This window comes from Aequorivita echinoideorum (assembly GCF_018476645.1).
Lineage (GTDB): Bacteria > Bacteroidota > Bacteroidia > Flavobacteriales > Flavobacteriaceae > Aequorivita > Aequorivita echinoideorum.
Window position 1 is genome coordinate 1 of the sequence record NZ_JAHCTB010000007.1, and the last position, 57,671, is coordinate 57,671.

A 57,671-nucleotide genomic window follows, 5' to 3' on the forward strand; every position below is an offset into this window, starting at 1 on the left:
TCGTTTCCCCTATGTCAAGATATTTGTCCGCCGATGGCGGACAGTTTATAAGTTCAGTGGTCTGTGTTTATGAGAATAGCTCTTAAACCTGTAAGCTCCAAACTTTTAAACTTAAAACTAAGGTGGTTATAGCGACGGGGCTCACCTCTTACCTTTCCGAACAGAGAAGTTAAGCCCGTTTGCGCCGATGGTACTGCATCCCGTGGGAGAGTAGGTCGCCGCCTTCCTTTAGAGTCCCCTCCAAGAAACGGAGGGGACTTTTTTTATGCAACAGATCGAGAAAGATTAACTGAAATTCTTATTGTATTCTTTAGAAAAGAATAACTTAAAATATAGATTCTAAAATTGTTTTTATTCCTTTAAAACATAAGTAAATTGCTCCTGCACCTGCAATAATTCCAAAGAAAAGAAATATATAGAGCGTAAAATTTTCTTTATTCAGAAAAGAAATTGTTATTAAATAAGGACTTAAAAAAAGTAGAGGCAATGCAAAGGCCATATATTTTAGACCTTTTTTCAACAAATTTACATCTGTATGTTCTTTACCCATTTTAATAATTATTTATAGCATCTCGGACATTCTTGTATTTTTCCAAAAGTATCTGGGCTTCCTGCTTTGAAATATTCAGTTCATTCATAATCATTCGCACACCACGCTCCACAAGTTTTTTGTTGCTCAATTGCATGTCAACCATTTTGTTTCCTTTAATTCTTCCCAACTGAATCATGGCAGTGGTGGAAATCATATTTAAAATCATTTTTTGAGCAGTTCCTGCCTTCATCCGTGAACTTCCGGTTACAAATTCAGCGTCGACAGTCACAACTATTGGAAACTTCGCCACCATAGCTAATGGACTTCCTTCATTACAAGTAATACAGCCTGTAGCAATATCATTTTCGTTACAAATCTTCAATGCAGCAACTACATAGGGTGTGGTGCCCGAAGCTGCAATGCCAATTACAACATCCTTTTTAGAAATATTTTCTTTTTGAAGATCTTTCCAACCTTGGTCTTCAGAATCTTCAGCAAATTCAACAGCTTTGCGTATCGCGATATCCCCTCCAGCAATCAAACCAATAACCAAATCCTGTGAGACACCGAATGTAGGGGGACATTCGCTAGCATCAAGAATTCCCAAACGTCCGCTAGTGCCGGCTCCAATATAAAATAATCTGCCTCCAGCTTTAAGTTTTTCAACTATTGCATCCGTGAGTTTTTCAATCTGTGGCACCGCTTTTTCCACAGCAAAAGCAACCGTTTTGTCTTCATTATTTATATTATGAAGCAATTCAGAAATACTCATTTTTTCTAAATGGTTGTATTTTGAATCTTCCTCGGTAGTCTTTATAAAATCCATACTATCAGTAAAAATTTATTGAACCGTATAATTTAAAATCGATATTTCAGAAATGCGAAAATACCCCAACGGATAATTTTCAGCATTTGTTTCATTTACAATGTTTCCCCTTACAGTTGCGGGTTGCGTTTCAAAAGGTCCCGCACCTTGATCGCTTGATTGCTGAAGCAAAATGAACATGTAATTGTAATATTGCTTACTCACACCATTGAGATAAAATGTTACCGTATCGCCAGCGGCTAAATCTTCGGCCAGAAAAAAACCAAAAATCTCATTTCCATCAAAAAATTCATCATCCAGAACGTTTTGTAAATCCCCTTTTTCTGAAAAACCTTCAAAAAGATAATAATTTTCAATGTCTTCGGGGTCGTTGAAATAAGCTTTCAACTCTATATCATCACCTGAAAATCCACCGTCATTTTCCTGTTCCACATATTCCAATGGCGTCACGGTGAATAGACTTTCGGTTGCGGAATATATTTCGTTATTGTAATTCACTTCTAATTTATAGGTTTCGCCCGGCATAGGTGTGATTGAATTTGTTGTGTAAATTCCATCGCCGTTGTTTTCTAATGCATAAACAATTTCATTTGAGGAAATTATTTTAACCTCGGCATCATTCACAAAATCAATTCCAGTATCAAAAAATGCATTTGTCCGGCTCAATGTAACTATGGTCAATGCCGATGTAGTATCGATTTCCTTCAATATTCGCGCATCGATTACCAATCTGGGCGCACCTTCATTCAAATCTACATCAATTACATCTTCACACGAATATGAAAAAGCTAACAATACAAAAAACAGCATCATTTTTTTCATTGTCTAAAATTTAAAATTGTATGTAATCGCTGGTATTATTCCAAAAATGGATAACCTTACGGCTTCATTTCTGGCTATATCCGTATTCTGCCTGAACGAAATAGAAGCGGCATTCATTCTGTTGTACGCATTGTAAACACTGAAAACCCATTCGCCTTGCCATTTTCTATCTTTATTGGAGCTTGGCGTAAGCGTCGCGGAAATGTCCAAATGATGAAATGCTGACAAACGGCTGCTATTTCTGGCTTCGTAAACAGGAACTACCAATCCATTATAAATGTACTGTCCATTTGGATAGGTTGTAGGCCTGCCAGTTTGAAAAATAAAATTTGCACCAAATGACCATTTTTCTGAAAGCTCATATTGGCTTGTTACCGAGATATCGTGGGTTTTATCCCACGGGGCGTTGTACCAATTTCCATTATTGATACCTGTTTCCACTGCTGTCCGTCCGGGAGTGCGCTGCTCACTTTTTGATAAGGTGTATGCAATCCAACCCTGCAATTTTCCCTCATTTTTTCTGAAAAGTACTTCCATTCCATAGGCTCGGGCCTCACCATTTAATAAAATTTGCTCCACTGAGTTATTGGCGATCAAATCTGCATCGTCCACGTAGTCCAATCTATTTTTTACTTTTTTATAAAACGATTCAATTTCAAGGGAATATTTTTCAAAATTTCTAAAATATCCCACTGCTACTTGATCTGCCAGTTGTGGTTCAATGTATTTTCCACTGGGCGCGTAAATATCAAAAGGGGTGGGGGATGTGGTGTTGCTTATCAAATGGATGTATTGCGCCATTCTATTATAGCTTGCCTTTACCGAGGAATTTTCATTCAACAAATACGAAATATTAACCCGTGGCTCCAGATTGGCAAAGAATTTTATGGTTTCACTTTTTCTGAATGAAATTGTATCAATCTGTTGTGCTTTCTGGTAAATTCCCAAATCTTGATTGAAAATAATGGGGTTGTCATTTTCATATAAAAATAATTCATCCTGCCCCAATCTGTTGAATGTTGAAAACCGAAGTCCAGCTTGAACCGATATTTTTTCTGAAACATCAATTTCAGCTTCGCCATATATCGCATTTTCCCAAGCAAATTTATCTGTCAATTTAAATGCGTTGATGCCAGATTCCTGCGAAGTGGGCGTAACATTTCCAGGATTAAATTTGTAATAAATGCTGTTAAGCCCATATCTCAATTCTATATTATCTGAAGCGAAATGGGTAAAATCATATTTAAGATTTAAATTCTGAATGCCACTATCAAAGTCAAATTCCAAAAATTTGAGTTCCAGTCCGTAGTAATAGTCTGAATATATAAACGAAAAATTTGAAAACAATTGGTCTGAAAATAAATGATTCCAACGAAGATTTAATGTGGTATTTCCGAAGCTATTCGCAAAACTATCGGATATTTCAAAAACGTCCCGCCCAAAATATCCCGATAAAAAGAACCTATTGTTATTGTTGAATTTATAGCTCACTTTTGTGTTGAGATCATAAAAATAGGCCACATTGTCATTATCAAAAAGTGGTAAAAAAAGATGCGCATAACTACTTCGGCCGCCCAAAAGAATGGAAGCTGTATCTTTTTTAATAGGTCCTTCCAGCAATAGACGGCTCGCGACCAAGCCAATTCCGCCACTTGCGTGATATTTTTGGTTATTTCCGTCTTTTTGGTAAATATCCAAAACCGAAGAAATCCGTCCGCCGTAGCGAGCGGGAATTCCACCTTTGTAGAGCGTTAAATCTTTTATGGCATCCGGATTAAAAACTGAAAAAAATCCAAAAAGATGTGATGAATTGTAGAGCGTGGCCTCATCGAGCAAAATCAAATTTTGATCGGCTGCACCACCCCGAACGTTAAATCCGCTGGCACCTTCGCCCGCACTAGTTACGCCCGGAAGCAAGGTGATAGATTTGATAACATCTGCCTCGCCCAAAACCACAGGAATTTTTTTTATAGTTTCCGCAGAGAGCGTGTTCGCACTCATCTGCGCATTTCTAATATTTAGTTTTTCAACATCTATTTCTATAATTACTTCATCCAGACTTTCGGAATCTGTACGCAGGGCTAGATCCTGTTTTACATTATCAGTTAACGAAATAGTTATTTTTTCAGTTTTAAAACCAATGCTACTATAAGTTATCTCATAGACGCCTTTTGGCAGGGTTATGGAATAATAGCCGTATTGATTTGTTACCGCTCCAGTCTGCAACTGCGGAATGATAACGTTTACACCTATCAGTGTCTCGCCACTTTCAATTTCGGAAATAGTGCCGCTTAAAGTGAATTTTTCCTGTGCGGAACCAGCGAAATTGATACACAGGAATATAAATATGAAAAACTTTTTCAAGAAATCAATTTTTTTCGAAGATAACCATAAAAAAAGCCTCCAAAGAATTGAAGGCTTCAATTTTATGAAAATTAATAGCTATTTAATTTCAGCTAATATTTCATTGAAAGTTTTACTGGGTCGCATAGCTTGGGAGGCCAATTCTTCTGTAGGCTCATAATAACCTCCTATATTTACGGAAGGTCCCTGAGCAGAATTAAGTTCATCGACAATTTTAGCTTCATTTTTCTCTAATCTTTCTGCAATTGGAGAAAAAATCTGTTTCAATTTAGAATCTTTGTTTTGGTTTGCCAAAGCGCGTGCCCAATACATTGCCAAATAAAAATGACTGCCCCGGTTATCCAGTTCGTTTACCTTGCGGGACGGCGATTTACTATTTTCCAAATATTTTTCGGTTGCTTCATCTAAGGTGTCTGCCAGAATAATTGCCTGCGGATTGTCAAATTTTGAACCCAAATGTTCCAGTGAAACAGCTATTGCCAAGAATTCGCCCAAGGAATCCCAGCGCAAATGGTTTTCTTCCAAAAATTGATCAACGTGTTTTGGCGCAGAACCGCCAGCTCCAGTTTCAAAAAGACCGCCACCATTCATCAATGGAACAATGGAAAGCATTTTAGCACTTGTGCCCAATTCCAAAATCGGGAAAAGATCAGTTAAATAATCTCGTAAAACATTACCAGTAACTGATATGGTGTCTTTACCATCTTTCACGCGCTGAAGCGTATATTCTGTAGCTTTTTCCGGTGAGAGAATTTTAATTTCCAAACCTTCAGTATTATGCTGGGGAAGGTATTTTTCCACTTTTTTAATAAGCTCTGCATCGTGGGCCCTGTTTTCATCCAACCAAAAAACAGCTGGATTTCCAGTAGCACGTGCGCGTTCAACCGCAAGTTTTACCCAATCTTGAACAGGTAAATCTTTTACTTGGCACATACGCCAGATGTCGCCTTTCTCAACGGAATGCTCGATAATGGTATTGCCCGAACTATCTACAACTTGCACTTTTCCATCGGCAGAAATCTCAAAAGTTTTATCGTGGCTTCCGTATTCTTCGGCTTTTTGGGCCATTAGCCCAACATTTGGCACCGTACCCATGGTTTTTGGATCAAAAGCGCCGTGTTTTTTACAAAAATCAATTGTGGCTTGGTATACTCCAGCATAACTGCTGTCTGGAATGACCGCCTTTGTATCATGGCTTTTGCCATCTGGACCCCACATTTGACCAGAATTTCGAATCATCGCCGGCATAGAAGCATCAATAATTACATCACTGGGAACGTGTAGATTGGTTATTCCCTTGTCGCTATTTACCATTGCCAAATCTGGATTTTCGTCCATGATTTTTTTAATATTTGCCTGAATTTCAGATTTTTCATTCTCGGGCAATTCAGAAAGTTTGCTTTCCAAATCACCAAAACCATTGTTTACATCAACTCCTAATTTTTCAAATGTTTCGCCATATTTTTTGAACAAATCCTTAAAATATGCCTTTACCGCGTAACCAAAAATAATGGGGTCGCTCACTTTCATCATCGTTGCTTTCATGTGGATTGAAAACAAAATATTCTTATTTCCCGCATCCTTTATTTGTTCGTCCAAAAAGGAAGTGAGGGCATTTTTGCTCATAGCGGAGGCATCAATAATCTCATCTTTGATAACTTTTACGCTTTCCTTTAAAATAGTTTTATTTCCGTTGCCTTCAAGAAGAATGATACTTAGCGTATCATCATTTTGCATAGTAAGTGATTTTTCATTGTGAAAAAAATCACCTTTGGACATTGTGGAAACGTGACTTTTGCTATCGCTTTTCCATTCTCCCATACTGTGCGGATTTTTTTGCGCATAATTTTTAACCGCTTTTGGCGCACGTCTATCGCTATTTCCTTCGCGTAATACAGGATTTACCGCACTTCCTTTTACTTTGTCATATTTCGCTTTAATTTCTTTTTCCTCTGGAGTGGAGGGATTTTCGGGATAATTTGGAACATCGAAACCCTTTTTTTGCAATTCTGCAATGGCTTCATTTAATTGCGGAATAGATGCGCTGATATTTGGCAGTTTTATGATGTTTGCCTCAGGTGTTTTTGCAAGTTCGCCCAATTCACTGAGGTCATCATTTACCCTTTGTTTTTCTGAAAGTCTCTCAGGAAAAACTGCCAGAATTCTTGCTGCCAAGGAAATATCCCGACTTTCTAATTTTATGGATGCAGGATTGGTAAATGCTTTGATTATGGGAAGCAGGGAGTAAGTTGCTAATGCGGGGGCTTCATCGGTTTTGGTATATATAATTTTGGCGGTTTTAGTCATTAGGATACTTTTTCAGAATTTGAATTATTTTTTTTCGAAGCACAAAGATAGTCATTTGAAAAAGTTTTTTAAAGAGCAACCTGTTAATTGGAGAAAACAGAAATTGGCCTAAAACAAGAAAAGCCATATCAAAGTAATTATACTGTGATATGGCTCCTTGTAAAGTAAACTTTTACCGATGGATCCAGTAAGGATCAAATGCAGCATTATTATAGTGCTGCTATCGTTGTTTACCTACGCGAGTTCAATCATCTTGATTGTATAACAACTTGAAAGTTGCGTCCAATTATTAATAATTGACTCGTTTGTTTTTTAATCTCAATACCAATAATCAAAAGACCGTGGGTATTTCAAGCGATTAAAAAAAGTTAAAGTGGTTCTAATAAAATTTTTAAGTTTTTAGGCTTACTGATTATGAAAACCGTAAGCATTGCAAAAATTTAAAAAAATGTAAAAGAACTTACTTTTTGGTATCGTAATGATTTTTACATCATTTTGATATTGCTAAAATAGAATACAAAATTTTAAAATAGAAATTTATAACCTTTTTAAAATCCACGCATTACGAACATAGGTTTTAAACATTTGTTCATAAAAAAACTCCGCGCTAGGGCGGAGTTAATTGTAAAATTTCGGTAAATATTAAGCGCGCTTTTCTTTGATACGCGCTTTTTTACCAGTAAGATTTCTAAAGTAGTAAATACGGGCTCTACGTACGCTACCTTTTTTATTGATTTCAATTTTTTGAAGCGCTGGTAAATTCATTGGGAAAATACGCTCTACACCTACAGTTCCACTCATTTTACGAATGGTAAAGGTTTTGGTTGTTCCAGTTCCTTTTACTTGAATAACAACGCCACGGAAAAACTGTGTACGGGTTTTTTCACCTTCACGGATTTCATAATACACAGTTATAGTATCACCAGCTCCGAATTCAGGAAATTCTTTTTTTGTTACAAATTCGTCTTGTACAAATTTAATTAACGATTCCATTTGTCAATTTGATTAAGGTTTGAATTAAAACAACATTCGCGTATCTCGCCAGAGGTTGGATTAAAGTGGGTGCAAAAATAATGAATTTATGTTTTTGTGCAAGAATTTATTGTGCTAATGTGCTCAATTTTAAAAATATGCTATTCCAATAGATCGGGTCTGCGCTGTTTGGTTCTTTCAATAGCCTTCTTTTCACGCCATTGTTCAATTTTGGGTGTATTTCCACTCGTCAAGATTTCCGGAACTTTCCATCCTTTATAATCTGCGGGTCTGGTATAAATGGGAGGTGCGAGCAAATTATCCTGAAAAGAATCTGTTAGCGCACTTGTTTCGTTTCCTAAAACCCCAGGAATTAATCTGATAATCGCGTCACACACTATGGCCGCTGCCAGCTCGCCGCCGCTCAGCACAAAGTCACCTACAGAAATTTCACTTGTGATGAAATGGTCACGAACGCGCTGGTCTACGCCTTTGTAATGTCCGCAGAGAATAATAATATTCTCCTTTAATGAGAGCTTGTTTGCAATTTTTTGATTGAAGGTTTCACCATCGGGAGTCATGTAAATGATTTCGTCATAATTCCTTTCGGTTTTTAATTTTGAAATGCATTTGTCAATAGGTTCAATCATCATCACCATTCCTGCGCCACCGCCAAATTGGTAATCGTCAATCTGTTTATACGCATTTGTGGAATAGTCACGTAAATTGTGTGTATAAACTTCAACGTGGCCTTTCTCGATTGCGCGTTTAAGTATGGATGCTTCAAACGGGCTTTGAATGAGTTCAGGCACGACGGTAATGATGTCTATTCGCATTGCGGAAGTATTTTATTTCTGAAATATTTCGCAAAAATAGGCAATTGCGATTGATCAACCCTTTTTGGCCTGTCGCTCTTTTTTGCGTTCGGCGCGCCTTTGTTCTCTTTCTTCTTTGCGAAGCTCCCGTTTTTCTTCACGAGTAAGATCTTTTCCGTCATTGAAAGCATCCTTAAATTCTATGTTGCCATCCACTTCGCCTTTAAAGGCTTTTATCCATGCGTTTTGGAAAATATTGAGTACGGTGGGCCATACCCCGGTCTTTACATTGTTGAGATCACCTTCAAATGGAACACGTGTGGCGAGGGTATCTGTGCGTTGATTTTTCAAAATAAATTTGAAAAAGCCCACAAATCCTTCCCATAAAATTTCGAGAAAACCGTCTCCCTCACCAATCAATTGTACATCGGTAAGCAATGGTTTTACGTACCCCTTCATGTAGCCATTTGCAATGGCCACTTCGCTATATATACCGAAACTTCCTTTATCAAAATCGATACCGGCGTAATGATTTGTGAAATCGTTCAGGGCTTTTGCATTGCCGCCGTCTATGCCAAGCGTCATATCCATATCTGGAATTTCCTTTATGAGATTTATGTTGCCGTCCAAGGACATGTTTCCGCCGCCGATGGTTATTCCCGTTGCCCTGATTGGTGAGGGGAGGGTTCGGTTTTGTTCGCGGACATTCCTAAGATTGTCTGCCGTAAGACGTATTTTGTCAATGTGAAGATCTATGTTTGGATTTGCCTGCAATTGAACAAATGCGACTTTTCCATCATATACTTCAAAGTGGTTTATGTCAATGGGTACAATGTCCGTCAAGGCCTTGGTCCAATCTTCTGCTGTGGGCTCGCCGCCTTCTGGGGTTGCTTCTTGGTCTTCAAAAACATAGATGACATCTGGGCTGAACATGGATATTTCGCTCACGATCTTACCCCGGAAGAGGGATTTCCATTCTATGGAGATATCTGTTTTGGGAAATTTAAGAAATGGCGTCTGCGACTTTGCCGTGACTTTATCCAGATACATTCCATTGATGACGTAAGCCCCGCGGATGAGGGCGATGTCTATATCTTCAACCTGGCCGTAATAGCCGGGAATTTCTGCCAAAACTTTGTTCACGTAATTTTTCACCAATGTGGGGAGGTACAGGCGAAACGCAATGAGCAGCACAAGGATGATTATAGGAATAATGTACCTTTTCTTCTTATAACGCTTTCTTTTTTTCTTTTCTGAGGTGCTCATTTGCTGTTAGGTTTTCAACAAATTTGATAGAATTATGGAAATGATGCAGTTAATGAAGTCATAAAAAGACCTGAATAAACAAAATTATCTATAGTTAGGCATATTAATTTTTATAAATAATTTTAAAATCTGTAAATGAATTAAATATGTTAACCGTTCATACCCGATTTTATATTTTAAAAATTTCAGAGCAAGAACTTTTGAAATAATTTTTTTAGAATAATTTATGGCATAAAAAAAAACGCCGGTTATACAATTTACCAGCGTTCTTTTTTCAATTTTGACTAATGGGCGATCCTATTTATTCATATTTTTTTGAATACCCTTGTTGCCATTTTTTTGATCTTTCTTAATTGTGGATTTTAGATCGTTTGTTTTTGAAGTAGGACCATTCGTTTTTTTGTCCTGATTCTGGTTTTGATTTTTTGTGCTCATAGCTTTTTGTTTTAAATTAATTTTTCTTTCAATTAAATTTAATGCGAGATTAGTGGATCGACTAACACAAAAAATACTTTATATAACACGTTTTAAAATCTTTAATACCTACATCAAACTAACACATGTAAACGGATTCTTCAATCAAAATTAATTGTTGGCATACGCATCCGCGTGCACATTTTTAACAGCTCTTCCGCTCGGATCGTTCATGTTCTTGAAACTTTCATCCCATTCCAATGCAATGGGGCTACTGCATGCGATGGATGGCACACTTGGCACACTTAAAGCAGCCGTATCACTAGGGAAATGTTCTGCAAAAATGCTTCGGTAATAAAATTCCTCTTTGCTGCTCGGCGTTTGCAAAGGAAATTTATACTGGGCGTTTGCAAGTTGCTCATCCGTAACTTTATTTGCTACCATTTCTTTCAATGTATCAATCCAGTTATATCCCACACCATCACTAAATTGCTCTTTCTGACGCCACGCCACGCTTTCGGGTAACATATCTTCAAACGCTTTCCGCAGAACCCATTTTTCCATGCGTTCATCATTAATCATTTTGTCTTCGGGATTTATGCGCATGGCCACATCCATAAATTCTTTATCTAAAAAAGGAACTCTTCCTTCAATGCCCCAACTGGCTAAGCTCTTATTGGCACGTAAACAATCATACATATGTAATTTATCAAGTTTTCGCACATTTTCTTTATGAAATTCTTCGGCATTGGGTGCTTTGTGAAAATAAAGATATCCACCAAATATCTCATCGCTTCCTTCGCCCGAAAGTACCATTTTAATACCCATAGCTTTTATTGCCCGAGCCATAAGATACATTGGCGTACTGGCCCTGATAGTTGTAATATCGTACGTTTCCAAATGATAGATTACATCACGAATTGCATCCAATCCTTCTTGAATAGTAAATTTTATTTCGTGATGGACGGTGCCTAGATGGTCCGCAACTTTTTGGGCAGCGGCAAGGTCCGGGCTGCCCTCGAGCCCAATGGCAAAACTGTGCAATTGTGGGTACCAGGCACCTTCTGTGTCGTTACTCTCAATACGCTTATCAGCATATTTTTTGGCCACTGCAGATGTTATGCTGCTATCCAATCCTCCCGAAAGTAAAACGCCATAGGGCACATCGCTCATAAGCTGGCGATGGACAGCATCTTCTAGCGCTTTTCTGAGTTTTGCTATATCTGTTGCGTTGTCCTTAACATTTTCGTACTCCATCCAATCCCGAGAATACCAGCGCACCAATTCACCTTCCCGACTGTCAAGATAATGCCCAGGAGGGAAGAGTTCTATTTTTGTACACACGCCCTCCAAGGCCTTTAATTCTGAAGCTACATAAAAGGTGCCGTGCTGGTCCCAACCTATATACAGGGGAATTATTCCCATATGATCGCGGGCAATCAAGTAAGCATCATTCTCAATATCGTAAAGAGCGAAGCCAAAAATCCCATTCAATTCATCAAGAAATTTGGCTCCTTTTTCCATATATAACGGAATAATAACTTCACAATCACTCTTGGTCTGAAATGCATAATCAGGAAACTGCTTACGCAAATTCATATGATTGTAAATTTCGCCATTTGCGGCAAGTACAAGATTACCATCACTGCTGAAAAGTGGTTGTTTTCCAGAGGTTGGGTCCACAATCGCAAGCCGTTCGTGAGCCATAATGGCTTTTTCATTGTTGAAAATTCCGCTCCAGTCTGGCCCGCGGTGACGAATACATTTACTCATTGATAATACCTGAAGTCTCAAAGATTCTGCAGGTTCCTTTAGTTTGAAAGCACATACAATTCCACACATAATACTATTGGTTATTGGTTATTAATTTATTTGAAAAATTTAAAAATTTAATATTTGAAAATTGGTTAAAAAAAAAGCCTGCCAAGAAAAAAACTTGACAGGCCATATATCGCGACAAGTTTTTGCTACGGCAGGCTATTATTATTATTAAAGCTGTTGTTGAACATAAACTTGTTTTCTTTTTATGAATGTCTAAAGTAGAAATAATTTTTTATTAAATGAAACTTCAGACAATTAATTTTTGATATAATTATTTAATTTTCAAATAGAATCAATTCTTCCGGAAGCGATTCTTCTGCAATTTTATTTCCATTTATATCATAAAAAAATCGTTTTTCCATTGCGTTGTCCCTCAATTTAACCCTGTATACTTCAAGATTCGTGGCATAAAGTGTCATAAAATCTGCCGATACAATTTCATATTGTTCTTGATCATATTGTGCCTTCAATAAAACGGTTTCTGGAATATTTTGAGCCATCATAAACTGGCTATGGAAAATGGGTGTACCTTCATCCAAGTAAGACGCGGTGTATCCATCTTGGCCATCCATACGGAATTTACTAATATAACGGATGGGCAATTGCTTGTTCGCTGTGTCCCTTTGCAGTTTCCACTCATCAACAAAACTATTGGGAAAAAGATAAGATTGGGCGTCGACGACTATGGGTGGAACATCGGTTTCTGAAACTGTTTCAAAAAGTCTTGCGGAGTTTTGTGCCCAGATAAACGGGCATAAAATCAATACTGTAACTAAAAGTGTAATTTTTTTCATAACGGTGCAGTTTTTTAATTTGTACCTTAAGGTACGCACACTGCACCGATTTCTTTTTCAGTTTAATACTATCTTAACTTGGGAAACTGATTTGGATCTGCCTCATGCATAATACTATACACGGTTTCATAAACGTCTTCAACACTAGGCTTGCTGAAATAATCCCCATCTGTACCATATGCGGGTCGATGTTCTTTGGCAGCCAACGCTTGTGGTTTACTGTCCAAATATTTATAGCCTCCCTGCATATCCACCACGGTTTGAAGAATATATGCTGAAGCTCCACCGGGAACATCTTCATCTATAACCAAAAGTCTATTTGTCTTTCGTACACTTTTGACCATATCGTGGTTTATATCCAATGGCAATAATGACTGAACATCTATAATTTCTGCATCAATCCCGGCTTGCTGAAGCTCTTTTGCGGCTTCTTCAACAATGCGTAGCGTACTTCCGTAGGATACCAAAGTTATATCATTTCCTTGCTTTACTGTTTCAACTACACCTATGGGTGTCCTGATTTCTGCTAGATTATTCGGCATTTTTTCCTTTAAGCGGTACCCGTTAAGGCACTCAATAACAAGCGCCGGCTCGTCAGTTTCAAGTAATGTATTATAAAATCCGGCTGCCTTGGTCATATTTCTTGGCACCAAAATATACATTCCCCTCAAAAGATGAATCAAGCCTCCCATTTGTGAACCACTGTGCCAAATGCCCTCAAGCCTGTGTCCACGGGTTCTCACGATTAGTGGAGCTTTTTGGGTACCGTGCGTTCTATAGCGAAGGGTAACCAAATCGTCGCTCATTATTTGAAGACAATACAGTACATAATCCAAATATTGAATTTCAGCAATAGGGCGTAGACCGCGCATTGCCATCCCGATTCCCTGGCCCAAAATAGTTGCTTCGCGGATACCGGCGTCTGCTACCCGCAGTTTTCCATATTTTTCCTGCATTCCTTCAAGACCTTGATTCACGTCACCAATCTCTCCGGAATCTTCGCCAAATATTAAAACTTCGGGATGTTTCTCAAAAATCGCATCAAAATTATCCCTTAGCAATACGCGCCCGTCAACATCTTCGGCATCATCGGCATAGGAGGGAAGTACTTCCTTTATAGTTTTTGCATTTTCCTTTTCTTCTGAATAAAGGTGTGCGCTGTATTTAGGTTGAATTTTTTCGAAATAGTTATTAATCCAAGCGAGCAATTCATCCTTTTCTGAAGTATTTTCTGAAACTAAATAGCGCAATGCTTTTCTGGCAGAAGAAAGTATGTTTCGGCGAAGCGGTTCCTTTTCAGAAGCCAATTCGTTCTTTATTTTTTCTATAAAATTTTTGTTTTCGCTATTGGCAGAAACTTTTTCAAGTAACAAAATAAGATCCTGTTGTTCTCTTTTCTGTGGCTCGAGAAATGCTTCCCAAGCAGCTTTTTTACCATCGCGAACCTCTTTTTTAATTTCTTTTTCAATTTCAGAGAGGGCTTCATCCGTAGAAATATCATTGCCAATTATCCATTCACGGAATTTCACATTACAATCGTTTTCAACTTCCCACTGCAAACGCTCCTTACTTTTGTAACGTTCATGGCTACCGCTTGTACTGTGCCCTTGTGGCTGTGTAAGTTGCTGTACGTGAATCAACACGGGAACGTGTTCTTCCCTTGCAATGGTTGATGCTCTTTGGTATACTTCAATCAGTTCAGAATAGTCCCAACCGTTTACGCGAATAATTTCAAATCCTTTCTCATCTTCATTGCGCTGGAACCCTTTTAAAATTTCTGAAATATTTTCTTTTGTGGTTTGGTATTTTGCGTGTACTGAAATTCCGTATTCATCATCCCAAACGCTCATCACCATAGGTACTTGCAAAACTCCGGCAGCGTTGATGGTTTCCCAAAAAAGTCCTTCACTGGTACTTGCGTTACCAATAGTCCCCCAAGCTACTTCATTTCCGTTGATAGAAAAATTTGTTTTATTTTCAATGCCATTCACATTTCTGAAAATCTTCGAAGCCTGTGCCAAGCCCAGCAATCTAGGCATTTGTCCAGCTGTAGGTGAGATATCTGCGCTGCTATTTTTTTGTTGGGTAAGGTTTTTCCAGCTTCCGTCCGTATTTAAGCTATGCGTGGCAAAATGGCCACCCATCTGTCTTCCGGCGCTCATTGGGTCTGCTTCAATATCTGTGTGCGCATAAAGCCCGGCGAAAAATTGCTGAATCGTCAATTTTCCAATGGCCATCATAAAAGTTTGATCGCGGTAGTAACCGCTTCGCCAGTCGCCATTTTTAAAAGCTTTTGCCCAAGCCAACTGCGGTACTTCTTTTCCATCGCCAAAAATTCCAAATTTCGCTTTGCCTGTTAAAACCTCGCGGCGGCCCAATAGACTACATTCACGGCTGGTTACGGCAATTTTATAATCTTTAAGCACTTCGGCCTTAAAATCTTCAAAGGAAATATCGCTGCTGGTCTCTGGTTTTGTCTGCATTTTTTGAAAAGTTTGGATTACAAAAGTAACGATTTCCAAAAGGAAATTTTGTTGTTGAAAGTCTAAAGTTTCAGCTTTAGTATTTCAGCGTTTTGTGAATTATCTATTTTATTCACTATTTATTTCTTAATAATTAAAATCAATACCATCGTCGAGTAAACAATCCAAGAAGCGTCTGCGGACTGATGGTGACAATAAATCTTACTTTTTGATCATAATTTGGCAAATTTGGCTCAAAGCCTAAATTGGAATATACGGGAAAGTACAATTCAAAATAATCGGCAACTAAGCTTATGCGCACGCCACTGTCAAAAACCGCATTTGTGCCGCGCCCTGAGTTGTGCACCAAGCCGGCATCAGCGTAGGCATATATCCATTTCCAAATATTGGTGCTGGCATTTACCGTGGCAATCCAATTATTTGCGAAGGCGGGCTCTAGCTGCGATTTAAAACCACCTTCCGCAATGATTAATTGTTGGCTAAAAAGTCCGGTGTCCTCACTTCGACCGTAATAATTGTAATCAAAAAGATAATCGGTAGGTCTATCAAGCGCAAAACTGAAAAAATCCTCATCATCTGGTGTATCGTTAAATAGAAAAAGTCCGCCGAAGAAACGGAGATTGAGTTGGCGATTGCTCAAAAACAATTTTCGGTATTCAAAATCTAGAGAAACCTTGCTGAATTTTGAAGAAATCTCATAATCTACAACCCCACGGAAATAGTTTATTAAATTGGGATTTGAATACACATATTGAAGATTGAAAACGCTGTAATTGGGTTCTTGGTCCGGATCATTCGGGTTGTCATCCCTGTAAACATTAATATTCCGAAGATTAATGTATTGCTTTTCATTATCGCGAAGGTCGTTGTTCCTAAAAGCAAACGTCATATATGGAACCAGCCTCCTGTAAAACAAATTGGTATCATAACTATAATAGCTCCCCGAAAATCCATAGCGCATCGCAAAAAGCTCTCCTTGGTTTACTTGCTGCGTGTAGCTTATTCCGCCACTTCCCACTAGGGTTTTGCTTCGGAAGCCAAATTGTGGCTCGAGTTTGTAGTTAATTCCTTTCGGGAGAACCGTTTTGTTATACAATTTAATCCCGGCCGAAACACCATCATACAAATTATATTCAAAAATGGGCATAAAGAAAAATTGGTTGTACGCCGGATCTTCCACGTCTTGCAACAGGCGGAATTGTATGGGCCGGTCCAGCAACCCCTTCACGGCTTTGTAATTATTTCTTCGGTTGAATTCGGTTATTTTACCTTCATAATTAAGCGCTAGTTTCCGAACATTTTCTGCAGGAACCATAACCGTGGAAACACTGTCCACAGGCCTTAGCCACTTTTTAAAAACAACATCGTCATCATTGAGGCCGTACAGCGAGACTGGAAGCTCCGTATTTTTTCTGTTTCGGACGGTCACTTGAAGCGAATCGCCAATTTTTTTCACTTTCTTTATTTTGAAATCGATAGGCGTCCGTTTGCCGGCATAGTCCTCAAAAAACCAATTTACCGGAAGCTGCGTATTTTCTGAAAGAATTTCTTCAAACCTTGAAATTGTTGAAGGTTGCAATCTATTTTCAGCATAAAATTGCCTGATACTTTTTTTGAGAACATCGCCACCCAGATAATCCTCAAGATAGGTGAGGCCGCTTCCGCCATAATAACCGTTCGCAATATTCATATTATACTTCAGCAAGGAATCCTTCGGCGTAGTAAGTGCCTGCTGAATATTGTTGCGGGACATATTCAAATAAAGTATGGGATACTGATCGTTGAACTCTAAATCTGATGCATGCGCCCACCGAATTACCCACCAATTGCTTAGGTTTCCTATGACCTTCATTTTTGGATAGAATGTATCTACATATTCCATCATCAAATAAATCTGTAGCGCGTCCTGAAGCCAATAATCCTTCCGTGGATTTAGGATTAGTGTATTGTCAATATAATTCCGCGACATCGTTTTAAGCTGCGACATTTCATACTCAAATCCATCCGGGAAAGGGCTAATAAAACTTGGCAACAGGTTAAGCCCGTACACAGGGTTTGTGCGGTAATCCGTATCACTGACAACCATTTTTTCAAAAGGGTAGGGGCCTAAATTTTCATCAAGAAAATGTGCAACCCTATCAATCATAAGTGCTTGCACAGGCGCATTTACACGGCTGTTGTCCACGTTTGTTACAACACTGAATTTGTCGGTCTCGATAGTTTCAAAATTTGAATTTTTATCCAAATAAAGCGTTGCCTGCATTCTATCAACCCCATTCAAAACGACTGATTTAGTATCATTTGAAAAATTTTCAGAAACCACATCCAAATCTGAAGTGACCGTAAATTGGGAAGGGAGTTTCAGCGTAATCTCAAATTCCGAAGGTGTTACATATAGATCGTCCGTATTTTTATTGCTGTAAATTTGCCATTCGCCATCATAGACCGCTGGTGAGATGTACCAATAGCGAAGCTTATAATTCCCGTTTCTATCTACGCCGTAACGCGTAAATTTATCATCGGGAATCTTCACATTGTATTTTAAATTGAAAGTGAATATTTCACCGGGCATCAAAGGTTTTTCGAGAATAATTTTCAGAATATCGACTTCATTGCCGCGTTGCCATTCCAAGGGTTGGGCCATTTCATCAAAAATGGTATTTATTGTGGTGCGGCCGCGATCGCTGTCTTTTTCAAAATGAAATGAACTGTCAAAATTTTCAGCAAAACGGGTAGCGAGCGGAGTCGTTTTTGAGGAAAAACTGTTTGCCCAGTCCGAAAGATAAATTTCATTTAAAGAATCATCTGAAGAATTTTTAAATGAAATTTTTTGCTCAATAAAAAGTGTATTTTCCGAAGTATCCAAAGTGGCGTTAATGGAAATAGTATTTTGCGCCATCGCATTACAGGCGAAAATGAGAATTAGGATGTGTAAAAATTTTCTAATGGTGTGCAAAGTTAATCCAAGAATCAATTTTTTGGATGGCAAAAAATTTTCGGAAATGAAAATTTAGAAATTGGGGCTCAAGTTATATTCGTTATAGAATTCGTTTAGAATATCGAGCACTTCGTCCTCAGTATCAACTAAATGCACGAGATCTAAATCTTCCGCGCTCACGTTGTTATTCGCTTCCAAAAGTGTTGTTTTGATCCACGTAAACAGTCCGCCCCAAAATTCCGTACCCACCAAAATGATTGGGAATTTATCGATTTTATGTGTTTGAATCAATGTTAGTGCCTCAAAAAATTCATCGAGCGTCCCAAAACCTCCGGGCATAACCACAAACCCCTGCGAATATTTAACGAACATAACCTTCCGAACAAAAAAGTAATCAAAATCTATGCTTTTATCGCTGTCAATGTACGGATTATCGTGCTGTTCAAAAGGCAAGGTAATATTCAAGCCCACCGAAGTTCCTCCAGCCAAATGCGCACCTTTGTTACCTGCTTCCATAATTCCGGGGCCACCACCGGTAATTACGCCGTAGCCATTTTCCGTGATTTTTTTTGCAATATTTTCGGCAAGGATGTAGTATTTGTGATCGGGCTTGGTGCGCGCAGATCCAAAAATGGATACGCAAGGGCCAATGCGGCTCATTTTTTCATAACCGTTTACAAATTCGCCCATTATTTTAAAAATCGCCCAAGAATCGTTGGTTTTAACTTCGTTCCAGTTTTTTGGTGATTGTTCGTTTCTCATTAAATTCAGTATTCAGTATTCAGTATTCAGTTTTCAGTTCTCAGTTTTCGGTTCTCAGTAAAAAAATTTAAATTTTGCTAATTGCTAATTGCTAATTGCTAATTGCTAATTGCTAATTGCTAATTGCTAATTGCCAATTGCCAATTGCTCGGTCACGAATGTAATTCTTTTTTGAGGAAACGTGCGGTAAAGCTTTTTTTGCTTTCCGCTATTTCCTCGGGTGTTCCCAGTGCCATTATCTTTCCACCTTTTTTACCGCCATCTGGCCCAATATCAATTACATAATCAACGGTTTTTATTACATCGAGATTGTGTTCTATAATAAGCACCGTATTTCCTTTTTCAACTAACTTATTGAGAACCAACATCAATACGCGAATATCTTCAAAATGAAGCCCCGTTGTGGGTTCATCAAGAATATAGAAGGTATTTCCGGTATCCCTTTTTGAAAGTTCGGTTGCCAACTTTATACGTTGCGCCTCACCGCCAGAAAGCGTTGTGGATTGCTGGCCCAATGTTATATAGCCCAGACCCACATCCTGGATGGTCTTTACTTTTCTGTAAATCTTTGGAATATTTTCAAAAAAATCACAAGATTCATTTATGGTCATCGCCAAGACATCGTAAATTGATTTGCCTTTATATCTAATTTCCAGCGTTTCCCGATTGAAGCGTTTGCCTTGGCAGGTTTCACATTCCACATACACATCTGGTAAAAAATTCATTTCAATAACCCGAAGCCCCGCGCCCTTGCAGGTTTCACAGCGTCCACCAGAAACATTGAAGCTAAAACGGCCGGGTTTGTAACCACGGATTAAAGATTCCGGAGTTTTGGCAAAAAGATTTCGTATTTCAGAAAAAACGCCCGTATATGTGGCAGGATTGCTTCGTGGCGTGCGACCAATGGGCGACTGGTTTATATCTATTACTTTATCAATATTTTTTAGGCCTTCAATTTTTTTGTACGGCATCGGCTTTTTCACGCCATTGAAAAAATGGGCATTCAAAATAGGATAAAGCGTTTCATTGATCAACGTAGATTTTCCGCTTCCGGAAACCCCGGTCACGCCAATCATTTTTCCCAAAGGGAATTCCACCGAAATATTCTTCAAATTATTCCCGCTTGCGCCAGAAAGTTTCAACGTTTTTCCATTTCCCTCGCGCCGTTTTTTTGGAATTTCAATTTGCTTTCTTCCGTTAAGGTAGTCCGCAGTCAGTGTTTTATGCGTTTCTATTTCTTTTGGAGTGCCTTGTGAAACAATTTCGCCACCGTATTTTCCCGCGGCCGGTCCAATATCTATCACATAATCCGCACTTTCAATCATATCTTTATCGTGTTCTACAACAATTACTGAATTCCCTATTTCCTTCAATTGCTTCAGGGAATAAATCAAGCGTTCGTTATCCCGCTGGTGCAGACCAATACTGGGTTCGTCCAAAATATAAAGAACGCCAACAAGCTGCGAACCTATTTGCGTTGCCAGTCGAATCCTTTGCGCCTCGCCGCCAGAAAGTGATTTTGAACTCCTGTCTAAAGCCAGATAGGTAAGCCCTACATCTACCAAAAACTGAAGGCGCGTGCGCACTTCTTTTATAATTTCTGAAGCAATTTTTATTTGGGTTTCCGATAGGTCTTTTTCCAGATTTTTAAACCAATCCGCAAGCTCCACAACGTCCATATTGGCGAGTTCCGCAATGTTTTTCCCGTTTACTTTGAAGTAAAGCGATTCCTTTCTCAATCGCGTTCCATTGCACTCCGGGCACGGGATTTTATCCATATACTCCTTTGCCCAGCGCTTAAGCGAAGTAGATTCATTTGCTTCAAATGTATTCTGAATAAAAGTGGCAACGCCTTCAAAATCAATTTTATAGCTTCGGGTAATGCCAAGTGCTTTTGAGGCAATGTCAAATTTTTCATTTCCTCCGAAAAAAATTACGTCTTTGGCCTCCTTCGGAATGCTTTCAAAAGGGTCAGTTAACTTGAATTGGTACCGCTCCGCAATCAATTCCAATTGCTTGAAGACCCAATTTTGCTTTTGCGTGCCGTGGGGAGCCAGAGCCCCTTGTTTTATGGAAAGTTTTGGATTTGGCACAAGTTTGTTCAAATTCACTTCGTACAATTTCCCCAAACCTTTACAATTGGGGCACATTCCCTTAGGCGAATTGAACGAGAAATTATTCGGCTCCGGATTGGGGTATGAAATGCCAGATGTGGGGCACATCAAGGAACGACTGAAGTATCTAATTTCATTGGTGTCGTTGTCCAAAACCATCAGCACGTCCTCGCCGTGGTACATTGCCGTATTTATGGTTTCACTTAAACGTTTATTGTTATCGCTTTCATCAGAAATTTTCAACCGATCAATTACAATCTCTATATCGTGGGTTTTGTAGCGGTCAATCTTCATTCCCTTCACAATATCCCGAACCTCACCATCTACCCGCACTTTTAAAAATCCCTGCTTTGCAATTTGCTCAAAAAGCTCGCGGTAATGCCCTTTTCTACTGCGAACAATAGGGGCGAGGATACTCACTTTTTTATCATTGAAATCCTCGAGAATAAGCTGCTTTATCTGTTCGTCACTGTAGCTTACCATTTTTTCGCCCGTGTTGTAACTGTAGGCGTCACTAGCTCTGGCGTAAAATAGACGGAGAAAATCATAAATTTCAGTGATGGTACCTACCGTGGAGCGCGGACTTTTGCTGGTTGTTTTTTGCTCAATGGCGATAACTGGCGAGAGTCCATCAATTTTATCAACATCCGGTCGCTCGAGACTTCCCAAAAATTGTCTTGCGTATGCCGAAAAAGTCTCAATGTATCGGCGCTGGCCTTCGGCATAAATGGTATCAAAAGCCAATGAAGATTTTCCGCTGCCGGAGAGTCCTGTAATTACCACCAATTTTTCCCTTGGAATGCGTACATCAATGTTCTTTAAATTGTGCACCCGCGCGCCCAGAACCTCAATAAAATCTTCATTTTTTTCCATAGTTTGCAAAGGTACTCAATTGAATGGGAAATTCAGGGGTGACCGTATTCCGTTGATGTTAATTTTTAATTTATGGCTGAAACTTGAACTGTTGTTTTTGAAGATATTATTTTTCGTAGAGTAAATTTCTGCGAAACGTCAATAAAATGAAGACAAACAAGCTAATTACCAAAGAGTAATCAACGATTAAAACATAAACCGAAAATTGAAAAAGAATGCTTAGCAAAGGAAGCAAGATTCCAAGGCATAAAAGCATCAAGAAGAGGTAATAGAAATATGAAAATATTCTTGGTAATTTTTGACAATCTACCGAAGGGAAAATGTAGAGCGCAGGTAAAACCTCATTGGTTAAGTTTTCCCAGAGCTTTGCGAAAAAAACTTCATTGAAAGAAGATTTTTCGAATAAGGAATAATCAATATCGCGCGCCAATTTCAATATTTTTTCCTGATTTCTTTTTGTAACGGATTCAAGTTGAAGCGAATCCTTATAAAGTCCAAATTTATAGCCAAAAACGTAAGCCAAACCCTCTCCAGTTTTATGCTCTATCCATTTTGAAACCAAATTATTATCGTAGGCTAAAGGATACGTAACGGTTTCAGTCTTTTTGTATTCCTTATCTGAATTCATTAATAAGGATTTCAGTTCCAAATAAAGATTTTCGGTTTCATTGAAATGGTGTGTTTCCTGTAAAAATGAAATAGCTTTTTTGCTTTTCGCCTTATAAAATTCCTTCACGTCAAAAAATGTAAGCGTGGGAAAATCTTCTTCAATATATTCTCTGAGCCCCGGCATCCAAATATTTGAATTCACCAAAATGGCCGCAATATTTCTGAATTTATGCATTTTCTTGGTGGCATCAGTCACATTATTTCCTTTCGGTTTTTGGTCTTTGACTTTAAGAATTCCAAAGGCAAGAAAAACCATAAAAATGGCAACAAAAAAAGTACTGATGTATATAAAAATTGTTGTGCTTTGCCTAATGTTTTCACCGAACCCAGCAATATTTTCTACACTTTGCCAAAATAAGATGAAAAGCACCACGCAAATGATTGCGCTCGTTGCTACGGAGAAAAAAGTGTAATATTTTGAAATGGATTTGTTGCTCATAAACTTTATCCAAAGATCTTTCAGATTTTTTTTCTGAAGAAAATCTTTGCTTGCCGTTCAGCAAATATATTTAAAGCCACTATGTGAAAAACCAATTAGGGGCAAAATTGATAATGACCAAATCTAATCTATTTTATAGGTCATTTCCAAGCACTTTCGATGTAATGCGTAACTATTTCGCTAAGAAACCTTTTAACTTAATTTAGCTTAAAACCCAGCAGCAGTGTCATCCCCGCGTGGATCTGCGCCAGCCTGAAGTTGGCCATTAGCAAGAATAAGAATGGCATCCACCTTGCCAATAATGGGATCAGCAGCTTTATTTTCGGGGTATCCTTTGTCTTTCAAAGCATCAATCAAGGACGGATCAAATCTATTTTTTTCGTACCTAATGGCATCGGGAAGCCATTGATGATGAAAGCGTGGTGCTTTGACGGCCTGCTGCATATTCATATCAAATTCGTAAACATTTAAAATTGTTTGCAGTACGGATGTAATAATCGTGGCGCCGCCGGGAGTGCCCACAACCATATATAATTCTCCGTTCTTCTCAACAATTGTTGGCGTCATGGCGCTCAGCATTCTTTTTGCAGGAGCGATGGAATTTGCCTCGCCACCCGTAAGTCCGTACACATTTGGAACGCCTGGCTTTGCGCTGAAATCGTCCATTTCATTGTTTAAAAAAAAGCCCAATTCCTTCGCATATAATTTTGAACCATATTCAGAATTCAATGTAATGGTTGCAGAAACTGCATTTCCAAATTGGTCCACGATACTATAATGTGTAGTTTCAGAACTTTCGTACCCTTCAATTTTTCCGGGAGAAATTTCTTCGGAAGGGGTTGCTTTTTCAAATGAAAAGTTCATCATTCGCCGAAGTAGATATTCTTCCGAAAGTAATGAATCTGTTGGTATTTCAACAAAATCTGGATCTCCCAAATAGTTGCTTCGGTCCGCATATGCACGTTTTTCAGCTTCAGCTAAAAGTTGGATATATTCAATAGAATTATGCCCAAAACTTGAAATAGGGTAGGGTTCAATCATTTTTAGTATCTGGGCAAGGCAAATTCCGCCGCTCGATGGCGGCGACATAGAAATAATACGAAGATCTTTATAACTGAAAACAATGGGTTCCCGCCACTGGGCTTCGTAATTTTCCAAATCTTTTAAAGTGATAATACCGCCTTTGGATTTTAAAAAATCCACTAACTTTTTGCCCGTTTCCCCGCCATAGAATTCACGTCTGCCATTTTTTGAAATTCGGATTAATGTATTTGCCAATGCGGGATTTTTTAAAGTATCTCCAACCTGAAAATTTTCTGTAAATAGAAATTCACCGTCATTATATGTAAGAAATTCCTCCCGAAATTCTCTGAACCGCTCGGCCTGCATTTGCGTGACGGCAAAACCCTTTGTTGCCAGCTGAATTACGGGTTCCAAAAGTATTTCTATAGGCAGGGAACCAAATTTTTCGTGCACGGCAAAAAGTCCGGCCAAATTTGCGGGAACGCCAACGGCCAGACCTCCTCGCGTACTTTTTTCTGGTTGAAAGTTTCCGTTTTTGTCCAAATACATATTCCGCGATGCAGCGAGTGGTGCTTTTTCACGGTAATCCAGCGCACCTATTTCGCCATATTGCGTTCGGTAAACCATAAAACCACCGCCACCCAGCGAGCCGGCGTACGGATAACAAACGGCGAGCGCAAGTTCCGTGGCAATCATTGCGTCAAAGGCGTTGCCACCTTTTTGTAGAATTTCAGTTCCTATTTTTGAAGCCTCAGTACGGGCGGAAACGACCATCGCATTTTCAGCCGTAATGGGAGCAGCTTCAGTTACAAATGTTTCAGCTTCAACTATTTTTTCTTCTGAAATCTTTTTGCAAGATGAAAGCACTAGCACTGAAAGAAAAAGGATTTGCAAGAAATATTTCATAATTCCTGCAACTTTTTATTTGAAAAAAGAATCAATTCGTCAAAGAAAAGGGTGAATTCATTTTCAAATTCTTTATAAAATTGGTTGAGTTCATTTACCGCGAGATTCATTTTTGCGACACCCTTTGTGCGCACGTTCATTTGCGCCAATATTTGACCAATTCCTTCAATTGATGCATAGCTTAGCAGCCAATTGTCGGCAATCATGTACGGCATCATTTTTTGGATTCTGGGAGGGAGTTCCGTAAAATTCTTGCGAAGCAATTCATAAAAATTTTCTACATAAATATCCAAAGGTATTTTGCTGTATTTGTTCCAGTTTTTAGCCAAAAAGTGATCATACAGAATATCCACGATTACCCCGCTGTAATGGCCATAATTTTTGTGAAGCCTTGCCGTGCTTTGCCTCACAATTTCATGACTGTCTGTAAACGTATCAATTTCACGGTGCAGTAAAATGCCCTTTGCAACGGATGGTGGAAATTTTTCAAAACGGCTTCCCTTGATGCCATCGGCTATAAAGTTACCTATAATTACGTCTTCTTCGGGGCCGGAAAGGTAGATGTGGGCTAAAAAATTCATCTCCACAATTTACAAAATAGGCAGAAAGAAATCTGTTTTAAAAAGGTATCTTTGCCAAAAATTTTTCAGAAAATGACATTGATTAAATCTATTTCAGGAATACGCGGTACCATTGGCGGCACCCAAAGCGATAATTTGACTCCCATAGATGCTGTAAAATACGCAGCCGCATACGGTAGCTGGATAAAAAAGCAACGAAACAAGGACCGTTACAAAGTTGTTGTGGGCCGTGATGCGCGTATTTCAGGTGAAATGATACAGCAACTTGTCATGAACACGCTTGTGGGAATGGGAATCGATATTATTGATGTGGATCTTTCCACAACGCCCACGGTTGAAATGGCCGTGGCGATGGAGCACGCGGACGGCGGGATTATCCTTACCGCAAGCCATAACCCGAAACAATGGAATGCACTGAAATTGCTAAACAACAAAGGCGAATTTTTAAATGCGGAAGCAGGACAGGAAATTTTGGATATAGCTGAAAACGGATCGCTTGAATTTGCGGATGTTGATAATCTCGGGGAAATCACAAAAAACGATGCTTACATTGATCTGCATATAGATGAAATTTTGAATCTGGAACTTGTGGATGAGGAGCTGGTTAAAAATGCAAAATTGAAAGTGGTTGTGGATGCTGTCAATTCAACGGGTGGTATTACGGTTCCCTTGCTTTTAAAGGCTATGGGAGTAGAAACTATAAAGTTACATTGCACGCCAAATGGTAATTTTCCCCACAATCCGGAACCTTTGAAGGAACACTTGGGCGATTTAATGAAAATGGTGGTGGATGAACAAGCGGATTTCGGGATCGTGGTGGACCCAGATGTAGACAGACTTGCTTTTGTTGATGAAAATGGCGAAATGTTTGGCGAAGAATATACGCTGGTTGCAGTTGCCGATTATGTTTTGAAAAACAAAACGGGCAATACGGTTTCAAATATGTCATCCTCACGTGCGCTGCGTGACATTACTGAAAACCACGGCGGAAAATACACGGCGAGCGCGGTAGGAGAGGTTAATGTGGTTGAAAAAATGAAAGAAACGAAGGCGGTAATTGGTGGTGAAGGCAATGGTGGAATTATTTACCCAGAGCTTCATTATGGCCGCGACAGTCTGGTGGGGATTGCATTGTTCTTGACTTTTTTAGCTGATGAAAAAATATCGGTCAGTCAATTGCGGAAGAAATATACTTCCTATTTTATGAGCAAAAAGAAGATTGAACTCACGCCGCAACTAGATGTGGATTCTCTTTTGAAGAAAATGGAGTCGAAATATGCTTCGGAAGAAATTTCTACCATTGATGGTGTGAAAATAGATTTTGCTGAAAATTGGGTTCATTTAAGAAAATCAAACACGGAACCCATTATTAGAATTTACACCGAAGCAAAATCGCAGGAAGAGGCTGATACCTTGGCAGATAAATTTATTTCGGAAATTGAGGAAATGGCGGGACTTTGATCAATTTTGATTTCTAAGTTTCCAGCGTTTATGAGACCAAAGATAAAATTCCGGTTGGTGGTGGATTTGCTTCTCAATTTCATTCAAAAATTTTCGGGTAATTTCAAAATCTGGAAAATCTTTTGGTTTTTCAGCCAAAGGAATAAAACGCGCGGTGTAATAGCCGCGTTTTATTTTTTCAACGTGAAGATACATTGCTGAAAAATCCAGTTTTTTTGCAAGTTCCTCAGTTCCGGTAAATACGGGAACGTCAATTCCCATAAATGTATCGCGATGCTTGAAGGCACCCATTTTCGGAGTTTGGTCAGAAAGGATCAAGGTCAGTGATTTTTCTCCTTTTTTACTTCTTCGGAATAAAAGTGGAACTATTTTCCGGTTTGAAACGATGGTGGCGCCAAACCGTCCACGGATTTTCTTCACAAGTTTATCAAAATATCTATTGTCCAATTTCTTATAGACTGCAAAACCTTTGTAGGGCATCATTTTATTGAGAATCCCACTCCATTCCCAACTGGCGTAATGGCCGCACATTAAAAGAATGTTTCGGTCTTTTTGGTAATATTCTTCAAGAATATGGAGGTTTTCAAAATGAAATCTACTTTTTATTTCCGCTTCAGAAATGCTTATACTTTTAATAGTTTCAAAAATAATGTCGCACAAATGGCGGTAAAATTTCTCCGCGATTCTTTTGCGGTCTGCTTTTGGCATATTTGGGAAAACGAGCGCCAGATTTTCATTCACCACGTTTTTTCGATAACCGATTACGTAATAAACCAAATAAAAAAGCAGGGTGGATTTTATCTGAAGAATGCGCAAAGGCAAAAGTGAAATAAGCCAAAGCATTGGGTAAACCAATATGTAGAGCAATCTCTGCATTAAGAAATTTTGATACAAAACTACTTAAATTGAAGTTTTAATCTTGGACTTCACCTGTAATAATTAACGCTAAAAAAATGGTAAATTATCCGTTTTACGTTTTTCATTTCTAATTTTGCGTTGCAAACATTTTCAACTTAGTATGATGAACAACATCCATATTGCCACTATTATAATTATTTCGGCGAATGTTATTATTTCCTTGAAAGGATTTAACGATTTTTCGTTTTTTGAAAAATACAAATTCAATATTGGCGGAATTAGGCGTGGCGAGCAAGTGCGTATGGTAAGTGCTGGGTTTCTGCACGCCGATATGTCACACCTTTTATTTAACATGCTTACCCTATTTTTCTTTGCAAATGTGGTAATTAATGAAGTTGGTGTAACGCGTTTTGTGATTATTTATGTAGTGAGCTTGATTTTGGGTAATCTGTTGTCATTTTATTTCCATAAAGATGAATATCAATACAGTGCGGTTGGTGCTAGCGGTGCGGTAATGGGAATTTTATATTCAGCGATTTTATTTTACCCTGATATGGGGCTGTATTTATTTTTCATACCAATCGCAATACCGGCTTGGGTTTTTGGGATGGCATATTTGTTGTATTCCATCTACGGCATGAAAAAAAGGTTGGGAAACATTGGCCACGACGCACATATTGGTGGCGCCATTGGCGGTTATGCGCTTACGCTTCTTTTTGCACCATATTTATTGGAAACAAACTGGTGGATTGTAGCACTTTTGGCCATACCGCTTATAATCCTTTTCGTGATGCATAAACTTGGATACATTTAACTAAATAAAAAAAATGAAAAAACTCAGAATCCTCTCAGCAATTGTAGTATTAATTTTCACAAGCTCCATGATAGCCCAAAATCAAACACAGACACCCACAGTAGATGTTACCGGCGAAGGTATAGTGCGTGTAGTTCCGGATGAAGTAACTATTAACATTCGTGTTGAAAACACGGGCGAAAGCACACAATATTTAAAACAGCAAAACGATGCAATCATCAATGAAGTTTTAAAATTTCTGAAAAAAATGGGCATTGCAGATAAAGATGTGAAAACGGAATACATAACGCTCAATAAAAACTACGATTACAATACAAAAACCTACACTTTTGCCGCAAACCAATCGCTTTCCGTAAAATTACGTGATCTTAAAAAATATGAAGAATTAATGAAAGGTCTATTGGACAGCGGGATAAACAGAATTGACGGTGTTCAATTTTCGTCGTCTAATAATGAGGCATTGGAAAGTCAGGCCCGAAAGAAAGCAGTAGAAAATGCACAGATGAAAGCAAAGGAATATGCAACGGTTTTGGGTCAAAGTATTGGCAAAGCGGTTTCCATCAGTGAATATAAAAATGTGAGCGGGCCCCAGCCTATGTACAAAATGGCAATGAGTGATTCCTCGGGAGGGGATTCCCAGTCTATTTCATTGGGTGAAATGGAAATTAGAACCACTGTAAATGTAAGTTTCCTTTTAAACTAAGCTTGAAACTGAATAAAAAAACCTCGGCGAATTTTCGCCGAGGTTTTTTTTTGGGGAAATATTTTGACCAATTTATTCGCCCAGTAAAGAAGCTATTTTTTGTTCCAAGGCGGGACCGCGTAAATTTTTGTCTATAATCATTCCGTTTTCATCCAGCAAAAAAGTTGCGGGAATAGAACGTACACTATACATCTGCGCAATAGGATCTTGCCAGAATTGTAGGTTTGAAACGTGATACCAATCCATTTTATCATCTTCGATTGCTTTAAGCCACTTATCTTTTGCTTCTGCTTTATCCAGCGATACACTTATAATGTTGAGACCCTTATCGTGATATTTGTTATACACATTCACAACATTTGGATTCTCCATACGGCAAGGTTTGCACCAAGAAGCCCAGAAATCAATAATTGTGTATTTTCCCATCGCATCCTTTAACGAAAGGGTTTTGCCAGAAGGAGTAGGGGCGCTAAAGGCTGGTGCCATACTGCCTACATCCGCCTTTTGCATCTTGGCAAGATTTTCCTTCAAATCTGTGGTAATTTCAGATGAAGCAATTTTTGGACTCAGGTTTTGAACAAATTCGGAAGCTTCACTTGGGGAAATTTCATTTCTGCTAACCATTTCAGAAATAAGCATTACCGCGAAAAGTGTATTGTTGTTTTCTTCCAAAAATTTCTTTTTGAATTTTGTTTCATCTTCAACAATCGCCATATTATCTGCTTGGAGTTTCGCAATCATTTCAGAATTATTTTGCTGTCTCGCTTGTTTGAAATCTTCCATCATTTGCTGTCTCTTTGCTGTAAATGAAGCAATTTCAGAAGCAAATTTGCTGTACGCATCATTTTGGGCCCCGCCAGTAACACGGGAAGCATTGATACTATCTTTATAGATTTTCGCCTTTAAATCTGCATTTTCGGGGAAGTAAATAATAGTTCCATTCACTCCATCTATTCTCAGGAAATTAAGGTCTACGCCTTCTTTTTTTGGATAGGTGGCGGAAAATTTTTCTTTTTGAATGGTAATGGTGTCGATTACCTTGGGCTGTTTGTTTTCAAAAGTATAAACAAGGATTTCTGTTCCATCTGCAAAACCAATGGCTTCACCCTTAAGTTCGAAAGTATTGGTATCCTTTTTGCAAGACACCATGATAATTGATAATGTAATGAACAATGCAAAAATGCGTCTCATAATATGCTGTAATTTTAAATTTGCGCAAAAGTAGCAGATTATTATTTTAATCGCAGTTGAAACTATTGATTATTTGAGAATTATTAACATACTATCGCACCAATAACACGTACATTTATCCATTGAAGTTATGTTGAATATGAAAAACAATACAAAGGATTTTCCGCTTAAAATCAATATTGGTTTTAAAAAAGTTTTTGACGCCTACAGGCAAAAGGTTGCAGATGGCGAGGTGCGAGCTTCCATTGCTGAGGAGATTTTTGAGATAGAGAGAAAACATCCCATTCTTTCTGAAGGTATTACCGATTTTGAGAAATTGGAAGATTACAGTGAGGAAATTGACATAGTTCTGGACCAACTTTTTCCACCCTTGGCGCAAAAAAATGAGATTAAGATTGCGACCGTGCCATTTCAACAAGGGGAATTCAAGAGTACAAAGCGATATAAAGATATTGCGAAGGACGCCGGTGAAGGTTTTCACTTAGACATTATCGATTTTGACGATGATGAAATGTATATAATGGGTTGCAGCATCATACTTCAATATTATTATGGGTATAAAATAGATTTCAAAAGGTCTTTTTATTACAATATTCCTGATGCACGCGGTATCATCAAAAACTACCGAATGTTATACAATGGTGACTTCGTTGAAATTGAAAAGACCGATGCCGCCCCTCAAATTACCGATGAAGATTTAAATGAGCTTTTAGAAAGTTTTGATGATATTTCAACTTGGAAAATTAAATTTCCTCCCCAAAGCTACATTTTTAATGGGTTTGTTATCGCTTCACTTTTTGACGTTACCACAGATGTTTCCATTTCAGACTTCAAAACAAATCTTTTACGGTTAGAAACCACCGGTGGCTTGGAGAATACAGATTTCAGTAGAATTTTTCGTTCCATTTTCGATCTCAAGGATTTAAGGATAGGGTTTGCGGATTATAATGAAGAGGATAAAACTTTTGAGAGAAATCTTTTTAAGGAAATTCCGAGTTTTATTCTGAATGAGAAAAAATCTGAGATCAGTAAAGAAGCTCTTTGCAATGCTTCCTATTATACGCTTTTCAAGCAAAAGGAGTTTTATTGCATTACCGATGCGGAACGTTATCACAGTTTATATCCCGAAAATCCACTTTACAAAAAAATGCTGGAACAAGGATTAAAGAGTGCCATTTTCGCGGCCATTGTTTCAAATAATAAAATTCTTGGAATTCTGGAACTTGTTTCACCCAATGCAAAAGATTTGAACACAATCAACGCCAATAAGTTGCGTGATATTATGCCTTTTCTCGTGGATACCGTAAAACGTAGCAAAGATAATTTGGAAAATGAATTGGAATTAATTATTCAAGAGGAGTGTACTGCAATCCACGCAAGCGTACATTGGAAATTTAGACAGGAGGCCAAGCGTTATTTCAATTCAATTTCAGAAGGAAGTCCCACAATTTTTCAGGAAATTGTTTTTGAGGACGTGTATCCCCTTTACGGGCAAACGGACATCAAAGGTTCTTCAGAAGCTCGAAATGAAGCAACAAAAAAGGATTTGATTCTTCAACTGGAATATATTTCAGAAGTAATAAAAAAATTAAATGCCGTTCAGAATTTACCTATTTTGGATCAAATAGAATTTACCATTCAAACTTTTTTGAATGAGATTACAGAAAATTTACAGGTAGATACGGAACGAAAAATAATGAATTTTCTAGTCACTGAAATCATTCCATTTTTTAAATATATAGGTGAAAAGAATCAAACCTATAGAATTCTGGTGGAGGATTACTACAAATTGATTGACGTAAATACTGGCTTCGTTTACAAAAATAGAAAGGATTACGATGAATCTGTAATGCTAATAAACAAACGGCTTGCGGCTATACTGGATAAAAAACAACAAGAAGCACAGCGCATGTATCCGCATTATTTTGAGCGTTTTAAAACGGACGGTGTGGAGCATAATCTATATATCGGCGAGGCCATTACCAAGGACAATTCTTTCAACAAAATATATTTGAATAACTTGAAATTATGGCAGTTACAGGTTATCTGCGAAATGGAAAATAATTTTTACAAATTCAAGGATAAACTTCCGGTGTCGCTGGATGTAGCATCCATGATTTTGGCATTCAATGGTTCGCTTTCATTGCGTTTTAGAATGGACGAAAAACGTTTTGATGTAGACGGAACCTACAATGCCAGATATGAAGTTGTAAAAAAGCGTGTGGACAAAGCGCACATAAAAAATACTGACGAAAGGGTAACACAGCCCGGAAAAATTTCAATCATTTATTCCCAAAAAGAGGATGAGGTTGAATATATGAAATACATTCAATTTCTTCAGCACCAAAAACTACTTGATACTGATGCTGAAATCGTTGAAGTTGAAGATTTACAAGGTGTTACCGGACTGAAGGCGATTCGAGTAAGTGTCCTGTATTCAAAAAATATCGATAAGGTAAAGGAATATTATACCTACGAAGATTTGATTTCAGAAATACAGGAATAAAATTACCCCTTCCAATAGAAGAAAATCGCAAAGGATATCAGTGAAATAATAGTTCCAGCTACGAATATAGTGTAGGTAAGCCTCAAAATTCTATATTTTCTATCAAGAACTTTTCCTAGAAAATATAAATCCTTTGTGAGGGAATTATACATATAATCCCTGTCTTTTAGCATTTCATCAATCGCCCATTCATATTGGTCCAGTTCCATTTTGTGGAAATTCCCGAAGAATGCCAGATTAACACTTTTGTTCTCAACATCTTCTTTGGTGAATTCGCCACGGGTTACGTTGGGACGCGTGGCAATAACCGCAAGGATCATGGTTATGGCACTAAAAAGTACAAAAATGGCGGTGGGTATAATAAGGTAATTGTTATTGTCCAATTTTGAAATAAGATTGGAAAGCACCAACGATATAATGATGGCATTAACGGAAAGCATAATGTTTGCCTTGGTATCTGCTATATCACTTAACTTTATATGGTTTCGGAGCGCCACACGATAAAAAGTCTGGATTCCCCTGTCTGGACTTTCGTTTTTGTATTTCGCTTTTAATTTTGCTTTAGTGCGTTCGCGGCTTAATTTTTCTTTACTTTTTCTCCGATCCTTCATCAAATCGGCCAGGTTATCTTCCTTTACGGGCTGCCATTTTTTGAGCGCATAGTCGGTATAAAACTTATGTTCTTCAATGAACATTTTTATATTTTCGTTTCGCCATTCTTTGGGCGTATAATTATGCACGTTTTGGGAAATATATTCCTGTCTCAAAAATTCGCTGGCCTCTTCAAAATAGTCCTTACCCAAGTGCGATGAGTCCGCATCCCGGATAATCTCTTCCAATTTATTTTTCGGCGTGGTATTTTTAAATTCGGTGGCTAGAATACATTTTTCAACACCTTCGATTATATCTTTTTCGACATTCTGGGAAGTCAAAAATTCATTGGCGATTTTTGCGCTTTCTATTTCATGGCCTTTTCGCTTAACCGTATATCCCGTATCGTGGAGCAAAGCCGCCAATCGCAGTATTGTAGCATCTTTAACATTAATTTGTGAATGTTCAATAATTTCATTTATACTTTTATAAACACGTTTTGAGTGGGTATAATTATGGTAAATAAATGTACTTGGAAGCTTGTCTTTAAAGAGTTGCAAAACAAAATTATCAGTAGCTTCAATAATATCGCTCATAGGTTTCAAATTATCAATCCAAAGTACTAAAATTTAAAAGTCCAAACAGCCATATGGTTAAAATTAACATCTTTATAACTTTTGTATCCGCACTCTTATTAACTTCCTGTGCCACTTACAAACCTCAATATGCTACTCCACAAGACAAAACTTTCCAAACACCTAATAAAGAGATAGACAAAACATTCTTTTTAATGGGAAATACAGGGAACGATGAATCCAAAAAATCTGCTTCCCTACAAGCGCTTCAAAAATATGTTTCTGAAAATAATACCGAAGATAGTTATGTGCTATTTCTTGGGAATAGTTTTTATCCATCTGGAATGATACCGAAGGATGAAAAGCTGAAAGCAAAAGCCGAAATTGCCATGCAGAAACAGGTAGATGCGTTGAAGGATTTTAAAGGAAAAGTCGTAGTAGTACCGGGAAACCTAGACTGGAAAAGCGGAGTTGATGGATTGGAACTTGAGGAGGATTTTTTGAAAGCACGCTATAATGATGCAGACATCCTGCAGCCCAATAATGGTTGCCCTATGGAAAGCATTGATATTAATGAAGATGTACAACTTATTATAGTTGATACACAATGGTATTTGGAAGATTGGGATGATTATCCAAAAATGAATGACAAGTGCGATATAAAAACACGTCAAAAACTTTTCATTGAGATTGAAAATGAAATAAAGAAAAATGCCCACCGCACTATTGTTTTTGCTATGTTTCATCCTTTGATAACAAATGGGCAACTCGGCGGCCAATATCCCTTGATACACAAAGATGTTTTAAGTACGTTAATAAAGCCAATCAAAACGCAAGGGGCTATCTCAAAGCAGGATCGTTACAACGAACGATACAATGAATTTATGAGCAGAATGGAGGTTTTGACGAAGGATTTGAACAGGCTCATTTTTGTTTCCGGCGCAGAGAAATCACTCCAGTATATTGAAAAACCACGAGCAAAGCAAATTATCTCAGGTGCCGCCAATGATACTACAGCGGCGCGATTGGGTCAATTCGGTAAATTCAGTTATGGCGGAAATGGATTCGCCAGACTTGACGTAAATAAAGACGGTTCATCAAACGTAACTTTTTTAAAGGCAAAAAATGATGGAACATCTGAAGTTCTCTATCAAGCTGAAATTTTTCCCGCAGAAAAGGAGTATGATCTTTCAAAAGTTCCAAATTCATTTCCCGCAACGGTAAGGGCTTCAGTTTATGAAGATTCGCAGGTTGAAAAAACAGGTTTCTTCAAAACACTTTGGGGTGAACACTACCGAAAAATATACGGCACTGATGTTACCGCAAAAGTCGCTGTCCTGGATACACTATACGGCGGTCTGAAAGTTATTCGTCCTGGCGGTGGGCACCAGACACGCTCTCTTCGATTGGAAGATAAAGATGGAAAAACCTATAACATGAGAGCTCTGGAGAAAAGCGCAGTGCAATTTTTGCAGACCGTTATAATTAAGGACAAAGAAATTGAAGCGGATTTTGTGAATACAATTCCTGAAGAATTGATTCAGGATTTCTATACTGCCGCCCATCCCTACGGCGCATTTGCTATTCCAAAACTTGCGGATGGTGCAGGAGTGTTGCACACCAATCCAAAACTTTTCTGGGTGCCGAAGCAAAAAGCATTAGGTAAATACAATGAAAACTACGGCGATGAACTCTACATGATCGTAGAACGTCCCGATAAAGAATTTGATGGTGAAATCTTCGGAAATGCGGATGACGTTGAAAGTACGGATGACCTTTTGGCAAAATTAAGAGAGGATGAAAAGTATAGACTTGATGAAAAAGCCTATGTACGCGCCAGAATTTTTGATATGTTGATAGGAGATTGGGACAGGCATAACGACCAGTGGCGTTTTGCACAGCACAAAAATGATGATGGCTCGTCCACTTTTATCCCCATTCCTCGGGATAGGGATCAGGTTTTCTCAAATTTTGATGGTGGATTGCTGGATGTTGCGCGCACACTTTTTAATACCTCACGTCAATTTCAAGTGTATGGTGAAGAGTTGAAACATACCAAATGGTTCAATTCTGCGGGAATAAAATTGGACAATGCACTCATCAATAATGTAACAAGAGAGGAATGGATTGCCGAAGCGCAGGCAATTCAAAATGGAGTTACGGATCAAATTATTGAAGAAGCATTTGACGATTTACCTAAAGAAGCCCAAGATGAATCAGCTTCAGAATTAAAACAAAAATTGAAAGGCAGAAGAGATAATATCGTAAAAATTACGGAAGAATACTACGAGTATTTCTCAAAATTGCAAGTGCTTACCGGAACTGATAAAGATGATTATCTTGAAGTCACCCGATTGCCAGAAGGTAAAACGAATATCAAGATCTATCGTTTAAAGGATGGTGAAAAAGCGGATTTATTGGTCGATAGAACATTTGATGCGAAGGAAACAAAGGAAATTTGGCTCTACGGTCTGGATGATGATGATGTTTTTGATGTGAAAGGTGATGGCAATAAGCCAATTTTCCTAAGGATAATTGGTGGTCAAAATAATGACACCTATAAAATTTCAAATGGAAGAAAGGTTAAAGTATACGACCAAAAAAGCAAGAATAACACAATTGAAGAAAAAGGCGGTGCCAGCTTTAGATTGACTGATAATTACGATTTCAACACATATAATTATCAAAAACAGATACAATCTATCAATCTTTTGGCACCATCTGTAGGCTTCAATCCAGATGATGGAATACAAGTTGGACTTACAAATACATTCACGCTCAATGGCTTTCAGCGCAATCCTTTCACGCAACAGCACAGAATAGGTTTTGGATATTATTTTGCTACAAACAGTTTTGATTTGGATTACGAAGGACAATTTGCCAATATTTTTGGAAGCTGGAACTTTTTAATTGGCGGATACTATAAAAATGCCAACTTCGCTGAAAACTTCTTCGGTATAGGTAATGAAACCATTAATCCGCAATATGAATTTGATTTTGATAGAGATTACAACCGTGTAAGAATTGGCGGTTATGGCGCCAATATTGGAATTGTAAAAGATTCGCCTTACGGAAGTTTTTATCAATTTAAAGCAATTTTTGAAGGAATTGAAGTAGAAGGCACTGATGGAAGGTTTATCACAGATTTGCCCGTTCCTCCCACAGAATTAGATGAGACCCAATTTTTCGCCACTGCGGAAGGAACCTACGGTTATGAAAGTTACGATAACAAAGTAAACCCCACCAAAGGAATGCGCTTCGACTTGAGCGTGGGAGCCACTCAAAATATTGACGATGAAGACGCCATTTTTGGATATGTAAAGCCAAGAATTATATTTTACAATGCATTATCGAAAAATAGAAAGTTTGTTTTAAGAACTGATTTCCGCAGTCAAATAAATATTGGTAACAATTACGAATTCTACCAGGCTGCGCAATTGGGAGGCGATAATGGCTTACGCGGGTATAGAAACGAGCGATTTACCGGAAGGACATCTGCTGTGGGAAGTGGTGATATTTTGTATAATTTCAATAGATTTAGAACGGCCCTAACTCCGGTACAAATTGCCATTTTTGGTGGTTACGACGTGGGAAGAGTTTGGGTGCGAAATGACACGTCAGATGTATGGCATAGTTCTTTTGGTGGTGGCTTATTGGTAAATGCCGCGGATGTTATAAGTGGAAAATTTAACTTATTTACGGGAGGTGAAGGACTGCGCTTTACGTTTGGTCTTGCATTTTCAATGTAATATCTATGATTTTTAAAAGAAAATATTTCTATTTTATTTTAACCATTGCATTGACGTCGTGCGCAACGTATGCGCCACAATATAAATTTCCGGATGCCAATCCCATTTATCCATCTGAAAAAACGGTTGAAAAAACTTTTTATTTAGTGGGTGATGCGGGTCTTTCGCCTATGGGCGGGATGAGCGAGGCGTTGCAGACTTTCAAAAATTATCTTTCGAAAGAGAAAGTAAATGACAATTACACTATTTATTTAGGAGATAACATTTATCCTTCAGGATTGGAGCCAGAGGGAGATCCAAAAAGGAAAATGTCTGAAAATATGATTGATGCCCAGTATAAAGCCGTAAAGGATTATACTGGGCAAACTGTTTTTATACCCGGAAACCACGAATATTACAGTGGGGGCGTGGTGGGCCTAAAGCGGGAGGAGGATTACGTGGAAAAACTTTTTGGTGGCGAAGATGCTTTTAGGCCAAGCAACGGTTGCCCATTAGAAAGTGTAAACGTTTCAGATGATATTCAATTGATTGTTATTGATTCGCAATGGTATTTGGAGGATTGGAACAAAAATCCAACGATGAATAAAGATTGCGACATAAAATCACGTGAAAAATTCTTCATTGAACTGAATCTGGAAATTCAAAAAAATAAAAATAAGACCATTGTTTTTGCAATGCACCATCCTATGTACACAGATGGTAATCACGGCGGTTATTTTGCCTTGGAAAAACATTTGTATCCCCTTCAGAAAAAAATACCCATGCCTTTTTTGGCATCCATTGTGGTTCAGGTGCGTTCGCAGGGAGGTGTCTCGGTGCAGGACAGGTACAATGAGTTATATAACAATTTGATGAATAGACTTCAACAGATTGTAAAGAACCACAAACGAGTTGTATTTGTTTCCGGCCATGACCACACGTTACAGTATATCGAGGATGGTAATTTTAGGCAGATTGTTTCCGGAAGCGGTTCAAAGGAGTCTTATGCGGCCACGGGCGAGAATGGATATTTCAGTAACGGAAGGCAGGGTTTTGCCGTTCTCGATGTCTTTACAGATGGTTCCTCTTGGGTTCGTTATTATGCGGGAGATGAAAATTTTGAACCTGAGATAATTTTTCAAAAAGAAGTGATTCCCGCTCCGGTCAATGTGGATTTGAATCAATTTCAGGAAGAATTCCCGTCTGAAGTATCCGTTCCCATCTATAAGCAGGACAGTATTCGCGAAGCACTTTTTTTCAAAACAATTTGGGGCCAAAAATACGAGAATGCATATTCCACTTCGGTTCGTGCAAATGTTGCCGTGCTGGATACTTTATATGGTGGTCTTACTGTTATCAGGGAAGGAAAGGAATTGGATTACAGATCGCTCGTGCTACGTGATAAAAAAGGAAATCGCTACCGAATGCGGGCAATGGGTAAAAATGCGCTTCAGATTTCGGAGAAATTGGTATTTGATGCTAACAATGAAAACCCAGCGCAAGTTGAGAAACAGGAGGTTCCAAAGCCAGAAATTCTGAATGTAGATTTCTATACGGCATCGCATCCTTATGCCGTGATGGCAATTCCGTATATGGCAAAGGCCATCAACGTTTTTTATACTACGCCGGAGCTTTTTTATGTTCCGAAACAAAAAAGATTGGGCAACTACAATGACAATTTTGGGGATGAACTTTATTTGATTTCCGTGGAACCTTCCGAAAGAAGTGAAGGAGAAGTTTTATTTGAGTACCCCGATGATGTAGAAACCACAGATGATATTTTAATAAAATTACGTAAGACCGGAAATGTTTTTGTTGATGAACAGAGCTATATAAAATCACGACTTTTTGATATGTTAATAGGCGATTGGGACCGTGAAAATGACCACTGGCGCTGGGCACAGTATGACAACAATACTGGGGAAGACGTTTATGTGCCAATCGCAAAGAATAGGGACGAGGCTTTTTCAAGTTTTGAGGGCAATATTCTGGATATTACGAGATCCATTTTTGGCGGAACTAGGCAATCACACGTTTATTCCAAAAATTTGACAGATTTAAAATGGTTCAATCAAGAAGGAACTATTCTGGATCGCGCGCTTATTCAAAATTCAGGAAGAAATCAATGGAAATTTTTAGCCACCGTTATCCAGGATAGCATTACAGATTCCATAATTGACAATGCTTTCGAAAAAATTCCACAAGAAGTCCAAGATGAATCACTTCAAAATATAAAAAAAATTTTGAAGGAAAGAAAAAAGAATCTGGTTGATATTGCGGACAGATACTACACCTATTTATCAACCCTTCAGACCATAGTGGGGACGGATTATGATGATATTTTCGAAATAACTAGACTACCCGATGGCAAAACAAATATAAAGACATACACTACCATCAACGGCGTAAAGTCTGATACGCTGATTGATAGAACCTTTTCGCATAAGGATACAAAAGAACTTTGGCTCTACGGATTGAATGGAAATGACAGTTTTAGAATAGTGGGCGATCACAATGATTTGATTTATGTGAGAGCCGTTGGAGGGCACGGAACAGATAGCTATGATTTGGAAGAAGGAAGGCGTGTGAAGGTGTATGACTATCAAAATTTAGAAAGTACCGTGGTAGAAAAAAAAGGCGGAAGTTTACGTTTTACAGATGTTTATAATCTGAATACGTATGATTACCGGAAGCAGATAGACCGCACCCACGGCGTAGTTTCCGCAATTGGTTACAATCCTGATGATGGTTTTAGGGCGGCGGCACAGTATATATTTAGAATCGATAATTTTCAAAAAAATCCGTTCTCACAAAGGCACACGCTCAATGCAGCATATTTTACGGATGTTGACAGCTATGAACTTGCATATACCGGTGAATTTGCAAATATTAAAGATGATTTGAACCTAAGCTTGGGCGGAAGATATACCAGCCCAAATTACACCATAAATTTCTTTGGCTTCGGAAATGAAACCGAGAATTTACAAGAGGAAGCCGGTTTTGATTTCAACAGGATCAAGGTTCAAAATATTTCTGCAAACGTGGGGCTTCTTCGCAATAGCCTTTTTGGAAGTTTCTTTAAACTCCAAACATCCTTTGAAACCTATAGGGTTGATGATAGCGGAACTAATTTTTTCAATTTAATCGGGAATCAAACCACTGATAATAAATATTTTGGAACGCTTGAAGGAATCTACAATTACCGAAGTGCGGACGATGTAATTAACCCAACGCTCGGGATGATGTTTGATCTTCAATTGGGCGTAACGGATAATCTTGAAGATAATTCAAGGGTTTTTGGCTTTTTAAAATCAAGAATTGGTTTTTATAATACCTTGATACGTGATAGGAGTTTGGTTTTGAAAACCAATTTGAGAACCCATTTAAATTTTGGAAACCAATACGAATTCTATCAAGCTGCTTTTATTGGCGGAGACAGTGATCTGCGCGGTTATCGTGCAGAACGATTTATGGGAAGATCTGCACTTGTGGGAAGTGCCGATTTACGCTACAAATTTCCGTCTTTTAAAATTGGTATTATCCCGATAAATATTGGAATCTATGGCGGTGCAGATTTGGGACGGGTTTGGCAACGTAATGAAACTTCGAAAAAATGGCATAATTCCCGAGGTGGAGGATTGTACATCAATGGTTCCGGTGGGCTAAATGGTAGTTTTAGCGCCTTTAATTCTACGGAAGGAACAAGGGTAACTTTCGGTCTCGGATTTGATTTCTAAAAATTGATACATTAAAAAACCCGCTAAAAAGCGGGTTTTTTAATGTATGTAATTCTAAATTTCAGGATGGTTTTGTGAGGTTTTCATGGTCCAGGCATCCAGCATCCAGCTCACTTTTTCAAGATCAGCAATAAAGCTTCCTATCATATCAATAGTTCCTTCATCGCCGGCAGCATCGGCTTTTTCTACCACTTTTCGCATTTGTTTCAGTAAAAGTCCGTGGTCTTCCAAAAGAATTTTTACCATCTCAGTATCTTTTGTTTCTGAAGGTGATTCTTTTAGATTGCTTATTTTCAAATAATCAGTAAAATTGCTTGTAGGTTGAAAGCGAAGCGTTAAAATACGCTCGGCAATTTCGTCAACTTTTATTTTTGCGTCTTCATACATTTCTTCAAATTTTATATGAAGATCAAAAAAATTGGGTCCTACCACATTCCAGTGAAAATTTCGCAATTTTTGATAATACATATGGTAATCTGCCAACAGTATATTCATCTGTTCGGCCGTGGCCGTAATTTTCTTTTTATCAAGATTTAAATAATTCATTTATATAGTTTTTGGTTATTCCCAAAGATACTTCATTGAAGATAATTTTTGCAATTCTGAAAAAAGGTTTAGTGTTTTTTTAACGGCAATAAAGATTCCGTATCACTTTTAAAGCCTTCGGTTTATTGTAACTTTGGAATCTATGAATGAAAATGAACTCAAGTCCTATTTGGAAACCGCCATAGTTGCTTCGCTAAAGGCCGGACGGGAAATATTGAAAATTTACGATACCAACTTTGATGTTGAAATTAAGGAAGATAATTCTCCTTTAACGCAAGCCGATAAAAACGCAAATAAGGTTATCAATTACTATCTTCAACAAACCAATATTCCAATAATTAGCGAAGAAAACAAGCAATTGCCTTACGCTGAAAGAAAACACTGGACGCGTTGCTGGATTGTTGATCCGCTGGATGGAACAAAGGAATTTATAAAAAGAAATGGCGAATTTACCGTAAATATCGCGCTTGTAGAAAATGGCAATCCTGTACTTGGAGTGATTTATGTTCCTGTGACCAAGGAATTGTATTTCACTTCAGAAGATTTAAAAAATTCAAAAAAAATAACAATTACTTCCGAAGATGAAACTATTGAAAATATTTTTAAGAATTCTTCGGTTATAAAGCCTTCAGCAATCAGCGATACTGTGAAAATTGTGGGAAGTCGGTCGCATTTAAATGATAATACAAAAAAATTCATTTCAGAAATTGAAAAAAAACATAGTGTTGAAATGGTCTCAAAAGGGAGCTCAATAAAGTTCTGTCTGGTAGCTGAAGGCGCAGCACACATTTATCCCAGATACGCGCCCACAATGGAATGGGATACCGCGGCGGGCCACGCGATATGCAAAACTGCCGGAGTAGAGGTAATTGACCATAAAACCAAAAAACCGATGATCTACAACAGGCCCAATCTGCTGAATAACTATTTTATAGTAAGTTCACTGTGAAATATATACTTGCAGATTTCAGAAAAAATGATTTTATAGTATCTTCACAAACGCAATTTGCCGCACGGCAATCGGTTCTAAAATTTGGCTGAGATGGAAAATATAATTCCCCATAAATTCAACATTGGCAAGACAGAGCGAGCTGGACTCAAAAACCACGACACGGTGCTTCTCTGGTTTACGGGCCTTTCAGGTTCCGGCAAGTCCACCATTGCGAATGCCCTGGAAACGGAACTATATCATAAAAAGATACACACCTATATTTTGGACGGTGACACTATAAGAAAGGGCCTTAACGGAAATCTTGGTTTTTCAGAAGAAGATAGAAGCGAAAACATAAGGCGCATTGCCGAAGTTGCCAATTTGATGCTGGATGCAGGATTGGTGGTTATGGCATCATTTATTTCGCCCTACCGCGAGGATCGCGAACAGGTAAAACGAATTGTTGGGTATACCAAAATGATTGAAATTTTTATAAATACACCAATTGAAACCTGCGAAATAAGGGATGTAAAAGGTCTTTACGAAAAGGCACGGAAAGGTGAAATAAAGAACTTCACCGGCGTAGATGCACCATACGAAGCACCATTGGCGCCAGATATTGAAATAGATACAACAAAAATGTCAATCAATGAGGCGGTGAATTTGATATTAATAAAGATTTCATCAAAAATTGAAATAAGAAACTGAAGCTGAATTAATCTGCAGATTATACTAAAAAGTATGAATAAATATTATTTGAATTATTTGGATGAGCTGGAATCTGAAGCAATTTATATTCTTCGTGAGGTTTGGGCACAGTTTCAAAATCCAGTAATTCTCTTTTCTGGCGGAAAAGATTCAATTGTGGTGACTTATTTGGCAAAAAAGGCTTTTTTTCCATCAAAAATTCCCTTTCCGCTTTTGCACGTGGATACGGGCCATAATTTTCCCGAAACGCTTCAATTTCGAGATGAGTTAATTAAAGATTTGGGACTTACACTTCTTGTAGCCTCAGTTCAAGAATCGATAAATAGCGGAAGAGTCTCCGAAGAAAAAGGAAAAAGCGCTACACGAAATGCGCTTCAGATTACAACATTACTCGACGCTATTGAGCATCATAAAATTGATTGCGCCATTGGCGGCGGAAGGAGGGATGAGGAAAAAGCACGCGCAAAAGAGCGGTTTTTTTCGCATCGGGATGATTTTGGACAGTGGGATCCCAAAAACCAGCGGCCCGAACTTTGGAATATTTTAAACGGAAAACATTTTGAAGGCGAACATTTTAGGGCCTTTCCCATTAGCAATTGGACTGAAATGGATGTGTGGAATTACATTGAACGCGAAAACATCAAAATTCCTTCGTTATATCTGGCACACCAGCGGGAGGTGGTTTGGCGAAACCAATGTTGGATTCCATTTTCAGAATTTTTGAAATTGGATGAAAATGAAAAAGTTGTTTCAAAGAAAATTCGCTTTAGAACATTGGGAGATATTACTATTACCGGAGGAATTGAATCTGAGGCAGATACTGTCAATAAAATAGTTTTTGAAGTTGCAGCAATGAAGCAAACCGAACGCGGAAATAGAAGCGATGATAAGCGCAGTGAAACCAGTATGGAGGACAGAAAGCGACAGGGATATTTTTAATATTCAAGAAAAAAAGAATGGAAATAGATAAAAATCAATTACTTAGATTTACTACTGCCGGAAGTGTGGATGACGGTAAAAGTACTTTGATAGGGAGATTGTTGTATGATAGCAAATCCATTTTTGAAGATCAAATTGCAGCGGTAGAAACTACCAGTAAGAGAAAAGGACACGAAGGAATTGATCTCGCATTGTTTACCGATGGTTTACGGGATGAACGCGAACAAGGTATCACAATTGACGTGGCCTATCGCTATTTTACCACTCCCAAGCGCAAATTTATAATTGCTGATACGCCCGGCCATATTCAATATACCCGAAATATGGTTACGGGAGCATCCACAGCCAATGCCGCACTTATTTTGGTAGATGCCCGCCACGGAGTTATTGAACAAACCAAACGGCACGCTTTTATTGCTTCGCTTTTGCAAATACCGCATATTGTGGTCTGTATCAATAAAATGGATCTGGTTGATTATTCAGAAGAAATATTTCAGCGCATAATGCATGATTTTGAAGGTTTCTCTTCAAAACTTTACGTGAAGGATATTCAATTTTTACCCATTAGCGCTTTGCACGGGGATAATGTGGTAAACAGATCCACGAATATGGATTGGTATCAAGGAGCGCCATTGCTATATACCTTAGAGACTATGCATATTGGGAGTGACATCAATAAAATTGATGCACGCTTTCCTGTGCAGACGGTTCTTCGGCCACAGCGGGATGAATTTATAGATTATCGCGGATATGCTGGGCGGGTTGCAAGCGGAATTTTTAGACCGGGTGATGATATTGTAGTTATGCCATCGGGTTTTGCTTCAAAAATAAAGAGCATCGATACAATGACAGGGACAATTTCTGAAGCTTTTGCACCTATGAGTGTTGCTATAACCCTGGAAGACGATATAGACATAAGTCGCGGGGATATGATTGTAAAAACCAATAACCAACCAAAGGCCGTCCAGGAATTTGATGCCATGCTCTGCTGGTTGCATAATACTGCTGCAAAGTCGCGAGCTAAATATAGCATTCGGCATACGAGTAATGATCAAAAAGCAATGATAACAAACGTTGTCTATAAGATTGATATAAACACATACGCAAGGGAAGAAGATAATAAAGAACTGGAAATGAATAGCATTGCACGCGTGACGCTGCGTACAACCCGCCCCATAATGGCTGATGAATACCGGGAGAATCGTGCTACCGGAAGTTTTATTCTTATTGACAACACAACACACGAAACCGTAGCTGCCGGAATGATTGTGTGAATTGGGTTTTTGAAACCCCTCAACCACACACTTAAAACCTTTTCCATACCTTTGTACAAACCTAAAAACTATGCTCATTATTGGCATTGCCGGCGGCACCGGAAGCGGAAAAACTACTGTTGTGGACCAGATTGTGGCAGAATTACCAGCAGATGAGGTCTGTGTAATTTCACAAGATTCCTATTATCACGATACCAGCGAACTTACCTACGCGGAACGTGTAAAAATTAATTTTGACCATCCCAATTCCATCGATTTTGATCTTTTGGTAAGCCATTTGGAAGAACTTCGGCAGGGAAATTCATTTGAGCAGCCCGTATATTCTTTTGTGGAGCACAACCGCACCGGCGAGACCATTACCACATTTCCGAAAAAAGTAATTATTGTCGAGGGAATTCTTATCTTAACGCACCCCGATATCCGTGAAATGTTCGACATTAAAATTTTTGTGCACGCAGATAGCGACGAACGGTTGATTCGCCGTTTAAAAAGGGACATCGCAGACCGCGGACGCGATTTGGAAGAAGTTTTAAACCGTTACCAGACCACGCTAAAGCCAATGCACCAGCAATTTATTGAACCAACCAAGGAGTACGCGGATATCATCATCCCCACAAATCGTTACAACACCGTGGCGGTAAATGTAATACGCAGTATTATAAATCAAAAACTTAACTATTCGGAGCTGTGAAGTTTTCAGAATTCAGACAGAAAAAATGGGTGCGGGTGGTGAGCAATAAATATATGCTCATTCTCATACTTTTTGTGGTTTGGATGGTGTTTTTTGATACAAATTCATATCTAATTCATCACGAGCTGGATCACGACATCAATGGGCTCGAGGAAAATAGGGATTTCTATAAAAATGAAATCGATAGCGATAAGGCGTTTATAAAAAAAATGGAGGACAGTAATGAAATGGAAAAGTTCGCTCGCGAAAAATATTATCTGAAAAAAGAAAACGAGGATATTTTCATTATCGAAAACGAAGATTCCATCAAAGAAAAAAAAGAAAATGAATGATTTTTTGTTTGAAGAATTCAATGAAGTCTCCGCAAAACAGTGGAAACAACAGATTCAATACGATCTAAAGGGTGCCGATTATAACGAGGCGCTTATCTGGCAAAGTCCTGAAGGCATAAATGTGAAGCCGTTTTATCACGCGGACGATTTCAAGGAAAATTTTCGGCCCGTTCCCGGGCAGCCCAAAAGTTGGAAAATCGCACAATCCATATTTATTGACGATGAGGCAATAGCCAACAAAATTGCACTGGATGCCATCGATCGCGGAGCGGAATCCATTATTTTTTCGGCTGAAAAGGAATTCGATTTCAACAAAACATTCGCCTCTTTTCCCTTTGAAGAAATACCTATTTATTTCGAAATAAAATTTCTTTCTGATGCATTCTATTCCAAACTCATTTTATTTTTTTCAGATAAGAAAGCAACGGTTCACTATAATATTGATATCATAGGAAATTTGGCCCGCACGGGAAACTGGTTCCATAGTTTAAAGGAAGACCACGCAATTTTGGACAGTATTCTTGAAAAAAATGCTTCCGAAAATATCTTGTCAGTTCATGCTTCTTTGTATCAAAACGCGGGTGCAAACATTGTCCAGCAGCTTGCGTATGCTTTGGCACACGCCAATGAATATTTAAATCACTTGAGCCCTGCATTGCTGCAATCGCAAATTTTCACATTCCAACTGGCCACTGGTCCCAATTATTTTTTCGAAATAGCCAAAATCCGTGCATTGCGTATTCTTTATGAAACATTGGCACGAGAATACAACGCAAGGGAAATCTGCCACATTGTTGTCACTCCTTCAAAAAGAAACAAAACGTTATACGATTATAATGTAAATATGCTTCGCAGCACCACCGAATGTATGAGCGCGGTGCTGGGCGGCGCAGATGCGGTGTGCAATCTTCCGTACGATGCACTATACCACAAAAGCAATGAATTTGGCGAGCGAATCGCTAGAAACCAACTGCTTGTACTCAAACACGAGAGCTATTTTGATACCGTAAGCAATCCCGCCGATGGCACCTATTACATTGAAAGCCTTACGGAAGAACTGGCGGAAAAAGCGCTTCAGTTATTTAAGGAAATTGAAAAAGGCGGCGGATTTCTTCAGCAATTGAAAGATGGAACCATTCAGAAAAAAATTAAGGAAAGTGCTGAAAAAGAGCAGCAAGCATACAATGCTGGGCAACTGAAGTTATTGGGGACCAATTACCATCCAAACAAAAATGATAGGATGAAAGAGGATTTGGAGCTGTTTCCATTCGTGAAAAACAATCCCGTCAAGACCTTAATTGCTCCAATTGTCGAAAAACGCCTTGCTGAAACAACGGAACAAGAACGCTTAAAAACTGAATAATGGCAGCAGAACTTGAAGTTTTATTGGGTATTATCTTCGTAATCCTTGGGCTCGCAATCTTAATACGATTGAAGAAATTGAGCAAATCCAGATATTACAGATGGGTATTTTTGGCCGGAGCCATACTCTTGATTGGGTTCGGTATTTCATTGGCAATGGAAGTAATTGTGGAAAATGTATAGAAAAACGACACTTGTATTCTTGATAATCTTATCGCTAACGGTAGTTTCCTGTATGGAAATTGGTACGCAGGTGGTAGATTGGATGAATCTGGAAGAAGGCGAAACACATATATCCGGCAAATACCACATTTTGGAGGAAGACGGCGCGCGCGTTTTTCTGCCAGAGAGTTTTGACAGGTATTCCCTTGCCGAATATCAAGAGGTTTTAAGGAAAAAACTGCCGCCGGCCCAGGCTTCAGCACAGATAACCAGCATCAACAAAAAGATGCAAATGGACGGCAAAATGTACATCTATTTTGATGAACTTTCTGGCGCTACATTTCTGGTGTACAGTCTTCCGTATACCGAGCTTTCAAAAAGCGATGCCCGCCAGGCTTTGGGGATTATGCGCATTCAAAATGAAAATGCCTTGGCACCGGGAACTTCCTATGAAAAAGTTACCGCAAAATACGTGGGCTATCCCACAAATTATATTTTTAAAAGTGTTTACAGAATCGCTTCAGAAGAAGATGACTTCCAGTATTTTAATTCAGTATATTTTGTAACACGACAGGGCAAGACCTTCGGCTTCCAACTTACCACGGGCGTCGGGGTGTTTTTTGACCCGTACATTGAAAAATTGGATTTATAATGGCAAGAAAAGATTTACAGCATATCAATTTAAAAAAGACAGATGGCGAAAAATCAGCGACGAAAGACCAATCTGTCACCGCAAGCACTCCCAACAATCATCGGGACGAGGAGCAACCTTCCACATTTCAGACGGCAGAGGAAATCCAAATAAAAAAAACCTACACGGAAGAAGATATAGAAAACCTAAAACATTTAAACTTCGTCGCCGGAATCACTCCCAACCTCCGTGGGCCGTATTCTACTATGTACGTACGCAGGCCGTGGACCATACGTCAATACGCAGGTTTTAGCAATGCCGAGGAAAGCAACGCTTTTTACAGAAGAAACCTTGCCGCGGGCCAAAAAGGTCTTTCCGTGGCGTTTGACCTTGCTACCCATCGTGGCTACGATAGCGACCATGAAAGGGTAGAGGGCGATGTAGGTAAAGCAGGTGTAGCCATAGATAGCGTGGAGGATATGAAAATTCTTTTTGACCAGATTCCACTGGACAAGATGAGCGTGTCGATGACGATGAACGGCGCCGTGCTTCCCATTATGGCGTTTTACATTGTCGCCGCCGAGGAGCAGGGCGTTTTGCCAAAAGAATTGGCTGGCACCATCCAGAATGACATTCTGAAAGAGTTTATGGTGCGAAACACCTATATCTATCCGCCCACGCCATCGATGAAGATCATCAGCGATATTTTTGAATTCACTTCCCAAAATATGCCCAAGTTCAACAGCATCTCCATTTCCGGTTACCATATGCAGGAGGCAGGAGCCACGGCAGATATTGAACTTGCATACACCCTGGCAGACGGTCTGGAATACATCCGCACCGGCATAAAGGCGGGAATGGATATAGATACCTTTGCGCCCCGATTGTCTTTCTTTTGGGCCATTGGGATGAACCATTTTATGGAAATCGCAAAGATGCGTGCCGCCCGTATGCTGTGGGCAAAAATTGTAAAACAGTTTAACCCGAAGAGCGAAAAATCATTGGCACTGCGCACCCACTGCCAGACTAGCGGTTGGAGCCTTACCGAGCAGGATCCGTTCAACAATGTGGCGCGTACCGCCATTGAAGCTGCCGCGGCAGTTTTCGGTGGAACGCAATCGTTACACACCAATGCGTTGGACGAGGCCATAGCCCTCCCAACCGATTTCTCTGCACGCATTGCGCGGAACACACAGATTTTCCTGCAGACCGAAACCCAGATCACTAAAACCGTAGACCCGTGGGCGGGCAGTTATTATGTGGAAAGCCTTACGGATGAAATTGCCAAGAAAGCCTGGGCGCTTATCCAGGAAGTGGAGGAACTGGGCGGAATGACCAAGGCCATAGAGGCGGGCATCCCCAAACTCCGTATTGAGGAAGCATCAGCAAAAAAACAGGCGCGTATTGATAGCGGGCAGGATATCATTGTGGGCGTAAACAAATATAGACTCGCCAAGGAAGATCCCCTGCAGATTCTGGATGTGGATAACCAAAAGGTGCGCAACTCACAGATAGCGCGTTTGGAACGTATAAAAGCGGAACGCGACACCAAAAAAGTAGCAGATGCCCTGGCAGCAATTACCGAGTGCGCACGCACGGGCGAAGGCAACTTATTGGCATTGGCCGTAGAAGCCGCCCGCCATAGGGCTACTTTGGGCGAAATCTCAACCGCTATGGAAAAGGAATTTGGCAGGTATAAGGCGCAAATTCGTTCCTTTAGTGGTGTATATAGTAAGGAAATGAAAAAAGACGAAAGCTTTGAAAAGGCGCGGCAAATGGCAGACCAGTTTGCCGAACAGGAAGGCCGCCGCCCCCGTATTATGATTGCCAAAATGGGGCAGGACGGTCACGACCGTGGTGCCAAGGTGGTAGCCACCGGCTATGCCGATGTAGGTTTTGATGTGGACATAGGCCCACTCTTTCAGACCCCGGCAGAGGCCGCCAAGCAAGCGGTGGAAAATGACGTGCACATATTGGGCGTCTCCTCCCTCGCCGCGGGCCACAAAACCCTCGTGCCACAGGTTATTGAAGCCCTAAAAAAATACGGTCGTGAAGATATTATGGTCATCGTGGGCGGCGTGATACCCGCGCAGGACTACCAGTACCTTTTTGATGCCGGCACAGTGGCAGTGTATGGTCCCGGCACCCGCATTAGCGATGCCGCTATTGAAATGTTGGGGATTTTGATTGAGGGGGTGGAGTGATTAAAAATTTAAAAACCAAAATTTAATTTTTGTAACTTACAAAAAAGAAGATTGATTAAAATGAAAGCTAAAGAACCATTATTTGACTATATAAATCCTGAATTAGAATATTCAATAGAAAATGGAGATTGTTTAAAGGTTTTGAAAAAATATGATGATCAAAAGTTTGACCTCATCATTACTTCACCACCATATAATATTGGAAAATCTTATGAGACAAAAACATCGATTGAAGAATATCTCGACACCCAAGAGGATATAATAACTGAATTAATTCGAGTGTTGTCTGATAATGGCAGTATATGTTGGCAAGTTGGAAATTTTGTGGATAAGGGAGAAGTATTTCCTTTAGATATATACTATTATCAAATTTTTAAAAAACTTGGATTAAAATTACGTAATAGAATAATTTGGCATTTTGGACATGGTCTTCACGCATCAAATCGATTTTCAGGTAGATATGAAACTATACTGTGGTTTTCAAAAACCGACGATTATATTTTTAATTTGGATAATGTTCGCGTTCCTGCAAAATACCCCGGCAAACGTCATTTTAAAGGTCCGAATAAAGGTAAACTTTCGGGAAACCCTAAAGGTAAAAACCCTTCCGATATTTGGGAAATAGTTTTAAAAGATTGGGAAAATGAACTATGGAATATTCCAAATGTTAAATCTAATCATCCAGAAAAAACTACTCATCCCTGTCAATATCCAATAGAACTTGTTGAAAGATGTGTTTTAGCTTTAACAAATCAAAACAGTTGGGTTTTAGATCCTTTTAATGGGGTTGGCTCCGCTGTAATTGCTGCTTTAAAAAATGATAGAAATGTCATAGGTATTGATAAGGATAAGGAATATTGTAGAATTGCAAAAAATAGAATTGAGGAATTAAAAGAAGGTCAGTTAAAAATGCGTCCCATAAATAAACCCATACATAAACCTGATAAAAAAAATAAGCTTTCACAATTTCCACAGGAATGGCAAGAATTAAAACTGGAAAAAAATAAATGAAAATAGCTCAAAAATACTCACACTTAAATGGAGAAGAATATTTAATTGTTCATTATAATAAGCTTTACAAGGAAATTATTTCAGTTATAGAATCGATAAAAGCTGATGATTTCAAAACGAAAGTCAGTAAAGAAAAAACCAAAAAAGGCAATAAATTATATAGTCCACGGGAATTAAATACTGCTTTTGATCGAGCTTTTCAAAAAGTGGGCTGGAATGAGAGTCGTTATTCATACTATATAACCCTTAATAGGGAATTAATGGAGAAAAGCTTGTTGATGACAACAAATGAACAGAAGGTGTTTCTTCAAGAAAATGGGGAAGAATCACCAATTTATAGCTACAACCAAACCGATTTTGTTAAAAATAAAATTGCAGTAGAAGTGCAGTTCGGGAAATATTCTTTTGTAGCGTATGATTTGTTCGTAAAACATATGCTATTCTATTCGGGAGGAGTAATTAATTTAGGTATAGAAATACTTCCCACTAAAAAAATGCAATTGCAGATGTCCAGTGGTGTAGCATATTATGAGGGAGAAGTTTACAATGTTATGCGTCAAGGAAGAAATAGCCCGCCCGTACCGCTTCTTATCTTGGGAATTGAGCCCTAATAAATTAAATATAATGAGCAATAGAATCAATAAAATATTATTTAGACATACTCCCGCTACCAGAAGCATCTCTCTCGTGAGCACCACAACCAATAACCCCGTTAGTGCGAACGTCCCGACCAACACAAAACTTCGAAATATTTATTTATAAAAAAGTATATATTTGCGCGCTTTAAATGACTTTTCTGTTCAAGAAAAACGGAACAAACCTTATAAGCATAATAACATACTTTAATCCATTAACGCAAACAAATGCAAAATTTCGAACAAACCAATACATTAATCCTTGCTGAAACGGGAAAGCGATTTTTAAATAACCTTATTGATACCATTTGTTTTTACTTTCTTATTTTCTTGAGCGCAATGCTTTTCGATGAAGTGCTGGGCATTGTGCCCGAAGAAGGTGCTGATTGGTTCGTTCTTTATTTCATTCTTCTTTATGTAGTGTTCCACGCATTATTTGAGTATTTTTTTGGGAAAACTCCAGGAAAGTTTCTTACGAAAACAAAAGTGGTTAAAAGGGACGGAACAAGACCTACATTCTGGAATATTCTTGGGCGCAATACGGCGCGTCTAATTCCATTTGATCCCATTTCCTATCTTTTTTCAACGAGAGGTTGGCACGATCAGGTTTCCAATACCTATGTGGTAATGGATCATAGTAAAATATAATATATATATATTTTAAAGCTAGTATTTCAATCAAGTCTACCATAATTGTAAAAACTACTCTGCTACCACGAGCCTCCCGCTCATTATTGCTCAAAATCCATAGATACAAATAGGGTTGCTATAAAACAGAACGGCATCTTTCAATCAAAAGATGCCGTCCCAACACTTAAAAGATGCCGTCCCGAGGAGGCAAAGATGCCGTCCCAAGACCCAAAAGATGCCGTCCCTCCATAGCACGGGACGGCAGGTTTAGGATTTCTTCTTGAATCCCGCGTTTTTCCCCCGCTAGCGCGAGCGTCCCGCTCGTGAGCATCACAACCCACAACCCACAACCAAAAACTTCCCAAAAAAAATACGTACATCCACGTATAGCCATGTCCGTAAAATGCTATAGCTTAGGTTTATTGTTAAACATAAACCATAGAAATCATGGCAAAACAAAATGAAACCGGCCACGCCGTAAACGTGGAAAACTTCCACAAGCTAATCCAGTACGTAACCACCTATGGGCTCGACTACAGCCCCAGCAATCCAGAACTGCAGCTGCCACAGCTCACCGCCCAGCACACGGCGGCAGAAAACGTCCAGCAGACGCTAACAGACCAAGTCCCGCTCTTCAACGCCGCCAGAAACGCGAGGCTGGAGCTTTTTGAAAATTCAGACAAACTCGCAACAAGGGTCATCAACGCCCTCGAGGTATCCGGCGTTTCAAAGGAGGTAGTCAAGGACGCCAAGACCATCAACAATAAGATTCAAGGCAGAAGGGCAAGCGAGCCGCAGCAGGTGCCCGCCAACACGCCGCCGCCCAACAGCATAAGCGCCAGCCAAAAATCCTATGTCCAGATGGCACAGCATTGGGCCGCATTGGTAGCATTATTGGAAAATCAGCCCGCGTACAACCCTAACCAACCCGAACTCAAAGTAGAGGCACTGGATCAGATGCAGCAAGATATGAACGCAGCCAATGAAGCAGTAAATACCGCCTATGCACAGTACGAGGAAGTGCTCACCAGGCGCGATGAGGTGCTTTACGAACCCACCGGCGGGGTCGTGGCAGTCGCCGCACTCGTTAAAAAACAGGTAAAGGCGATATACGGTGCAGACAGCCCCCAATTCAGGGCAACCAACGCCATAAATTTCAAGACCTTCAAGCGCAAATAGAAACCATTACTTTTCCCCTATTAATTTTCCCAAAATTTACATTCAAATACCTCCCCTAAATCCCCCACATCCATTCATAAAGCAACGATGTTATTCTGAAGATCTTCATCCCTTTCGTAAAAATGCGGCAATATTTCTACCGAAAATGCCATCATTTCAAAAATATAAAAAACCATATAGCAGAAATATAGTACCGTATAGCACAAACATCCCACCATATTAAATAACCAAAGCACCATATAGCATATATATGTAACCATATCGAATAATTAAAGCACCATATAACATATATATTGAACCATTTCGAATAAACAAAGCGCCATATAGCATATATATTGAACCATATTGAATAACCAAAGCACCGTATAGCATAAATGGGTCATCGTATAGTATAAATAAAGTAACGTATAGTATAACTAAACCACCATATAACATAATTAAAACACCGTATAGTGTAAATATCCCACCGTATAGCATAAACCTGTCACCGTATAACATAAAAAACCCATCATATGGTAGAAAAATTTAGCCATGCTAAAGAAAATAAATTGTAACCATCAACCATCAACCATCAACCATCAACCATCAACCTTCAACCAGCAACCAGCAACCAGCAACCAGCAACCAGCAACCATCAAACCCAAAATCTTTTCATACTTTTACCATTCAACAAGCAAAAAATTATGGACTACACAGCAAAAATGCTTCGGGATGATGCCCTAAAGGGAAAAACAATCGTAGTAACCGGCGGCGGAAGCGGCCTTGGCAAGGCAATGACCACCTACTTTTTGGAACTCGGCGCAAACGTGGTAATTACCTCCCGCAACATAGAAAAACTGAACAAGGTAAAGGAAGAACTGGAAGCCCAAACGGGCGGCAAGGTATTACCAGTGCAGTGCGACGTCCGCAATTATGATGAAGTGGAAGCTATGGTGAAAGCCTCGGTAAAAGAATTCGGGAAAGTAGATATACTGCTCAACAACGCCGCGGGCAATTTCATCTCACCCACGGAAAGACTATCGGCAAACGCGTTCGACACCATCATAGACATCGTGTTGAAGGGGACCAAAAACTGCACCCTCGCCTTCGGCAAACATTGGATAGACCAAAAGGAAAACAACAAAACTGTACTTAATATAGTAACCACCTACGCGTGGACGGGCTCTGCCTACGTGGTGCCAAGTGCCACGGCAAAGGCGGGCGTGCTTGCCCTTACCCGCTCCCTTGCGGTGGAATGGGCCAAGTATGGCATCCGCTTCAACGCCATTGCTCCGGGACCGTTCCCTACTAAAGGTGCGTGGGACAGGCTACTGCCCGGCGATTTAAAGGATAAATTTGACCTCGCCAAAAAAGTTCCTTTAAAGCGGGTGGGCGAGCACCAAGAGTTGGCCAATCTGGCGGCCTATCTCGTTTCAGACTTTTCTGCCTACCTAAATGGCGAAGTAATAACCATAGACGGCGGCGAGTGGCTAAAGGGTGCTGGCCAGTTCAATCTATTGGAGGCAATCCCAGAGCAGATGTGGGATCAACTGGAGGCTGTGATACGGAATAAAAAGAAATCCTGAAGGTTATATTCAAATTTTAAATTTCAGAGTTCAGAGTTCAGAGTTCAGAGTTCAGAGTTCAGAGTTCAGAGTTATGGGTTTTCAATTTAACAACTCACAACTCACAACTCATAACTCATAACTCATAACTTCCCTTGTTTAATTCCTGTTAACAAAAATCATTTTCTATCCACATAATTAATTGTACTTTTAAGCCCTAAAATTTCGCATATATTAATGGGTAAAATTATTGCAATTGCAAACCAAAAAGGCGGTGTGGGGAAGACCACAACCTCTGTAAATCTGGCCGCCTCGCTCGGCGTTCTTGAAAAAAAGGTTTTGCTTATAGATGCAGACCCACAGGCAAATGCCACCTCTGGATTGGGTATAGATGTAGAAACCGTTGAGGTGGGCACCTATCAATTATTGGAGCATAGCACTACCGCAAAGGATGCCATTGTTCCCACCAATTCCCCCAACCTTAGCCTCATTCCCTCACACATAGATCTTGTGGCTATCGAGATTGAGCTTGTTGATCAGGAAAACCGGGAATACATGCTCAAAAAAGCGATTGTTGATTTAAAAAAAGAATACGATTATATTCTTATAGATTGTGCGCCCTCATTGGGCTTGCTTACGCTGAATGCCCTTACTGCGGCAGATTCGGTAATTATTCCCATTCAGTGTGAATACTTTGCTTTGGAAGGTCTCGGAAAGCTATTGAATACCATTAAAAGTGTGCAGAAAATACATAATGAAAATCTTGATATTGAAGGTTTGTTGCTTACTATGTACGATCAGCGCCTGCGCCTTTCAAACCAAGTGGTGGATGAGGTGAAAAAGCATTTCAATGAAATGGTTTTTGAAACAATCATACAGCGTAATGTACGTTTAAGTGAAGCACCCAGCTACGGCGAAAGCATCATTAGTTACGATGCCGCAAGCAAAGGAGCAGATAACTATTTGAGTCTGGCGCACGAATTAATTCAGAAAAACGAAAAAGAATA

The 57,671-nt window shown here is 39.1% G+C and carries 46 protein-coding genes and 1 rRNA gene (1 of these 47 running past the window's edge); 23 read left to right on the forward strand and 24 right to left on the reverse strand.

Annotated features, from left to right (window positions below; genetic code table 11):
* Window positions 1–118 precede the first annotated feature (118 nt).
* Window positions 119–227, forward strand: a 5S ribosomal RNA gene (gene rrf, locus KIV10_RS13240).
* Between the two features lie 98 nt (window positions 228–325).
* On the opposite strand, the gene KIV10_RS13245 is transcribed toward rrf, so the two are convergent.
* From KIV10_RS13245 to KIV10_RS13330, 18 genes are all read right to left on the reverse strand, one after another.
* On the reverse strand, window positions 326–550 hold the full coding sequence (locus KIV10_RS13245; protein ID WP_214114526.1) for a DUF6095 family protein: 225 nt from the start codon (window positions 548–550) through the stop codon (window positions 326–328).
* A 1-nt stretch (window position 551) separates the two neighbouring features.
* Window positions 552–1,358: an N-acetylmuramic acid 6-phosphate etherase gene (gene murQ / locus KIV10_RS13250; protein WP_214114528.1), complete on the reverse strand. Its 807-nt coding sequence runs from the start codon at window positions 1,356–1,358 to the stop codon at window positions 552–554.
* 15 nt (window positions 1,359–1,373) lie between these two features.
* Window positions 1,374–2,180 carry a DUF4249 family protein gene (locus KIV10_RS13255; protein ID WP_214114530.1) on the reverse strand — a complete coding sequence of 269 codons (807 nt, stop codon included), beginning with the start codon at window positions 2,178–2,180 and terminating at the stop codon, window positions 1,374–1,376.
* A gap of 3 nt (window positions 2,181–2,183) precedes the next feature.
* The gene (locus tag KIV10_RS13260; protein ID WP_407650209.1) at window positions 2,184–4,553 is read right to left on the reverse strand and encodes a TonB-dependent receptor; all 2,370 of its coding nucleotides are present in this window, start codon (window positions 4,551–4,553) and stop codon (window positions 2,184–2,186) included.
* Window positions 4,554–4,622: 69 nt separating this feature from the next.
* Window positions 4,623–6,851, reverse strand: coding sequence for an NADP-dependent isocitrate dehydrogenase (locus KIV10_RS13265; RefSeq protein WP_214114534.1), 2,229 nt, complete (start codon window positions 6,849–6,851; stop codon window positions 4,623–4,625).
* 642 nt (window positions 6,852–7,493) lie between these two features.
* Window positions 7,494–7,844, reverse strand: a complete 351-nt coding sequence (gene rplS / locus KIV10_RS13270; protein WP_214114536.1) for a 50S ribosomal protein L19 — start codon at window positions 7,842–7,844, stop codon at window positions 7,494–7,496.
* Between the two features lie 140 nt (window positions 7,845–7,984).
* A complete protein-coding gene (gene trmD, locus KIV10_RS13275) occupies window positions 7,985–8,659 on the reverse strand; it encodes a tRNA (guanosine(37)-N1)-methyltransferase TrmD (RefSeq protein WP_214114537.1) in 675 nt (224 codons plus the stop codon).
* A gap of 54 nt (window positions 8,660–8,713) precedes the next feature.
* A complete protein-coding gene (locus tag KIV10_RS13280; RefSeq protein WP_214114539.1) occupies window positions 8,714–9,904 on the reverse strand; it encodes a DUF748 domain-containing protein in 1,191 nt (396 codons plus the stop codon).
* Window positions 9,905–10,201: 297 nt separating this feature from the next.
* Window positions 10,202–10,339, reverse strand: a complete 138-nt coding sequence (locus KIV10_RS13285) for a hypothetical protein (RefSeq protein WP_214114541.1) — start codon at window positions 10,337–10,339, stop codon at window positions 10,202–10,204.
* A 150-nt stretch (window positions 10,340–10,489) separates the two neighbouring features.
* Window positions 10,490–12,160: an asparagine synthase B gene (gene asnB, locus KIV10_RS13290; RefSeq protein ID WP_214114543.1), complete on the reverse strand. Its 1,671-nt coding sequence runs from the start codon at window positions 12,158–12,160 to the stop codon at window positions 10,490–10,492.
* A 254-nt stretch (window positions 12,161–12,414) separates the two neighbouring features.
* Entirely contained in the window at window positions 12,415–12,933 is a 519-nt protein-coding gene (locus KIV10_RS13295; RefSeq protein WP_214114545.1) for a hypothetical protein, read from the reverse strand.
* Between the two features lie 68 nt (window positions 12,934–13,001).
* Window positions 13,002–15,416 (reverse strand): alpha-ketoacid dehydrogenase subunit alpha/beta, encoded by a 2,415-nt coding sequence (locus KIV10_RS13300; RefSeq protein ID WP_214114547.1) that lies wholly within the window; start codon window positions 15,414–15,416, stop codon window positions 13,002–13,004.
* 139 nt (window positions 15,417–15,555) lie between these two features.
* Window positions 15,556–18,315: a gluzincin family metallopeptidase gene (locus tag KIV10_RS13305; RefSeq protein WP_214114549.1), complete on the reverse strand. Its 2,760-nt coding sequence runs from the start codon at window positions 18,313–18,315 to the stop codon at window positions 15,556–15,558.
* 111 nt (window positions 18,316–18,426) lie between these two features.
* The gene (locus tag KIV10_RS13310) at window positions 18,427–19,116 is read right to left on the reverse strand and encodes an LOG family protein (RefSeq protein ID WP_214114551.1); all 690 of its coding nucleotides are present in this window, start codon (window positions 19,114–19,116) and stop codon (window positions 18,427–18,429) included.
* 152 nt (window positions 19,117–19,268) lie between these two features.
* On the reverse strand, window positions 19,269–22,103 hold the full coding sequence (gene uvrA, locus KIV10_RS13315) for an excinuclease ABC subunit UvrA (protein WP_214114553.1): 2,835 nt from the start codon (window positions 22,101–22,103) through the stop codon (window positions 19,269–19,271).
* A gap of 106 nt (window positions 22,104–22,209) precedes the next feature.
* On the reverse strand, window positions 22,210–23,211 hold the full coding sequence (locus KIV10_RS13320) for a hypothetical protein (protein WP_214114555.1): 1,002 nt from the start codon (window positions 23,209–23,211) through the stop codon (window positions 22,210–22,212).
* 207 nt (window positions 23,212–23,418) lie between these two features.
* Window positions 23,419–25,140, reverse strand: coding sequence for a gamma-glutamyltransferase (gene ggt, locus KIV10_RS13325; protein WP_214114557.1), 1,722 nt, complete (start codon window positions 25,138–25,140; stop codon window positions 23,419–23,421).
* The gene (locus tag KIV10_RS13330) at window positions 25,137–25,721 is read right to left on the reverse strand and encodes an acyl carrier protein phosphodiesterase (RefSeq protein ID WP_214114559.1); all 585 of its coding nucleotides are present in this window, start codon (window positions 25,719–25,721) and stop codon (window positions 25,137–25,139) included. The genes ggt and KIV10_RS13330 overlap by 4 nt, the downstream gene beginning before the upstream one ends.
* Before the next feature lie 72 nt (window positions 25,722–25,793).
* Between KIV10_RS13330 and glmM the strand changes: the two genes are divergently transcribed.
* Window positions 25,794–27,182 carry a phosphoglucosamine mutase gene (gene glmM / locus KIV10_RS13335; RefSeq protein WP_214114561.1) on the forward strand — a complete coding sequence of 463 codons (1,389 nt, stop codon included), beginning with the start codon at window positions 25,794–25,796 and terminating at the stop codon, window positions 27,180–27,182.
* Here the strand turns inward: glmM and KIV10_RS13340 are convergent, their stop codons facing one another.
* A complete protein-coding gene (locus tag KIV10_RS13340) occupies window positions 27,183–28,058 on the reverse strand; it encodes a lysophospholipid acyltransferase family protein (protein ID WP_214114563.1) in 876 nt (291 codons plus the stop codon).
* 145 nt (window positions 28,059–28,203) lie between these two features.
* Here KIV10_RS13340 and KIV10_RS13345 point away from each other — a divergent pair, with 145 nt between their 5' ends.
* On the forward strand, window positions 28,204–28,854 hold the full coding sequence (locus KIV10_RS13345) for a rhomboid family intramembrane serine protease (protein ID WP_214114565.1): 651 nt from the start codon (window positions 28,204–28,206) through the stop codon (window positions 28,852–28,854).
* 13 nt (window positions 28,855–28,867) lie between these two features.
* Window positions 28,868–29,557 (forward strand): SIMPL domain-containing protein, encoded by a 690-nt coding sequence (locus KIV10_RS13350; protein ID WP_214114567.1) that lies wholly within the window; start codon window positions 28,868–28,870, stop codon window positions 29,555–29,557.
* 72 nt (window positions 29,558–29,629) lie between these two features.
* Here KIV10_RS13350 and KIV10_RS13355 read toward each other — a convergent pair whose 3' ends face one another.
* Window positions 29,630–30,748, reverse strand: a complete 1,119-nt coding sequence (locus KIV10_RS13355; protein ID WP_214114568.1) for a TlpA disulfide reductase family protein — start codon at window positions 30,746–30,748, stop codon at window positions 29,630–29,632.
* Between the two features lie 139 nt (window positions 30,749–30,887).
* Here KIV10_RS13355 and KIV10_RS13360 point away from each other — a divergent pair, with 139 nt between their 5' ends.
* Window positions 30,888–33,254, forward strand: coding sequence for a GAF domain-containing protein (locus KIV10_RS13360; protein ID WP_214114570.1), 2,367 nt, complete (start codon window positions 30,888–30,890; stop codon window positions 33,252–33,254).
* 2 nt (window positions 33,255–33,256) lie between these two features.
* On the opposite strand, the gene KIV10_RS13365 is transcribed toward KIV10_RS13360, so the two are convergent.
* Window positions 33,257–34,441, reverse strand: coding sequence for a Pycsar system effector family protein (locus tag KIV10_RS13365; protein WP_214114572.1), 1,185 nt, complete (start codon window positions 34,439–34,441; stop codon window positions 33,257–33,259).
* Between the two features lie 53 nt (window positions 34,442–34,494).
* On the opposite strand from KIV10_RS13365, the gene KIV10_RS13370 reads away from it, so the two are divergent.
* Together KIV10_RS13370 and KIV10_RS13375 are read left to right on the forward strand one after the other, a co-directional pair.
* Window positions 34,495–38,169, forward strand: coding sequence for a BamA/TamA family outer membrane protein (locus KIV10_RS13370; protein ID WP_214114574.1), 3,675 nt, complete (start codon window positions 34,495–34,497; stop codon window positions 38,167–38,169).
* A 5-nt stretch (window positions 38,170–38,174) separates the two neighbouring features.
* Window positions 38,175–41,885 (forward strand): metallophosphoesterase, encoded by a 3,711-nt coding sequence (locus KIV10_RS13375; protein ID WP_214114575.1) that lies wholly within the window; start codon window positions 38,175–38,177, stop codon window positions 41,883–41,885.
* Between the two features lie 54 nt (window positions 41,886–41,939).
* Here KIV10_RS13375 and KIV10_RS13380 read toward each other — a convergent pair whose 3' ends face one another.
* A complete protein-coding gene (locus tag KIV10_RS13380; RefSeq protein WP_214114577.1) occupies window positions 41,940–42,431 on the reverse strand; it encodes a Dps family protein in 492 nt (163 codons plus the stop codon).
* A gap of 142 nt (window positions 42,432–42,573) precedes the next feature.
* On the opposite strand from KIV10_RS13380, the gene cysQ reads away from it, so the two are divergent.
* The 13 genes from cysQ to KIV10_RS13445 all read left to right on the forward strand — a co-directional run bounded on the left by cysQ (window position 42,574) and on the right by KIV10_RS13445 (window position 53,959).
* Entirely contained in the window at window positions 42,574–43,380 is an 807-nt protein-coding gene (gene cysQ, locus KIV10_RS13385; RefSeq protein ID WP_214114579.1) for a 3'(2'),5'-bisphosphate nucleotidase CysQ, read from the forward strand.
* A 93-nt stretch (window positions 43,381–43,473) separates the two neighbouring features.
* Complete coding sequence (cysC, locus tag KIV10_RS13390; protein WP_214114581.1) at window positions 43,474–44,070, forward strand: adenylyl-sulfate kinase; 597 nt, start codon at window positions 43,474–43,476, stop codon at window positions 44,068–44,070.
* A gap of 33 nt (window positions 44,071–44,103) precedes the next feature.
* The gene (cysD, locus tag KIV10_RS13395) at window positions 44,104–45,009 is read left to right on the forward strand and encodes a sulfate adenylyltransferase subunit CysD (protein ID WP_214114583.1); all 906 of its coding nucleotides are present in this window, start codon (window positions 44,104–44,106) and stop codon (window positions 45,007–45,009) included.
* Window positions 45,010–45,026: 17 nt separating this feature from the next.
* Window positions 45,027–46,283 carry a sulfate adenylyltransferase subunit 1 gene (locus KIV10_RS13400; RefSeq protein WP_214114585.1) on the forward strand — a complete coding sequence of 419 codons (1,257 nt, stop codon included), beginning with the start codon at window positions 45,027–45,029 and terminating at the stop codon, window positions 46,281–46,283.
* A gap of 70 nt (window positions 46,284–46,353) precedes the next feature.
* Window positions 46,354–46,974 (forward strand): uridine kinase, encoded by a 621-nt coding sequence (gene udk, locus KIV10_RS13405; RefSeq protein ID WP_214114587.1) that lies wholly within the window; start codon window positions 46,354–46,356, stop codon window positions 46,972–46,974.
* Window positions 46,971–47,306 (forward strand): FtsB family cell division protein, encoded by a 336-nt coding sequence (locus KIV10_RS13410; RefSeq protein WP_214114589.1) that lies wholly within the window; start codon window positions 46,971–46,973, stop codon window positions 47,304–47,306. The genes udk and KIV10_RS13410 overlap by 4 nt, the downstream gene beginning before the upstream one ends.
* On the forward strand, window positions 47,299–48,669 hold the full coding sequence (locus tag KIV10_RS13415; RefSeq protein WP_214114591.1) for a methylmalonyl-CoA mutase subunit beta: 1,371 nt from the start codon (window positions 47,299–47,301) through the stop codon (window positions 48,667–48,669). Before KIV10_RS13410 ends, KIV10_RS13415 begins: the two co-directional genes overlap by 8 nt.
* Window positions 48,669–48,851 (forward strand): hypothetical protein, encoded by a 183-nt coding sequence (locus KIV10_RS13420; protein WP_214114593.1) that lies wholly within the window; start codon window positions 48,669–48,671, stop codon window positions 48,849–48,851. The genes KIV10_RS13415 and KIV10_RS13420 overlap by 1 nt, the downstream gene beginning before the upstream one ends.
* Window positions 48,844–49,482: a hypothetical protein gene (locus tag KIV10_RS13425; protein WP_214114594.1), complete on the forward strand. Its 639-nt coding sequence runs from the start codon at window positions 48,844–48,846 to the stop codon at window positions 49,480–49,482. Before KIV10_RS13420 ends, KIV10_RS13425 begins: the two co-directional genes overlap by 8 nt.
* Complete coding sequence (gene scpA / locus KIV10_RS13430) at window positions 49,482–51,665, forward strand: methylmalonyl-CoA mutase (RefSeq protein ID WP_214114596.1); 2,184 nt, start codon at window positions 49,482–49,484, stop codon at window positions 51,663–51,665. Before KIV10_RS13425 ends, scpA begins: the two co-directional genes overlap by 1 nt.
* Window positions 51,666–51,725: 60 nt before the next feature.
* Entirely contained in the window at window positions 51,726–52,676 is a 951-nt protein-coding gene (locus KIV10_RS13435; RefSeq protein WP_214114598.1) for a DNA-methyltransferase, read from the forward strand.
* Window positions 52,673–53,287, forward strand: coding sequence for a BglII/BstYI family type II restriction endonuclease (locus tag KIV10_RS13440; protein ID WP_214114600.1), 615 nt, complete (start codon window positions 52,673–52,675; stop codon window positions 53,285–53,287). The genes KIV10_RS13435 and KIV10_RS13440 overlap by 4 nt, the downstream gene beginning before the upstream one ends.
* 252 nt (window positions 53,288–53,539) lie before the next feature.
* Complete coding sequence (locus tag KIV10_RS13445; protein WP_214114602.1) at window positions 53,540–53,959, forward strand: RDD family protein; 420 nt, start codon at window positions 53,540–53,542, stop codon at window positions 53,957–53,959.
* A gap of 140 nt (window positions 53,960–54,099) precedes the next feature.
* On the opposite strand, the gene KIV10_RS13450 is transcribed toward KIV10_RS13445, so the two are convergent.
* A complete protein-coding gene (locus tag KIV10_RS13450; RefSeq protein WP_214114603.1) occupies window positions 54,100–54,321 on the reverse strand; it encodes a hypothetical protein in 222 nt (73 codons plus the stop codon).
* 67 nt (window positions 54,322–54,388) lie between these two features.
* On the opposite strand from KIV10_RS13450, the gene KIV10_RS13455 reads away from it, so the two are divergent.
* Window positions 54,389–55,120: a hypothetical protein gene (locus tag KIV10_RS13455; protein WP_214114605.1), complete on the forward strand. Its 732-nt coding sequence runs from the start codon at window positions 54,389–54,391 to the stop codon at window positions 55,118–55,120.
* Between the two features lie 74 nt (window positions 55,121–55,194).
* Here KIV10_RS13455 and KIV10_RS13460 read toward each other — a convergent pair whose 3' ends face one another.
* On the reverse strand, window positions 55,195–55,380 hold the full coding sequence (locus KIV10_RS13460) for a hypothetical protein (RefSeq protein WP_214114608.1): 186 nt from the start codon (window positions 55,378–55,380) through the stop codon (window positions 55,195–55,197).
* Between the two features lie 423 nt (window positions 55,381–55,803).
* On the opposite strand from KIV10_RS13460, the gene KIV10_RS13465 reads away from it, so the two are divergent.
* Both KIV10_RS13465 and KIV10_RS13470 read left to right on the forward strand, forming a co-directional pair.
* Window positions 55,804–56,685, forward strand: a complete 882-nt coding sequence (locus KIV10_RS13465; RefSeq protein ID WP_214114611.1) for an SDR family oxidoreductase — start codon at window positions 55,804–55,806, stop codon at window positions 56,683–56,685.
* A gap of 216 nt (window positions 56,686–56,901) precedes the next feature.
* On the forward strand, window positions 56,902–57,671 hold the 5' portion of the coding sequence (locus KIV10_RS13470) for a ParA family protein (protein WP_214114613.1). 1 nt of this gene lie beyond the right edge of the window; the window shows 770 of its 771 coding nt (coding positions 1–770); the start codon lies at window positions 56,902–56,904; its stop codon straddles the right edge of the window (only 2 of its three bases are visible, at window positions 57,670–57,671).

What these genes read in the sequence shown, in the direction of transcription:
- glmM (WP_214114561.1), top strand. Translation starts at nt 25,794, where the DNA reads ATGACATTGATTAAATCTATTTCAGGAATACGCGGTACCATTGGCGGC.
- KIV10_RS13420 (WP_214114593.1), top strand. Translation starts at nt 48,669, where the DNA reads ATGGCAGCAGAACTTGAAGTTTTATTGGGTATTATCTTCGTAATCCTT.
- KIV10_RS13380 (WP_214114577.1), bottom strand. Translation starts at nt 42,431, where the DNA reads ATGAATTATTTAAATCTTGATAAAAAGAAAATTACGGCCACGGCCGAA.
- KIV10_RS13330 (WP_214114559.1), bottom strand. Translation starts at nt 25,721, where the DNA reads ATGAATTTTTTAGCCCACATCTACCTTTCCGGCCCCGAAGAAGACGTA.
- KIV10_RS13465 (WP_214114611.1), top strand. Translation starts at nt 55,804, where the DNA reads ATGGACTACACAGCAAAAATGCTTCGGGATGATGCCCTAAAGGGAAAA.
- KIV10_RS13300 (WP_214114547.1), bottom strand. Translation starts at nt 15,416, where the DNA reads ATGCAGACAAAACCAGAGACCAGCAGCGATATTTCCTTTGAAGATTTT.
- KIV10_RS13450 (WP_214114603.1), bottom strand. Translation starts at nt 54,321, where the DNA reads ATGTACGTATTTTTTTTGGGAAGTTTTTGGTTGTGGGTTGTGGGTTGT.
- KIV10_RS13350 (WP_214114567.1), top strand. Translation starts at nt 28,868, where the DNA reads ATGAAAAAACTCAGAATCCTCTCAGCAATTGTAGTATTAATTTTCACA.
- KIV10_RS13285 (WP_214114541.1), bottom strand. Translation starts at nt 10,339, where the DNA reads ATGAGCACAAAAAATCAAAACCAGAATCAGGACAAAAAAACGAATGGT.
- KIV10_RS13400 (WP_214114585.1), top strand. Translation starts at nt 45,027, where the DNA reads ATGGAAATAGATAAAAATCAATTACTTAGATTTACTACTGCCGGAAGT.
- cysD (WP_214114583.1), top strand. Translation starts at nt 44,104, where the DNA reads ATGAATAAATATTATTTGAATTATTTGGATGAGCTGGAATCTGAAGCA.
- cysC (WP_214114581.1), top strand. Translation starts at nt 43,474, where the DNA reads ATGGAAAATATAATTCCCCATAAATTCAACATTGGCAAGACAGAGCGA.
- KIV10_RS13455 (WP_214114605.1), top strand. Translation starts at nt 54,389, where the DNA reads ATGGCAAAACAAAATGAAACCGGCCACGCCGTAAACGTGGAAAACTTC.
- KIV10_RS13440 (WP_214114600.1), top strand. Translation starts at nt 52,673, where the DNA reads ATGAAAATAGCTCAAAAATACTCACACTTAAATGGAGAAGAATATTTA.
- uvrA (WP_214114553.1), bottom strand. Translation starts at nt 22,103, where the DNA reads ATGGAAAAAAATGAAGATTTTATTGAGGTTCTGGGCGCGCGGGTGCAC.
- murQ (WP_214114528.1), bottom strand. Translation starts at nt 1,358, where the DNA reads ATGGATTTTATAAAGACTACCGAGGAAGATTCAAAATACAACCATTTA.
- KIV10_RS13415 (WP_214114591.1), top strand. Translation starts at nt 47,299, where the DNA reads ATGAATGATTTTTTGTTTGAAGAATTCAATGAAGTCTCCGCAAAACAG.
- KIV10_RS13355 (WP_214114568.1), bottom strand. Translation starts at nt 30,748, where the DNA reads ATGAGACGCATTTTTGCATTGTTCATTACATTATCAATTATCATGGTG.
- KIV10_RS13360 (WP_214114570.1), top strand. Translation starts at nt 30,888, where the DNA reads ATGAAAAACAATACAAAGGATTTTCCGCTTAAAATCAATATTGGTTTT.
- KIV10_RS13375 (WP_214114575.1), top strand. Translation starts at nt 38,175, where the DNA reads ATGATTTTTAAAAGAAAATATTTCTATTTTATTTTAACCATTGCATTG.
- KIV10_RS13265 (WP_214114534.1), bottom strand. Translation starts at nt 6,851, where the DNA reads ATGACTAAAACCGCCAAAATTATATATACCAAAACCGATGAAGCCCCC.
- KIV10_RS13320 (WP_214114555.1), bottom strand. Translation starts at nt 23,211, where the DNA reads ATGAGCAACAAATCCATTTCAAAATATTACACTTTTTTCTCCGTAGCA.
- KIV10_RS13425 (WP_214114594.1), top strand. Translation starts at nt 48,844, where the DNA reads ATGTATAGAAAAACGACACTTGTATTCTTGATAATCTTATCGCTAACG.
- KIV10_RS13255 (WP_214114530.1), bottom strand. Translation starts at nt 2,180, where the DNA reads ATGAAAAAAATGATGCTGTTTTTTGTATTGTTAGCTTTTTCATATTCG.
- ggt (WP_214114557.1), bottom strand. Translation starts at nt 25,140, where the DNA reads ATGAAATATTTCTTGCAAATCCTTTTTCTTTCAGTGCTAGTGCTTTCA.
- KIV10_RS13305 (WP_214114549.1), bottom strand. Translation starts at nt 18,315, where the DNA reads ATGGCGCAAAATACTATTTCCATTAACGCCACTTTGGATACTTCGGAA.
- KIV10_RS13435 (WP_214114598.1), top strand. Translation starts at nt 51,726, where the DNA reads ATGAAAGCTAAAGAACCATTATTTGACTATATAAATCCTGAATTAGAA.
- KIV10_RS13295 (WP_214114545.1), bottom strand. Translation starts at nt 12,933, where the DNA reads ATGAAAAAAATTACACTTTTAGTTACAGTATTGATTTTATGCCCGTTT.
- rplS (WP_214114536.1), bottom strand. Translation starts at nt 7,844, where the DNA reads ATGGAATCGTTAATTAAATTTGTACAAGACGAATTTGTAACAAAAAAA.
- udk (WP_214114587.1), top strand. Translation starts at nt 46,354, where the DNA reads ATGCTCATTATTGGCATTGCCGGCGGCACCGGAAGCGGAAAAACTACT.
- KIV10_RS13365 (WP_214114572.1), bottom strand. Translation starts at nt 34,441, where the DNA reads ATGAGCGATATTATTGAAGCTACTGATAATTTTGTTTTGCAACTCTTT.
- KIV10_RS13460 (WP_214114608.1), bottom strand. Translation starts at nt 55,380, where the DNA reads ATGGTTACATATATATGCTATATGGTGCTTTGGTTATTTAATATGGTG.
- KIV10_RS13370 (WP_214114574.1), top strand. Translation starts at nt 34,495, where the DNA reads ATGGTTAAAATTAACATCTTTATAACTTTTGTATCCGCACTCTTATTA.
- cysQ (WP_214114579.1), top strand. Translation starts at nt 42,574, where the DNA reads ATGAATGAAAATGAACTCAAGTCCTATTTGGAAACCGCCATAGTTGCT.
- trmD (WP_214114537.1), bottom strand. Translation starts at nt 8,659, where the DNA reads ATGCGAATAGACATCATTACCGTCGTGCCTGAACTCATTCAAAGCCCG.
- scpA (WP_214114596.1), top strand. Translation starts at nt 49,482, where the DNA reads ATGGCAAGAAAAGATTTACAGCATATCAATTTAAAAAAGACAGATGGC.
- KIV10_RS13245 (WP_214114526.1), bottom strand. Translation starts at nt 550, where the DNA reads ATGGGTAAAGAACATACAGATGTAAATTTGTTGAAAAAAGGTCTAAAA.
- asnB (WP_214114543.1), bottom strand. Translation starts at nt 12,160, where the DNA reads ATGTGTGGAATTGTATGTGCTTTCAAACTAAAGGAACCTGCAGAATCT.
- KIV10_RS13340 (WP_214114563.1), bottom strand. Translation starts at nt 28,058, where the DNA reads ATGCAGAGATTGCTCTACATATTGGTTTACCCAATGCTTTGGCTTATT.
- KIV10_RS13445 (WP_214114602.1), top strand. Translation starts at nt 53,540, where the DNA reads ATGCAAAATTTCGAACAAACCAATACATTAATCCTTGCTGAAACGGGA.
- KIV10_RS13345 (WP_214114565.1), top strand. Translation starts at nt 28,204, where the DNA reads ATGAACAACATCCATATTGCCACTATTATAATTATTTCGGCGAATGTT.
- KIV10_RS13310 (WP_214114551.1), bottom strand. Translation starts at nt 19,116, where the DNA reads ATGAGAAACGAACAATCACCAAAAAACTGGAACGAAGTTAAAACCAAC.
- KIV10_RS13280 (WP_214114539.1), bottom strand. Translation starts at nt 9,904, where the DNA reads ATGAGCACCTCAGAAAAGAAAAAAAGAAAGCGTTATAAGAAGAAAAGG.